This window comes from Acidisoma sp. L85, from assembly GCF_009765865.1.
Classification (GTDB): Bacteria; Pseudomonadota; Alphaproteobacteria; order Acetobacterales; family Acetobacteraceae; genus Acidisoma.
On record NZ_LMUQ01000039.1, the window covers coordinates 197,271 to 253,462 of the forward strand.

At 64.2% G+C, this 56,192-nt stretch carries 60 protein-coding genes, 1 tRNA gene and 1 other RNA gene (1 of these 62 only partly in view); 34 read left to right on the forward strand and 28 right to left on the reverse strand.

Annotation, left to right across the window (positions count from 1 at the left end):
• Positions 1-1,253: SulP family inorganic anion transporter (locus GSQ83_RS11160; protein ID WP_254065622.1), on the forward strand; the 1,253-nt coding region annotated here is incomplete at its 5' end.
• Here GSQ83_RS11160 and GSQ83_RS11165 read toward each other — a convergent pair.
• Entirely contained in the window at positions 1,238-1,864 is a 627-nt protein-coding gene (locus tag GSQ83_RS11165) for a cupin domain-containing protein (protein ID WP_254065638.1), read from the reverse strand. The two genes, GSQ83_RS11160 and GSQ83_RS11165, sit on opposite strands and share 16 nt — an antisense overlap.
• Positions 1,865-1,995: 131 nt before the next feature.
• Here GSQ83_RS11165 and GSQ83_RS11170 point away from each other — a divergent pair, with 131 nt between their 5' ends.
• The 4 genes from GSQ83_RS11170 to GSQ83_RS11185 are packed head-to-tail and all read left to right on the forward strand — an operon-like array spanning position 1,996 to position 5,894.
• Entirely contained in the window at positions 1,996-2,862 is an 867-nt protein-coding gene (locus tag GSQ83_RS11170) for an ABC transporter permease (RefSeq protein WP_158802960.1), read from the forward strand.
• Positions 2,859-3,656: an ABC transporter permease gene (locus GSQ83_RS11175; RefSeq protein ID WP_158802961.1), complete on the forward strand. Its 798-nt coding sequence runs from the start codon at positions 2,859-2,861 to the stop codon at positions 3,654-3,656. Before GSQ83_RS11170 ends, GSQ83_RS11175 begins: the two co-directional genes overlap by 4 nt.
• A gap of 32 nt (positions 3,657-3,688) precedes the next feature.
• A complete protein-coding gene (locus GSQ83_RS11180; RefSeq protein ID WP_158802962.1) occupies positions 3,689-4,771 on the forward strand; it encodes an extracellular solute-binding protein in 1,083 nt (360 codons plus the stop codon).
• Positions 4,764-5,894: an ABC transporter ATP-binding protein gene (locus GSQ83_RS11185; RefSeq protein WP_216850048.1), complete on the forward strand. Its 1,131-nt coding sequence runs from the start codon at positions 4,764-4,766 to the stop codon at positions 5,892-5,894. Before GSQ83_RS11180 ends, GSQ83_RS11185 begins: the two co-directional genes overlap by 8 nt.
• A 36-nt stretch (positions 5,895-5,930) precedes the next feature.
• On the opposite strand, the gene GSQ83_RS11190 is transcribed toward GSQ83_RS11185, so the two are convergent.
• Positions 5,931-6,017: transfer RNA gene (locus GSQ83_RS11190), tRNA-Leu, on the reverse strand.
• Between the two features lie 30 nt (positions 6,018-6,047).
• Complete coding sequence (locus tag GSQ83_RS11195) at positions 6,048-6,959, reverse strand: D-isomer specific 2-hydroxyacid dehydrogenase family protein (protein WP_158802963.1); 912 nt, start codon at positions 6,957-6,959, stop codon at positions 6,048-6,050.
• Positions 6,960-7,775: 816 nt separating this feature from the next.
• On the opposite strand from GSQ83_RS11195, the gene GSQ83_RS11200 reads away from it, so the two are divergent.
• Genes GSQ83_RS11200 through GSQ83_RS11210 form a run of 3 tightly spaced genes read left to right on the forward strand, consistent with a single transcriptional unit; the run spans position 7,776 to position 13,071 of the window.
• Positions 7,776-9,698, forward strand: a complete 1,923-nt coding sequence (locus GSQ83_RS11200) for a transglycosylase domain-containing protein (RefSeq protein ID WP_305782225.1) — start codon at positions 7,776-7,778, stop codon at positions 9,696-9,698.
• Positions 9,695-10,588, forward strand: coding sequence for an alpha/beta fold hydrolase (locus tag GSQ83_RS11205; RefSeq protein WP_158802964.1), 894 nt, complete (start codon positions 9,695-9,697; stop codon positions 10,586-10,588). The genes GSQ83_RS11200 and GSQ83_RS11205 overlap by 4 nt, the downstream gene beginning before the upstream one ends.
• Positions 10,589-10,596: 8 nt before the next feature.
• On the forward strand, positions 10,597-13,071 hold the full coding sequence (locus tag GSQ83_RS11210) for a hypothetical protein (protein ID WP_158802965.1): 2,475 nt from the start codon (positions 10,597-10,599) through the stop codon (positions 13,069-13,071).
• Between the two features lie 65 nt (positions 13,072-13,136).
• Here the strand turns inward: GSQ83_RS11210 and GSQ83_RS11215 are convergent, their stop codons facing one another.
• From GSQ83_RS11215 to GSQ83_RS11230, 4 genes are all read right to left on the reverse strand, one after another.
• The gene (locus tag GSQ83_RS11215) at positions 13,137-13,412 is read right to left on the reverse strand and encodes a hypothetical protein (protein WP_158802966.1); all 276 of its coding nucleotides are present in this window, start codon (positions 13,410-13,412) and stop codon (positions 13,137-13,139) included.
• A gap of 163 nt (positions 13,413-13,575) precedes the next feature.
• Positions 13,576-14,343: an SDR family NAD(P)-dependent oxidoreductase gene (locus tag GSQ83_RS11220; RefSeq protein WP_158802967.1), complete on the reverse strand. Its 768-nt coding sequence runs from the start codon at positions 14,341-14,343 to the stop codon at positions 13,576-13,578.
• Between the two features lie 42 nt (positions 14,344-14,385).
• The gene (locus tag GSQ83_RS11225; protein ID WP_158802968.1) at positions 14,386-15,816 is read right to left on the reverse strand and encodes an APC family permease; all 1,431 of its coding nucleotides are present in this window, start codon (positions 15,814-15,816) and stop codon (positions 14,386-14,388) included.
• Positions 15,817-16,093: 277 nt separating this feature from the next.
• Positions 16,094-17,371: an MFS transporter gene (locus tag GSQ83_RS11230; protein WP_158802969.1), complete on the reverse strand. Its 1,278-nt coding sequence runs from the start codon at positions 17,369-17,371 to the stop codon at positions 16,094-16,096.
• Positions 17,372-17,377: 6 nt separating this feature from the next.
• Here GSQ83_RS11230 and GSQ83_RS11235 point away from each other — a divergent pair, with 6 nt between their 5' ends.
• From GSQ83_RS11235 to GSQ83_RS11260, 6 genes are all read left to right on the forward strand, one after another.
• Entirely contained in the window at positions 17,378-18,046 is a 669-nt protein-coding gene (locus tag GSQ83_RS11235) for a hypothetical protein (RefSeq protein WP_216850049.1), read from the forward strand.
• Positions 18,047-18,163: 117 nt separating this feature from the next.
• Positions 18,164-18,859 carry a septum site-determining protein MinC gene (gene minC, locus GSQ83_RS11240; RefSeq protein WP_158803144.1) on the forward strand — a complete coding sequence of 232 codons (696 nt, stop codon included), beginning with the start codon at positions 18,164-18,166 and terminating at the stop codon, positions 18,857-18,859.
• Between the two features lie 63 nt (positions 18,860-18,922).
• Entirely contained in the window at positions 18,923-19,738 is an 816-nt protein-coding gene (gene minD / locus GSQ83_RS11245; protein WP_158802971.1) for a septum site-determining protein MinD, read from the forward strand.
• Entirely contained in the window at positions 19,735-20,022 is a 288-nt protein-coding gene (gene minE / locus GSQ83_RS11250; protein WP_158802972.1) for a cell division topological specificity factor MinE, read from the forward strand. Before minD ends, minE begins: the two co-directional genes overlap by 4 nt.
• A 42-nt stretch (positions 20,023-20,064) precedes the next feature.
• Positions 20,065-21,750, forward strand: coding sequence for an NAD(P)/FAD-dependent oxidoreductase (locus GSQ83_RS11255; RefSeq protein WP_158802973.1), 1,686 nt, complete (start codon positions 20,065-20,067; stop codon positions 21,748-21,750).
• 122 nt (positions 21,751-21,872) lie between these two features.
• A complete protein-coding gene (locus GSQ83_RS11260) occupies positions 21,873-22,958 on the forward strand; it encodes an aromatic ring-hydroxylating dioxygenase subunit alpha (protein WP_158802974.1) in 1,086 nt (361 codons plus the stop codon).
• Positions 22,959-22,985: 27 nt separating this feature from the next.
• On the opposite strand, the gene GSQ83_RS11265 is transcribed toward GSQ83_RS11260, so the two are convergent.
• The 9 genes from GSQ83_RS11265 to ssrA all read right to left on the reverse strand — a co-directional run bounded on the left by GSQ83_RS11265 (position 22,986) and on the right by ssrA (position 30,145).
• Positions 22,986-23,726, reverse strand: a complete 741-nt coding sequence (locus GSQ83_RS11265) for a glycosyltransferase family 25 protein (protein WP_158802975.1) — start codon at positions 23,724-23,726, stop codon at positions 22,986-22,988.
• 805 nt (positions 23,727-24,531) lie between these two features.
• Positions 24,532-24,654 carry a hypothetical protein gene (locus GSQ83_RS30875; protein ID WP_256367091.1) on the reverse strand — a complete coding sequence of 41 codons (123 nt, stop codon included), beginning with the start codon at positions 24,652-24,654 and terminating at the stop codon, positions 24,532-24,534.
• Positions 24,655-24,944: 290 nt separating this feature from the next.
• Positions 24,945-26,012: a tRNA epoxyqueuosine(34) reductase QueG gene (queG, locus tag GSQ83_RS11270; protein ID WP_158802976.1), complete on the reverse strand. Its 1,068-nt coding sequence runs from the start codon at positions 26,010-26,012 to the stop codon at positions 24,945-24,947.
• Positions 26,009-26,473, reverse strand: coding sequence for a preQ(1) synthase (queF, locus tag GSQ83_RS11275; protein WP_158802977.1), 465 nt, complete (start codon positions 26,471-26,473; stop codon positions 26,009-26,011). Before queF ends, queG begins: the two co-directional genes overlap by 4 nt.
• Positions 26,470-27,585 carry a tRNA guanosine(34) transglycosylase Tgt gene (tgt, locus tag GSQ83_RS11280; RefSeq protein ID WP_158802978.1) on the reverse strand — a complete coding sequence of 372 codons (1,116 nt, stop codon included), beginning with the start codon at positions 27,583-27,585 and terminating at the stop codon, positions 26,470-26,472. The genes queF and tgt overlap by 4 nt, the downstream gene beginning before the upstream one ends.
• Positions 27,582-28,619, reverse strand: a complete 1,038-nt coding sequence (queA, locus tag GSQ83_RS11285; protein WP_158802979.1) for a tRNA preQ1(34) S-adenosylmethionine ribosyltransferase-isomerase QueA — start codon at positions 28,617-28,619, stop codon at positions 27,582-27,584. The genes tgt and queA overlap by 4 nt, the downstream gene beginning before the upstream one ends.
• 18 nt (positions 28,620-28,637) lie before the next feature.
• Entirely contained in the window at positions 28,638-29,033 is a 396-nt protein-coding gene (locus GSQ83_RS11290; RefSeq protein ID WP_158802980.1) for a VOC family protein, read from the reverse strand.
• A 92-nt stretch (positions 29,034-29,125) separates the two neighbouring features.
• Entirely contained in the window at positions 29,126-29,629 is a 504-nt protein-coding gene (locus tag GSQ83_RS11295) for an SspB family protein (protein WP_158803145.1), read from the reverse strand.
• Between the two features lie 172 nt (positions 29,630-29,801).
• Positions 29,802-30,145: a transfer-messenger RNA gene (ssrA, locus tag GSQ83_RS11300) on the reverse strand.
• 6 nt (positions 30,146-30,151) lie between these two features.
• On the opposite strand from ssrA, the gene thyX reads away from it, so the two are divergent.
• The 4 genes from thyX (at position 30,152) to mscL (ending at position 33,235) form a co-directional block, all read left to right on the forward strand.
• Positions 30,152-31,084, forward strand: coding sequence for an FAD-dependent thymidylate synthase (gene thyX / locus GSQ83_RS11305; RefSeq protein WP_158802981.1), 933 nt, complete (start codon positions 30,152-30,154; stop codon positions 31,082-31,084).
• Positions 31,085-31,162: 78 nt separating this feature from the next.
• Complete coding sequence (locus GSQ83_RS11310) at positions 31,163-32,134, forward strand: protein-L-isoaspartate O-methyltransferase (protein WP_254065623.1); 972 nt, start codon at positions 31,163-31,165, stop codon at positions 32,132-32,134.
• Between the two features lie 39 nt (positions 32,135-32,173).
• A complete protein-coding gene (locus GSQ83_RS11315) occupies positions 32,174-32,611 on the forward strand; it encodes a hypothetical protein (RefSeq protein WP_158802983.1) in 438 nt (145 codons plus the stop codon).
• A 129-nt stretch (positions 32,612-32,740) separates the two neighbouring features.
• Positions 32,741-33,235, forward strand: coding sequence for a large conductance mechanosensitive channel protein MscL (gene mscL, locus GSQ83_RS11320; protein WP_158802984.1), 495 nt, complete (start codon positions 32,741-32,743; stop codon positions 33,233-33,235).
• A gap of 54 nt (positions 33,236-33,289) precedes the next feature.
• On the opposite strand, the gene GSQ83_RS11325 is transcribed toward mscL, so the two are convergent.
• From GSQ83_RS11325 to GSQ83_RS11360, 8 genes are all read right to left on the reverse strand, one after another.
• Positions 33,290-34,015, reverse strand: a complete 726-nt coding sequence (locus GSQ83_RS11325; RefSeq protein ID WP_158802985.1) for a hypothetical protein — start codon at positions 34,013-34,015, stop codon at positions 33,290-33,292.
• 128 nt (positions 34,016-34,143) lie between these two features.
• Positions 34,144-34,617, reverse strand: coding sequence for a TspO/MBR family protein (locus GSQ83_RS11330; RefSeq protein ID WP_256367093.1), 474 nt, complete (start codon positions 34,615-34,617; stop codon positions 34,144-34,146).
• Positions 34,618-34,785: 168 nt separating this feature from the next.
• Entirely contained in the window at positions 34,786-35,757 is a 972-nt protein-coding gene (locus GSQ83_RS11335) for a CHAP domain-containing protein (protein WP_254065624.1), read from the reverse strand.
• A 272-nt stretch (positions 35,758-36,029) separates the two neighbouring features.
• Positions 36,030-36,380: a RidA family protein gene (locus tag GSQ83_RS11340; RefSeq protein ID WP_158802987.1), complete on the reverse strand. Its 351-nt coding sequence runs from the start codon at positions 36,378-36,380 to the stop codon at positions 36,030-36,032.
• A gap of 136 nt (positions 36,381-36,516) precedes the next feature.
• On the reverse strand, positions 36,517-37,365 hold the full coding sequence (gene pdxY, locus GSQ83_RS11345; RefSeq protein ID WP_158802988.1) for a pyridoxal kinase PdxY: 849 nt from the start codon (positions 37,363-37,365) through the stop codon (positions 36,517-36,519).
• A gap of 253 nt (positions 37,366-37,618) precedes the next feature.
• Positions 37,619-38,410: a hypothetical protein gene (locus GSQ83_RS29860; RefSeq protein WP_216850051.1), complete on the reverse strand. Its 792-nt coding sequence runs from the start codon at positions 38,408-38,410 to the stop codon at positions 37,619-37,621.
• Positions 38,411-38,490: 80 nt separating this feature from the next.
• Positions 38,491-39,783 (reverse strand): type II and III secretion system protein family protein, encoded by a 1,293-nt coding sequence (locus GSQ83_RS11355; RefSeq protein WP_159013380.1) that lies wholly within the window; start codon positions 39,781-39,783, stop codon positions 38,491-38,493.
• A gap of 182 nt (positions 39,784-39,965) precedes the next feature.
• On the reverse strand, positions 39,966-40,538 hold the full coding sequence (locus GSQ83_RS11360; protein ID WP_158802990.1) for a hypothetical protein: 573 nt from the start codon (positions 40,536-40,538) through the stop codon (positions 39,966-39,968).
• Positions 40,539-40,846: 308 nt separating this feature from the next.
• Here GSQ83_RS11360 and GSQ83_RS11365 point away from each other — a divergent pair, with 308 nt between their 5' ends.
• From GSQ83_RS11365 to GSQ83_RS11440, 16 genes are all read left to right on the forward strand, one after another.
• Positions 40,847-41,356, forward strand: coding sequence for a hypothetical protein (locus tag GSQ83_RS11365; RefSeq protein ID WP_158802991.1), 510 nt, complete (start codon positions 40,847-40,849; stop codon positions 41,354-41,356).
• Complete coding sequence (gene sctJ, locus GSQ83_RS11370) at positions 41,353-42,132, forward strand: type III secretion system inner membrane ring lipoprotein SctJ (RefSeq protein ID WP_158802992.1); 780 nt, start codon at positions 41,353-41,355, stop codon at positions 42,130-42,132. The genes GSQ83_RS11365 and sctJ overlap by 4 nt, the downstream gene beginning before the upstream one ends.
• Positions 42,129-42,746 carry a hypothetical protein gene (locus GSQ83_RS11375; protein ID WP_158802993.1) on the forward strand — a complete coding sequence of 206 codons (618 nt, stop codon included), beginning with the start codon at positions 42,129-42,131 and terminating at the stop codon, positions 42,744-42,746. Before sctJ ends, GSQ83_RS11375 begins: the two co-directional genes overlap by 4 nt.
• Positions 42,743-43,321 (forward strand): FliH/SctL family protein, encoded by a 579-nt coding sequence (locus tag GSQ83_RS11380; RefSeq protein ID WP_158802994.1) that lies wholly within the window; start codon positions 42,743-42,745, stop codon positions 43,319-43,321. Before GSQ83_RS11375 ends, GSQ83_RS11380 begins: the two co-directional genes overlap by 4 nt.
• Complete coding sequence (locus GSQ83_RS11385) at positions 43,314-44,738, forward strand: FliI/YscN family ATPase (RefSeq protein WP_254065625.1); 1,425 nt, start codon at positions 43,314-43,316, stop codon at positions 44,736-44,738. Before GSQ83_RS11380 ends, GSQ83_RS11385 begins: the two co-directional genes overlap by 8 nt.
• Positions 44,728-45,144, forward strand: a complete 417-nt coding sequence (locus GSQ83_RS11390; protein WP_158802996.1) for a hypothetical protein — start codon at positions 44,728-44,730, stop codon at positions 45,142-45,144. The genes GSQ83_RS11385 and GSQ83_RS11390 overlap by 11 nt, the downstream gene beginning before the upstream one ends.
• Positions 45,145-45,186: 42 nt before the next feature.
• Entirely contained in the window at positions 45,187-46,200 is a 1,014-nt protein-coding gene (sctQ, locus tag GSQ83_RS11395; protein WP_158802997.1) for a type III secretion system cytoplasmic ring protein SctQ, read from the forward strand.
• Positions 46,193-46,882, forward strand: coding sequence for a type III secretion system export apparatus subunit SctR (sctR, locus tag GSQ83_RS11400; protein ID WP_216850052.1), 690 nt, complete (start codon positions 46,193-46,195; stop codon positions 46,880-46,882). Before sctQ ends, sctR begins: the two co-directional genes overlap by 8 nt.
• Position 46,883: 1 nt before the next feature.
• On the forward strand, positions 46,884-47,153 hold the full coding sequence (locus GSQ83_RS11405; RefSeq protein ID WP_254065626.1) for an EscS/YscS/HrcS family type III secretion system export apparatus protein: 270 nt from the start codon (positions 46,884-46,886) through the stop codon (positions 47,151-47,153).
• Complete coding sequence (gene sctT / locus GSQ83_RS11410; RefSeq protein WP_158802998.1) at positions 47,150-47,968, forward strand: type III secretion system export apparatus subunit SctT; 819 nt, start codon at positions 47,150-47,152, stop codon at positions 47,966-47,968. The genes GSQ83_RS11405 and sctT overlap by 4 nt, the downstream gene beginning before the upstream one ends.
• A gap of 3 nt (positions 47,969-47,971) precedes the next feature.
• A complete protein-coding gene (locus GSQ83_RS11415) occupies positions 47,972-49,012 on the forward strand; it encodes an EscU/YscU/HrcU family type III secretion system export apparatus switch protein (protein WP_158802999.1) in 1,041 nt (346 codons plus the stop codon).
• A 79-nt stretch (positions 49,013-49,091) separates the two neighbouring features.
• Positions 49,092-49,424: a hypothetical protein gene (locus tag GSQ83_RS11420; RefSeq protein ID WP_158803000.1), complete on the forward strand. Its 333-nt coding sequence runs from the start codon at positions 49,092-49,094 to the stop codon at positions 49,422-49,424.
• A gap of 173 nt (positions 49,425-49,597) precedes the next feature.
• Entirely contained in the window at positions 49,598-50,482 is an 885-nt protein-coding gene (locus GSQ83_RS11425; RefSeq protein WP_158803001.1) for an EscD/YscD/HrpQ family type III secretion system periplasmic domain-containing protein, read from the forward strand.
• A 42-nt stretch (positions 50,483-50,524) separates the two neighbouring features.
• Positions 50,525-50,872, forward strand: a complete 348-nt coding sequence (locus tag GSQ83_RS11430; RefSeq protein ID WP_158803002.1) for a hypothetical protein — start codon at positions 50,525-50,527, stop codon at positions 50,870-50,872.
• A 3-nt stretch (positions 50,873-50,875) separates the two neighbouring features.
• Positions 50,876-51,199 (forward strand): hypothetical protein, encoded by a 324-nt coding sequence (locus GSQ83_RS11435; protein WP_158803003.1) that lies wholly within the window; start codon positions 50,876-50,878, stop codon positions 51,197-51,199.
• Between the two features lie 51 nt (positions 51,200-51,250).
• Complete coding sequence (locus tag GSQ83_RS11440) at positions 51,251-53,269, forward strand: flagellar biosynthesis protein FlhA (RefSeq protein WP_158803004.1); 2,019 nt, start codon at positions 51,251-51,253, stop codon at positions 53,267-53,269.
• On the opposite strand, the gene GSQ83_RS11445 is transcribed toward GSQ83_RS11440, so the two are convergent.
• The 4 genes in view from GSQ83_RS11445 to GSQ83_RS11455 are tightly spaced (at most 51 nt apart) and all read right to left on the reverse strand, a layout consistent with a single transcriptional unit that may run on beyond the window.
• Entirely contained in the window at positions 53,251-53,859 is a 609-nt protein-coding gene (locus GSQ83_RS11445; protein WP_158803005.1) for a VUT family protein, read from the reverse strand. The genes GSQ83_RS11440 and GSQ83_RS11445 overlap by 19 nt on opposite strands.
• Before the next feature lie 51 nt (positions 53,860-53,910).
• On the reverse strand, positions 53,911-54,663 hold the full coding sequence (locus GSQ83_RS11450; protein ID WP_254065627.1) for a TlyA family RNA methyltransferase: 753 nt from the start codon (positions 54,661-54,663) through the stop codon (positions 53,911-53,913).
• A gap of 16 nt (positions 54,664-54,679) precedes the next feature.
• A complete protein-coding gene (locus tag GSQ83_RS30480; protein WP_254065628.1) occupies positions 54,680-55,795 on the reverse strand; it encodes a D-alanine--D-alanine ligase in 1,116 nt (371 codons plus the stop codon).
• Positions 55,792-56,192, reverse strand: the 3' portion of a protein-coding gene (locus GSQ83_RS11455) for a DedA family protein (RefSeq protein WP_158803007.1). 178 nt of this gene lie beyond the right edge of the window; the window shows 401 of its 579 coding nt (coding positions 179-579); its start codon lies off the right edge, out of view; its stop codon occupies positions 55,792-55,794. The genes GSQ83_RS30480 and GSQ83_RS11455 overlap by 4 nt, the downstream gene beginning before the upstream one ends.

Here is a 56,192-nt window from a genome sequence, read left to right on the forward strand (position 1 = left end):
CCGCGGGGTCCGTGGCGCTTGTCGCCGCCGCGCTCGTCCGGGCACACGGCCTTGACTATCTGCTGGCCGCTACTCTGCTTGCAGGTGCGTTCCAGATCGTCTTTGGCCTGCTGCGGCTCGACGTGCTGATGCGTTTCGTCTCGCGCTCGGTCCGCACGGGTTTCGTCAACGCCCTGGCCATCCTCATCTTCTCGGCCCAGGTGCCGCAGATGCTCGGGGTGAGCTGGCACACCTATGCGATGATCGCGGCCGGCCTCGCCATCATCTACCTTCTACCGCGCGTTACGACGGCAATTCCTTCGCCACTGATCTGCATCGTCGTCCTTACGGGCATCAGTTTCCTCGTGCCCATGCCTCTGCATACCGTTGCGGACCTTGGCAGGCTGCCGTCATCGCTGCCCAGCCTTGTGCTGCCGCATGTGCCGTTGACGTGGGAGACGCTCCGCATCGTCGCTCCTTACGCATTGGCAATGGCGGTGGTGGGCCTCCTGGAATCCATGATGACGGCGACCGTGGTGGATGATCTTACTGAAACCACCAGCTCCAAGGCGCGGGAATGCACGGGTCTCGGGCTGGCCAATGTCGCCGCCGGGCTATTCGGCGGCATCGCCGGATGCGGCATGATCGGCCAGACGGTCGGCAATGTCCGGTACGGCGGACGCGGCAGGCTTTCGACGCTTGTCGCCGGGCTGTTCCTGCTCATTCTCATGGTGCTGCTGAGGCCATGGGTGGCGCGTGTTCCGGTTGCGGCCCTGGTTGCCATCATGATCATGGTCTCGATCAGCACCTTCTCCTGGACCTCGTTCCGGGATCTCGTCCGCCATCCCAAGGTCTCGAGTCTGGTGATGCTGGCGACCGTTGTGGTGACGGTCGCGACCAGCGACCTCGCAGCCGGTGTCGTCGTCGGCGTGCTGTTGAGTGGCGTTTTCTTCGCCTTCAAGGTCATGAGCATGATGGCGGTGGCGAGCGCCTACGACGAGTCCACCGAGACCCGAACCTACACCGTGACCGGACAGGTGTTTTTCGCCAGCGCGGATATGTTCGCCGATAGCTTCGACCTGCGGGATACGGCGGCAAGCGTGCTCATCGACCTCAGCGGTGCCCATTTCTGGGACGTGACCTCGGTCGGCGCTTTGGAAGGCGTCGTCACCAAGATGCGCCGGCATGGGACGCGGGTGGAACTCATCGGGCTGAACCAGGCCAGCGCCACGCTCGTTGACCGGCATGGTCCGCTCATTCAGGCAGAGACCTGAGCTGGACGATCTCCCGGCTCGCGCAACAGAACCCAGAGGATCTCAGAACGGCCGGGCGCCGCGTTCTCGAAGCGATGCGGAATGGTGCTGCGGAAACGGAAGCCGTCGCCTTCCTGCAGCAGGAAGCTGCGCTCCTCGATGGAAAGCAGCATCGCGCCCCGGACGATGAAGCCGCATTCCTCGCCGCGATGCGTGTAATGCTCCGGCCCTGACGCGCCGCCCGGCTCGATCGTCACCAGCAGCATTTCCAGCGCTCCGGCGACATCCGGCGACATCAGCCACTTCGTGACACCATTGCTCGGCCATTTGAGCTGGCGGCCCTGCCCGCGCCGCACGATGAGGCCGATCTCCTCCGAAGGCGGCGCGCCCTCCTCGCGAAAGAAGCGTCCGGGCGTGACGTTCAAAGCCTCGCTGATCTGCCGCAGCGAACGGATCGAGGGCGAGCACAATCCGCGCTCAATCTGGCTCAGCAGCCCCACCGAAAGCCGCGCTTCGCTGGCGACTTGCTGCAGCGAGAGCCCCCGGCTTTTCCGCAGATCACGGATCTGCGCCCCCAGCCGAAGATCGTCGGCATCGGATGGTTTTCCTTCGGCGGCATCGGGAAGAGACACAACGGACAAGGGCGAACCTCACGCGGACCAGACTAGCCGATGATGCGGGGCGGAAAGCGCCAAAACAATCTTTTTCAACCAGCATGCAAAATTAATTGACTTTTTCACCCCACTGAAACTCAATTGACCCCATGGAGCGCCGCAGCCCGTTCGAGCGCGTAATCAATTTCCCCGCCGGCCTGGTCGCGGTGACCGGAATCTTGTTCGCCCTCGCGCTGCTGCTGGTTCTCAGTTTTCGCAATAATGACGGCCAGATCCTCGCGTTTTCCTTCACCACGGATAACTACACGAGCCTGGTTCAGGATCCGCTTTTCGCCCGCATCCTGTTGCGTTCGCTAATCATCGCCGGCCTCGCGAGCCTTGCGACTGTCGTGCTTGCCTACCCGGTCGCCTATTACATTACCTTCCGCGCCGGCGACCGCCGCGCGCTTTGGCTCATCCTGGTCACGCTGCCGTTCTGGACCAGCTATCTGCTGCGCGTCTTCGCCTGGAAAACCATCCTCGGCTATAACGGCATTCTCAACTCCGCCTTTGTGGCGCTGCATATTCCCGGCGCGCCCTTCGAGACGCTGCTCTATAACCCCGGCGCGGTCGTCGTCACCCTCGCTCATGCCTATGCGGCCTTCGCGATCCTGCCGATCTTCGTGAGTCTTAGTGCGATCGACACGCGCCTCAGCGAAGCGGGGCTCGATCTCGGCGCGCGGCCATGGACGGTCTTCCGCCGCATCATCTTCCCGCTGTCCTTCCCCGGCGTCGCCGCATCCTTCATTCTCGTCTTCGTTCCGACGCTCGGCGACTACGCGACGCCTTTGCTGGTCGGCGGCAATTCCAGCCTCATGGTCGGCAATCTCATCGAGGATCAATTCTCCAGCCTCGATGACTGGCCGGGCGGCGCCGCGATGGCTGTCGCCGTCATGGCGTTTCTCGCCATTGCCTTCTTCGTCGGACGAGGCGCGTGGCGCGGCTGGCGCCGCTGGCAAAGCGGAGCCCTCGCATGAAACGGCGCGGCTTCTCCGCACTCGGCCTCTATGCCTGCGTCTATCTGGTATTCCTCTACGCGCCGGTGCTGATGCTGCCGCTGTTTTCGCTGAACGATGCGACCTATGTCGCCTTCCCGCTGCACGGCTTTACCTGGCGCTGGTACCAGGAACTCCTCGCGGATAGCGATCTGCATGCCGCCGCGTTGAACAGTCTAAAGGTGGCGGTGGTCGCATCCCTCGCCGCGACCTCGGCCGGCACCCTCACCGCCTATGCGCTGACGCGCGGCCGGGGCGTCGCCACGCGCACGGTGGCCGCCTTGGCGGTCGTGCCGCTCTTCGTGCCCGGCGTTATCCTCGGCATCGCACTGCTGATCGTCGCCAATCTGATCGGCATCGGGCCTTCGCTGATCGCGGTGACCTTCGGCCATATCATCGTCTGTTTGCCGCTCAGCATCGTCATCATGCGGGGCCGCTTCGCCGCCTATAGCCGCGCGGTGGAGGAAGCCGCGATGGATCTCGGCGCGCCGCCGTGGACCACCTTTCGCCGTATCTCGCTGCCGATCGCGGCGCCCGGGGTGATTTCCTGCCTGATTTTGTCCTTCACTACCTCGATCGACGAATTCATCGTGAGCTTCTTCCTCGTCGGCACGCAGCAAACTCTGCCACTGTTCATCTGGTCGCATCTGCGCTTCCCGACGCAACTGCCGCGCATGCTCGCGCTCGGCACGCTCATTCTGCTGCTTTCCTGTTGCCTCGTGCTTTGCGCGGAACTCATCCGCCGGCGCGGCACGGACAAGACCGCCTTCGCGTGACCGCCAATCCAGCCGTTCAAGGAGATCGTGCCATGTCCCGAGCCGCATCACCGCCATTCCCACGCTCAACTGTCTGTCGCGGCGCCCTGCTCGCAGCCGCGCTCGCCACCACCGGGATCTTCGCCGGCCGCGCCCACGCGGCCGACAAGCTGACCTATTACACCTGGTCCGGCTACGAACTGCCCGAGTTCCACAAGCCCTATCTCGCGGAACACAAGGAAGGCGTCGACATCACGGTTTTCGGCGATGACGATGAGGCCTTAGCGAAAGTCAAAGCCGGATTTCATCCCGATATCGTGCATCCCTGCACCGACAAGCTGCCGGAATGGAAGAATGCCGGTCTGGTCCAGCCGATCGATCCCGCGCGCATCAAGCAGTGGGACAAAATCTATCCGGTGCTGAAAGACATTCCGGGTGTGGTCGAGGATGGCAAGGTCTGGATGGTGCCATGGGACTGGGGCAATACCTCGGTGCTGTATCGCACGGATCTCGTGAAGGGCACGCCCGATAGCTGGAAGCTGCTGTTCGATCCCACCTACAAGAACAAACTCGCGACGATCGATGCGATTCACGACACCTGGGTCGTCGGCGCGATCATGGCCGGAGTCGATCCCTTCGACGAAACACCCGATGAGGTGAAAAAGGTCGCCGCCATTCTGCGCGCGCAGCGCCCGCTCATGCGCCTGTATACGAACGACATGACCTCGGTCGAACAGGCCCTGGCCTCGGGTGAGATCGTGGCGGCGATGACCTGGAACGCCTCCTACACCAATCTGCGCAAGCAGAAAGTGCCCGTCGCCTTCATGAACCCCAAGGAGAAGATGCTCACCTGGGTCTGCGGCCTCGTCGTGCTGAAGACCGCGACGGACATGGACAAGGTTTACGACTACATCAACGCGCAGCTCAGTGATCCCTCGGCCGAGGCGCTGGTCAGCGAATATGGCTACGGCACCTCGAACCAGGAGGCTTTCGACAGCTTCACCGCGAAGCAGAAAGCTGACATGGCGTTGCCCGACGATCCGCAGACCGCGCTTAAGGACACCGTCTTCACCATCCCGATGAAGAACCGCCGCGCCATTGCAACTGCCTATGAGAGAATGAAGGAAGGTGACTGAACTTTCCACCGCGGCGCGCCCCGAGAAAGGCGCGCCGATCATCACGCTGACGGGAATCGAAAAGCGGTTCGGCCATGCGCCGCCCGCCGTCGCCGACCTCAATCTGGACATCGAGGCCGGCGAATTCCTGACGCTGCTCGGCCCCTCGGGCTGCGGCAAAACCACGACGCTGCGCATGATCGCGGGTTTCGAGACGCCAAGTTCAGGCCGCATTCTGCTGCGCGGCCGGGACATCACGGGTGACGCGCCCTATCGCCGCCCGGTGAATACGGTTTTCCAGGATTACGCGCTGTTCCCGCATATGTCCGTCGCGGAAAATATCGCCTTCGGTCTGAGCGTCGCGAAAGCTCCGCGTGCCGAAATCGCGCGACGGGTAAAGGAGATGCTGGAACTCGTCGGCCTCGCCGAGAAAGCCGGCCAGCGCCCGGCGGCGCTATCGGGCGGCCAGCGGCAGCGTGTCGCGCTGGCCCGTGCCCTCATCCGCCATCCCGAAGTGCTGCTGCTCGACGAGCCGCTTTCCGCGCTCGACGCGCATCTCCGCGCGCAGATGCAGGACGAGCTCAAGCAACTGCAATCCCGCGTCGGCATCACCTTCATCATGGTGACGCATGACCAGACCGAGGCGCTGGCTTTGTCGGACCGCATCGTGGTGATGCAGGCGGGCCGCGTGGCGCAGATTGGCGCGCCGGCCGAGCTTTACGACCGCCCCGCCAATCCCTTCGTCGCGGGCTTTCTCGGCAGCACCAATATGCTGCCCGCACGGCTACTCAGCCGCGTCGGCGAAGACTGCGTTATCTCCTGCGGCAGCGGCCGGGTCCGGGCCCGCGGCGCCCCGCGTGGTCTGACCGTCGGCATCGCCTGCACTGCCAGTATCCGGCCGGAGCGCATCGCACTTCTGGCGCCCGGAAGCGGGCCGTCGAGCGAATTCTCGGTGATCGATGGTGTCGTCGCCGGCACGGTGTTCCACGGCAGCACGCACCGGCTTCAGGTCGATATCGGAGCGGGCACCCTGGCACTGGTGGACCTCACGCGCCTCGGCGCCGGGGCCTCCCCCGCGCCGGGCACGACCTTGAAACTCGGCATAGCGCCGGATGCGGTGCGGGTTTTCCCGCCGGCAACCTAACCGCCTGCCGTCACCCTCGGCGGAGGTCGAACCGTCTGGTGCGGACGGCGGGAATCGAACCCGCACTCCCATTCGAGAGGCAGATTTTAAGTCTGCTGCGTCTACCGGTTCCGCCACGTCCGCCAGCCGGCCGGTGTCTCTATCGCGGAAAGCTTAACCTTCCGAAAGACCCTTGGCGATGTCCAGGCCACGCCGGATGAGCGTCTCCGCCGCCTCGGGCGTATTGAAACCGCTATGGGCCGTCAGGGTCACATTGGGCAATGCGGCGAAGGGGTTTCCCGGCGGCAAGGGCTCCTGGTCGAACACATCCAACGCCGCATGCCGCAGGTGGCCGCTATGCAACGCCGCGACCAGAGCGGCTTGATCCACCAACCCGCCGCGCGCGGTGTTGACCAGGATCGCGCCGGGCCGCAGCGCCGCCAAGGCTGCCGCATCGACGATGTGCCGCGTCTCATCGGTCAGCAACAGATGAAGCGACAGCACCTGGCTCTCGGCCAGTAGCTCGGGCAGATCGACGAAGGTGACGCCCGGAGCGGTGCGCGGCGTGCGGTTCCAGGCCAGCACGCGCATCCCCATACCGCTCGCCAGCCGCGCCATGTGAGCCGCGATGCCGCCAAAGCCGAGCAGGCCGAGCGTCTTGCCGCCGAGTTCCATGCCCTCGCTGCGCGCCCAGCCGCCAGCGCGAATCGCCCGGTCCATCGCCGCGATGTCGCGCGCAGCCGCGCCCATCAGCGCGAAGGCATGCTCGGCCACCGCCCGGTCGCCATAGCCCTTGATGGTATGGACACTGACGCCCATCCCCTCAAGCGCCTCGACATCCATATAGGAGCGCGCGCCGGTGCCGAGGAAGATGACGTGGCGCAGCCGCTCGCAGCGGGCCATCGTCTCGGTTGGCAGGAAGGTGTGGTCGTTGAGCATGAAGTCGTGCCCGGCCAGGATGTCGGGCAGCTCCGCCGCCGAGATCAGCTTGTGCTCATGCAGGGTGATAACGGGATCATGCGGCAACACCACGCGCCGGTAGATATCCGCGAGCCCGTCCGAGGCATCCGGATAGACACCTTTCATCCGCATCTCCATTCAGGTCGAATTCCCGCGTTATACGCTATCCAGTGTACGTCTGCGCAAGCGGGGGTCGTGTTAACCAAATTAACGCGGATCTCCGTAAATTTTCAGTGTGTTAACATTCTAGGCCTCTCATGACCCGCTGCTTTAGGGGTCGCATATGCCAACCATCTCGCCTTGCCGCCAAAAGACGAAGTTCGAAGCCTATTTCGGGAAATCTGGCATTTGCGCCTGGCCTGAAAAATACGCCTCCAAAACCACCAGCACGCGATTGCCGGTTACCAGACCTCCGGGCAGATCACTCGGCCACATGCCGGGAGTGGTCGCGGCCGACAATCGATGGACATATTTTGGCAGTCTCTGGGAAGCGCTTCCGTGGCCAAGCTCAGCGACCGATCCCTCTAATCCGACAAACGGCTCAGCGGCAGCCCAGACCAGCGCGGACACTAATGGGTCCTCCCTGGTAAGTTCACCATGGTTCTGGGTCGCTGCGGCGTTAACCATTGGCGGAACCTACGGGGCCTTTAGGCTGTATGATTGCTGGGGTTCCGCTTCCGCCGGCGTTGTGCCGGGTGGCGCCGAGGTCCCGCTCATATCGCCCTCGGATGTGCGGCTCGATATGCTTTTTCCGGGATCAGCGACCCCGCCCGTTGCCCCAGCGTCGCCGCCAGAGGAATTGGGCGTCGCGGCCCGGCGGTATTCCGTCTAGCAAAGGCCGCGCCGCCGGACTGCTACGCGGCTCCCGCCTTTTCCTTGACTGCGCAAGATCCTTGCTATCATGGTCGCAGAGTTTCGACCGGATGATAGCGCACTTACTTCATGTACAACATCAACTCCGGCAACATGGCGCCGCCCGGTCAAGGCCTAGGGCCGGCGCCAGCCTATCCGCCCCAAACATTCCCTCCGGCCTACCCCCCTGTCGCCTATCCGTCCTCCCTCTACTCGCCAGCCGCGGAAGCCCCGATTGCCGAGCCCCGTGCGCCCCGGCGCCATGGCCGTCGCCTGCTCGGACTGTTTCGCTGGCTGCTGCTGATCAGCGTCTGGGGCGGCCTCGCCGTCGCCATCGTGCTGCTCTGGTTCACCTGGGACATGCCGCGCCCCTCGGCTGCCATCGCCTCGTTGCGCCGCCCGTCGTTGGTGCTCACGGACCAGACTGGCCGCCCCTTTACCCATTTCGGTGACCTCTCGGGCGGCTCTCTCCGGCTTAACACGGTGCCGGCCTATCTGCCGGAGGCGGTCGTCGCGGTCGAGGATCGGCGCTTCTGGGAACATGGTGGTCTCGACCTGCTCGGCATGGCCCGCGCCACCGTGGTCGATCTCATCTCCGGCCGCGTCGTGCAGGGTGGCTCGACGCTGACGCAGCAGGTCGCGAAGACGCTGTTCCTGAGCAATGCCCGCACCGTTCGCCGCAAGGCGCAGGAACTGCTGCTGACCCTCTGGCTGACGCGGCATTTCACGCCTTCCGAGATCCTCGAAATCTACCTCAACCGGGTCTATCTCGGCGCCGGGGCCTGGGGCATGGATGCCGCCGCGCAGACCTATTTCGGGGTGCGCGCACAGAACCTCTCGCTGTGGCAGGCGGCGATGCTGGCGGGCCTGCCTCGCGCCCCCTCGCGCTTCAACCCGCTGACCGACCTCGACGCGGCGACCGCCCGCACGAAGGAAGTGCTGGCGGCGATGGTGCGCGCCGGGAATATCACCCCGGCACAGGCCGATGCCGCCGCCAACGCCATCGCCTTCCCGCCCCGCGCAGTCGGCGCCGACTATTGGTTCGCCTCCTGGGCCGCCCAGCAGGCCGGCCCCCTGATCCCGGCGGATACCGATTCCCGCCTCGCCACCACCTTCAACCCGGCGCTGCAAACCATCGTTCAGGCCGATCTCGCGGCCCTGCTCGCCGGACCCGGAGCCGCAGCCGGAGCCCATCAGGGCGCGGTTGTCGTGATGGACGCGGCCACCGGCGCCGTGCGGGTGCTGGTCGGCGGATCGGAGGCCGGGCGTAGCTTCTTCAACCGCGCCGTGCTGGCTCGCCGCCAAGCCGGCTCCTCCTTCAAGCCCTTCGTCTGGCTCGGGGCGCTGATGACGGGGATGCACCCGGACGACACCATCCTCGACGCCCCCATCCGCATCGGCCAATGGCGCCCAACAGACTACGAGCATCATTTTCACGGCACCGTCAGCCTTTCCACCGCGCTGGCTCTGTCCCTCAACACCGCCTCGGTGCGGCTGATGCAGCGCGCCGGCGGTCCGCGCGCCGTCGCCGCCATCGCCCGCCGCCTGGGCGTCACGGATCCGCTGCCCGACGACATGACCCTGGCACTCGGCTCCGGCGGGGTCGGCTTGCTGGAAATGACCGGTGCCTACGCGACCTTCTTCAACGGCGGCCGCCGCGTTTTCCCCCACGGCATCACCGCGCTGACCGCCGAGGGGCATGACCTCGTGGCGCCGCCTCTCGTCGCGCAGCCGGTCATCAGCCCCGCCCTCGCTGGCGAGATGCGGCAGATGCTTGGCGCGGTGGTTGCTTACGGCACGGGAACGGCGGCGGCCATTCCGGGCTATTATGTCGGGGGCAAAACCGGCACGACGCAGGAAAGCCGAGACGCCTGGTTCATCGGCGGGGTAAACGGCCGCGTGATCGGCATCTGGATCGGCAATGACGACAACACCCCCATGGCGAAGGATGTCACCGGCGGCTCGCTGCCGGCCGTGCTCTTCCACCAGATCGCTTTGGCCGTGACACAGTGATCAGCCGCCGCACCGCCCTGCTCGCCGCCGCCGGACTGCCGTTGTTTGCCCAGCAGCCCGCGAACGCGGCCCAGCTCGGCGCTGCCAGCCGAGCGTTCATGACCAGCGACGGCGTGCGGCTGCACTACCTCGAAACCCGGCCGGTCTCAGGTGCCGGCGCCGAGCATGTCCTGGTTCTGATCCCAGGCTGGACCATGCCCGCCTGGATCTTCAGCCCGCAGCTGCTGTACTTCGGCCAGTATTGCCGCGTCATCGCGCTCGACCCGCGCGGCCAGGGCGATAGCGAGATCCCCGCCACCGGCTACACCGCTGCCCGGCGCGGCCAGGATATCGCGGAGCTGCTGAATGCGATCGGCGCACCCAAGGTGGTGCTCGGCGGCTGGTCGCTCGGCGTGCTGGATAGCCTTGCTTATGTCGGCACCGATGGCTCGCAGCGGCTCTCCGCCCTCGTGCTCGTCGATAACTCGATAGGCGAATCGCCGCCCCCACGCCCCGAGACCGTGCCCCATCGCCGCCATGGACGGGCGCCGGTGCCCTATCCCGTCATGATGCGAAGCTTTGTCCGCGGCATGTTCCGCTCGCCGCAGTCCCCCGCCTATCTCGACCGTCTCACGGCGACCTGCCTCATCACGCCTGAACCAGCGTCCCGCGCGCTGTTGAATTACCGCGTGCCGCGCAGCTATTGGCGCCAGGCAGTCTACGCCGCAGGCGTGCCCATTCTCTATTGTGTGCGCCCCGGCCTCGCCGGCCAGGCCGGCAATCTCGCTCGCAACGATCCTCAGGCAGTCAGTGTGATCTTTCCCAATGCCGGCCACGCGCTCTTCATCGACCAGGCAACACGCTTCAACACAGTGCTCGCCAATTTCCTGAGCCAGCGGGTCTGGGCATGAGCGGCACGATGGCACAGACCAGAGCCATCTCGCTGGTCCCGCTGCTCCTCGTTTCCCTCGCCTCGACAGGGATCGAGATCGCGCTCACGCGCTATTTCGCCGTCGCCTCCTGGTCCGAATACGGCTACTGGGTCATCTCGATCGTGATGGCGGGTTTCGCCATCAGCGGCGTCTTCACCGCCGTCGCACGCGACTGGCTGGAGCGACATAGGGGCTGGCTTTTCGCCTTCCTGCCGGCGGCCCTGGTGGTCACCGCCGCCGCCGGATATGCGCTGATCATCCGCAATCCCTTCAACCCGCTGCAGTTGCAGAACCCCGTCACGCTGTGGCCGCAGATCGGGCTCATCGGCCTCTACTACCTCGAACTCCTGCCCTTCTTCTTCCTGACCGGGATCTTCATCAGCCTCTGCTTCGTCACGCGCCCCACCGAGACTACCCGCGTCTATGGCTATGACCTCGGCGGCGCTGGGCTTGGCGCGCTTCTCGTGCTCGGCCTGATGTTCGTGTTGCACCCGTTCCGGCTGCTGCCCGCGCTGCTGTTGCCGCTAGGCGCCATGGCATTTTTCGTGCCGCGCGGCGCCTATCGTCTCCCCGCGATCCTTGCCGCCGTTGTCGGACTGCTGGCCGGGGAGGCTTTGCTGATCGTCGGCGATGTCGCCGACTTCAACCAGTTCAAGCCGATCTACGCGCCGCTGCACACGCCGAATGCCCTGGTGAAGCGCCAGACCCTCTCGCCGCGCGGCGTCTACACCCTGCTCGACGACTTCACCGAGCGCGTGGATACCGACCTCTCCAACGACAGCGGCATGCTGAATGTGCCCAGCCCGCCGCGCACCCTCGGCCTCTATCGCGATGGCGCGCGGATCGCCGCGGTCCCATCGACCGGCCAGCTCGACAGCCGGTACGCGCCAGGCACCCTGGCCGCCGCGCCTTATCTCCTGCTGAAAAACCCTCGCGTCCTGCTGATCGGCGATGCCGGTGGCTGGGCAGCGGCACAGGCGCAAAGGCTGGGCGCGTCAACGATCCTGGCCGACGAACCCGATCCCGTTCTGCGGGCGGATCTACGCGCGGCACCCGGCGTCACAGTGCTCGGCCGCAGCCCGCTCGCGCTCATCCACACCACGGAGCCCGGCAGCCTCGACCTTATTGAAATATCCGACGGCTTTCTCGCGGCCGACCCTGCCAATGCCACCACCTTCACGGCCGGTGCCATCGCCAAGGACCTTCGCGCGCTCAGCGCCGAGGGCATGATCTCGATCCCGGTCTCGATCCGCGACTTCCCCGTCTATGCGCTCCGCATGATCTCGACGGTGCGGGCGGGTCTAGCAGCGGCCGGCGTCGCCGACCCCGCCGCCCATGTCATGGTGTATCGCTCGGCCTGGAACGTCCGCATCCTCGTTGCCCGCAGACCATGGGACTCAAGCCGCATCGCGGCCGTGCGGAAATTCTGCGACGACCGTTCCTTCGACGTCTCCTTCTACCCCGGCATGGATGTCGCCGCCGCGCGAGCCAATATTTACAACGACCTGCCCGCGATCTCCTTCACCGCCGGACAGGTCGAGTCCAGCGCCACCGCCGATGACTCGATCGCCGACGAGGCTGCTGGCGTGCTGGCTGGGCAGCCCACCGCCTCGTCGCGGGAATTCGACCTCCGGCCACAGACGCTGGACAGGCCGCAATTCTTCGACATCCTGCGGCTCGATCACCTCGGCACCCTGCTCAAGCGGCTGGAGATCCTGCCGCAGCAGGAACTCGGCCCACTCATCAATCTCGCCGTATTGGCGCAGGCGGCGCTGGTCGCGGCCGTTGTTTTGCTGCTGCCGCTGGCGGCGCCTCGCCGCATCGGTGCCGAGGGCCGGCCACTGCGCCGCGCGCTGATCTATTTCCCGGCACTTGGCCTTGGCTATCTCTTCATCGAGATCGCGCTGATCGGCGAGGCGAGCCTTTACCTTGACGACGTCACCACCGCCTTCGCGCTGGTTCTGAGCGGGATGCTACTCTTCTCGGGTCTCGGCAGCATGGTCGCGCGCCGCGCGCTGCTGACCCGCCTCTGGCCGGTGATCCTTGGTTTGCTGCTCGTCAGCCTCGTGCTGCTGCCGAGCGTTATGCTGTCCACCATCGGCTGGCCGCTGCCCCTGCGGATCGCGCTGCTGACGGTGTGGCTTGCCGCTCTATCCTTCGTGCTGGGCATGCCATTCCCGCTCGGCCTCGCCGAGGTCTCCCGCGAGGGGCGCGGCTTCCTACCCTGGGCCTGGGCCCTGAACGGCGCCTTCTCCGTTATCGCGACGCCGCTCGCCAACCTCATCGCGACGGAACTCGGCTTCCGCCTCCTGCTTGGCGGTGCGGTGCTACTTTACAGCATCGCCTGGGCGAGCTTCCCCGCAGCCCTCGCGGTCCGCCGTCTCAAGGAGCGCGAACGGGCCACCCTGCAAGCCGGCGATCCCCGCAAGCGCAACGGCCGCCGCCTGCTGCCCGAATCGTAAAAAAGGGCCAACGGTTCTAAACCCCGCCGGCCCTCATTCACATGACGAAGCGATACGCGGTCGTGTTAGCTGGCGGGAGAAGTCGCCCCAGCCTGCGTCGCGCCCAGATCGGCCTGTGACGCCGTGCCGAAAGTCTCACCCGGCTTGAGGTTCACCACGCCTACGTCGGAGGCGCTCTGGGTTGCAACAACGGCGGGTGCCGTCTGCGCGGGACCAGCGCCGTCGACTGTCTGGCCCGGCTTTAGGGTAACGACGCTGGCTGGCGCCGACTGCGCGAAGGCTGCGCCGCTGCTCAAAATTCCGACGGCAGCGAAGGCCGATAAAAAGAGGTTGGTTTTCAAGGCAAGTCTCCGTTCACGTATGACCGCTAAAGCTCCGTGCGGCCAGGCCGGCGCCACCTGCGCCGCGAAGCGAGACGGCTCGTAGCCGCCCCGGTGCCTCAAGAGTGGGACGGCGCAGCCTCCGAGCAAATGCTGCGCCGCACATAAGTCTCATGCGCGCTGGTCAGACAGCGGTGAAACCATTGTCCACGAAGAGATGCGTCCCCGTGATGAAGGAGGCGTCGTCGCTCGCCAGGAACAGCACGGCGCGCGCTACCTCCTCCGGCTCGCACATGCGCACCTGCTGTGCGGCAATCACCTCATCCGAGGCATCGACGCCCAGCGCCGTCAGCTTCTCGACTTCCGACATGCCATGCGCCGTGCGGATGAAGCCGGGGCAGACGGCATTGCACCGGATCTTGCGATCCCGAAAATCGACCGCGATGGCGCGGGCGAACATGTGACAGGCGCCCTTGCTCGTATTGTAGACCACCTCCATCGGCGTCGCCGCGATGGCCGAGATGGAGGAGGTGCAGACGATGCTGCCGCCGCCGGCCGCGATCATGCCCGGCAGCACCGCCTTGGTGACAAGGAACATGCTCTTCACATTCACCGCCATCAGCCAGTCCCACTCCTCCTCCGTGGTTTCGAGGAATGGCTTCACGATGATGGTGCCGGCATGGTTGAACAGCACGGTCGGCGGCCCCAGCGCCTTGGTCACCGCATCGACCGCCGCCGTCACTTGCGATGACACCGAGACATCCGCCTGGGCGAAGAAGGCTTCACCGCCGGCCGCCTTGATCTCGGCCGCGACCGCCGCGCCGTTCTCGGCGGAGCGGTCGACAATGCCGACGCGCCCGCCCTCCTGCGCGAACATCCGCACGGCGGCGGCACCGCAACCCCCGCCCCCGCCGGTCACCAGAACGACCTTGTTGGTAAAACGCTGCGCCATGATGTGTTCCCTTTGCGAAGGCGGGGCGGTAGCCGCGGAACCCTAGCCGAGCACGACACCTGCCGCGCGCAAGATCGCCGGCCGCGCGACCGATAGCCAAGCAGCGCCGAGAATGAGCAGAACGACCCAGGCCACGACAACCCAGGGAATCCAGGTATAGGGCGCATCGGTCTGCTCGATGATCTGCGCCACGAACAGCGCCGTCATCAGCAAGGCACCGAGTGCCGGCAGCAGGATATGGCGCAGCAAGCGCGTGCTGCCTTGACGGCGAAAATAGACGATGGCCGCGATATCAGCGAGCACATAGACAATCAGAATCGCGAGCGTCAGCAAGAAGCCAAGAAAGCCATAGACATTGCTTCCGCCATCCGGATTCCCGAGCCCACCGGAAACCGAGCCGACAATCACAACGACGATCAGCGTGAAGGCGCTTTGAAACAGCACGGCGTTGGACGGCGTGCTCCGCTTCGGATTGATATGCGCGAGGAAGCGCGGCAGCAGCCCCTCGCGGCCCATCGTATAGAGAATCCGCACGATGCCGGTATTGGAGTTGACCGTCACCGCGAACATCGAGGAGACCGAGGCGAGGATGATCAGCGGCGTCATCCAGGGCGCGTAGAGATGCGCTAGATCGTTCCACGGAGTCGATGCTCCGGTCAGAGCGTTGATCTTCGCGTCACCCAACCCGAGCACCTCAGCCCAAATGCAGAAGATATAGATCACACCGACGAGAATGGTGGAGAGCGCGATCGCCAGCGGAACATTGCGGCGGGGCCGCTGCACTTCCTCGCCGAGTGTCGTCGCGCCCTCAAAGCCGACGAAGCTCAGGGCCGCGAAAACAAAGCCGGTGATGATGCCCTGCATGCCATGTGGTGAGGCGGACGGCGTCAGCGGATGCGCCGAAAGTCCATGCGCCCCGCCCGAAGCCACAACGATCAAAGCCATGAGCAGAACGACCGCGACCTCGACAACAAACAAGACCATCGCGGTGCGCAGCGAGGACTGCACGCCTTCCAAGGCAAGGAAGGTCATGATCGCCCAGGGAATCAGGCCGATCAATATCCAGGGAATATTGATGCCGAATTGCTGCTGAATGGTCTGCTGCAAATAGGCGCCGATGAGTGCCACCTCGATCGGCGGCAGCAGCGCATAGGCCATGAACATCAGCCCGCCGGTGATGAATCCGGCACGTGGCCCGAGACCCTGCGTGACATAGGTGTAGAAGGACCCGGCACTCGGCGTGACGGCGGCCATTTCCATGATGCCACTTGCGGCAATCAGGATGGCGATGAGGCAAAGGAAATAAACGAAAGGCGTCGCGGAGCCCGAGAATGGTGTCGAGAATTGCGGATTAAAAAAGGTGGAGACCGCAGGCCCCATGATGGCGGCCGACATGATGATGGCACCCGGCAGTCGCACCGAATTCGTCTTGAGCCCCGGCAGCACCGGTGGCGTCCCTTCCGCATAGACCATGTTTCCCCCTGGCGTTTTCCGCCGGTCCTTGGTGGACCGGTCGAGTCGCTGTCGCCGCCAAGACTCGCATTTGCCCCGGCGGAACGATGCGATGCTGACACAGGCTCGGCTTCTAGCCTAGCCGCGGGGGAACTGGACCCATCATCCCACGCGTCATGCTCGGCGAAGGCCGAGCATGACGCCTTCTTTGCTAGACGAAGGTAAGGCGTGGATGGCACGCCTTCGCGTGCCATGACGGACCCTTCAGGTCGGGGCGCAGTATTTAATTCTTCACGCCCTAATCGCGCGGCAGCGGGCGTCCCCGCGTTTCGGGCATCAGCGCCATGGCGATCACCCCCAGAATGCCCGAGACGATCATGTACCAAGCCGGCGCCAGCGGGTCGTGGCTCACCCCGATGAGCCAGGCGAGGACGAATTGCGTCGTGCCGCCAAAAACCGTGACCGCAAAGGCATATGCCGTGGAGAGGCCAGACGCGCGCACGCTTTCGGGCAGGCTTTCTGGAATGGCGACGATCACCGCGGCGCTGCTTAGCGAGCCGAGCACCGACATCAAACCGGTCGTCAGCAGCAGAGTGGCAAGCGAAGGGTGGCCATTGAGAAACAAGAAGGCCGGATAGATCGCCAGGATCAGCAGGACGCGCGGGAGCAGCATGACCACTTTGCGGCCGTAGCGATCCGCGAGCCACCCTCCGAGGAGCGCGAAGACCAGTGTCGTGCCGCCACCAATGAGCGGCGCCGTGATAGCGGTCGGCGTTTTCAGATGCAGCGCCGTTTCGGCATATGTCGTCATGTAGATACCTACATATGTCGATATTGTGCTGGTCATGATGGCGACCAAGCCGAGCGCCAGCGGCCGGGGATGGCCGAGAAGCAGACGCCGCAGCACCTGCCGGCCGCTATCCCGCTTGCCAGCCCGGCCGTGTGCGCTCTCGGGCAGACGGTTCCGGATATAGAGCCCGGCCGGGACGATCGCGAGGCCGAGCAGGAACGCAACGCGCCAGCCCCATTGCGCCATCGCCTCGCCCGACAGGCTATGCGAGAGTGCGAAGCCAAGGACTCCAGCGACCAGCATGGCAGCGCCCTGACTCGCGATTTGCCAACTCGCGATCCGGCCACGCCGGTCATCGGGCGCCGTCTCCACGAGATAGGCCGTCGCCGGCCCGACCTCGCCGCCGAGCGCGAACCCCTGCAATAGCCGGGCCGCCACGACGATGACGGGGGCGGCGTAGCCGATCACGCTGAAGGGCGGCGTCAGCGCGAGGATGAGCATGCCCGCCGCCATGAGCGTGATGGTCAGCATCATCGCGGGCTTTCGCCCCGCATGGTCGGCGAAGGCGCCGATCACCAGTCCACCCAGTGGCCGCGTCACGAAGCCGACGCCGAAGGTCGCGACGGAGATCAGCAGACTGACCACCGGATCATGCGCCGGAAAAAAGGCGCCCCCGATCGCCACCGCGAAGAAGGCGTATGTCGTGAAGTCGTAAAATTCGAGCGCGTTGCCGAGGACACAGGCGAGAACGGCTTCGCGGGTCGCGACGGGTCGAGCTTCGATCATGCTGCCATGAAGGCGGCGACGCGGCGCGACAGCAAGCGGAATGCGCGAGCCATCGTTCTATTTAGACAGCGTAAATGTTTGTCAGACAAAATGTCTGTTCCTGAGAGAAGCGGATCGATGTCGAACATTGTCGGAAGATCGGAGCGCCATTTTCGCCTGGTAAGCGATTCGGGGGCGCCTCTGGCTTTCCGTGTCGCGCCGAGTCGCCAGGCGCCTCAGCCGAAGGCAGTAGGCAAGCCTCCAATTATCGTCCGGAACGACGCTCCGCCGCCCGACGGCGTCGATCACACGGAGCTGCCGACGCTACAGAATCTCGGAAATGCTCCTCCCCACCTCGCTTTAGTCCCGCTCTTCTTCAACAACCTGCAGCGCTATGTTGGTCCCATGTTCTCGCCAGAAAATGCCGGCCACTATCTGCAAATGGGGCCTTATACGATCTGCGGCGCGGACAGATGGGTCAACGGTGTGAAATACGCTCTTGAGGACGGCTCAACCTACGGTATCGTGCGCGACCCTACGGGCCGACTCTTTTTAACCTTCGGCGACAAGATGATTCCTTTCGACAAGGGATCACCTGCGGAACAGCACCGAGCCGTCGAGATGTTGCGCCAGGCAGGCGTCAGCGCCTACGTCTCGGCCCTGTCCGCAAGCCGATCGCGGACAACGAACCGATAGTCCAGATGTAGTGCGCTCGCTAGATGTAGCGGGATCCACGCTTGGCAGCACCCAGCATCTGGTGGATCCGCCGAAAATCCGTTGACCTTTGCCACGTCCGGCAGTACCGGTCGCGCTGTGACAGCCCTCTCCCGCAACCGTCCCAATCTCCGAGTCCGAGGCCGCTCCTTTATGGCTTTCGTGCTCTCGCCCGAGCCGCCTCTGAGCGACTGGATCGCGGAGCTTGACGCCCAAATCGCGCGCTCCGCGACCTTCTTCGCGGGCCGCCCGATCGTCGTCGATCTGTCGGCCGTCCCCGAGTCCGACCCGGGCTTGCCGACGCTGTTTCAGGAGATGCAGGCCCGCGGCATTCGCGTGATTGGCGCCGAGGGCGCGGACGGTCTCACCCCCGCGGCCCAATCAGTGGGCGGTCCGCTCATTGGCGGCCGTCCCGGCGGCTTGTACGAAGTTCCGGTCGATCCGCCGGACGCGCCACCGCCGCCCGAGCCAACGTCTCTCATTCTCGACGAGCCGGTGCGTTCCGGCCAGACCATCGTTTTCCCCAAGGGCGACGTAATTATCAACGGTACCGTGGCCTGGGGCGCCGAGATCATGGCGGGTGGCTCGATCCATGTTTATGGCGCGTTGCGAGGCCGTGCCATCGCCGGCGTGAACGGCACGCCGCAGTCGCGCATTTTCTGCCAGAAGCTGGAGGCCGAATTGATTTCGATCGACGGCCTCTACATGACGGCGGACGACATGGAAGCCTTTCGCGGCCGCTCGGTCCAAGCGCGGCTCGATGGCGAATCGATCATCATCACCGAGTTGAGCTGAGAAAAAGTCATTCGTTCGCCCGGCGCGCGCGCGGGGCAGGGCCAGGCGATAGGGGTGCAGGCAATGGCTAAAGTCTTGGTGGTTACCTCAGGGAAAGGCGGCGTCGGCAAGACGACATCCACGGCCGCGCTCGGCGCCGCGCTTGCTAAGACAGGAAAGAAAGTCGTCGTCGTCGATTTCGACGTGGGCCTGCGCAACCTCGACATCGTCATGGGCGCCGAACGCCGCGTGGTTTTCGACATGATCAACGTGATCCAGGGCGAGGCGAAGCTGAGTCAGGCGCTGATCCGCGACAAGCGAGTCGAGACGCTGTCGATTCTCCCCGCCTCCCAGACCCGCGACAAGGACGCGCTGACGAATGAAGGCGTCGCCAAGGTCATCACCGAACTGCGCGAAATGTTCGACTGGGTGATTTGCGACAGCCCCGCCGGAATCGAGCGCGGCGCCAGCCTCGCCATGCACCACGCGGATGTCGCGGTCATCGTCACCAACCCCGAGGTTTCGTCGGTCCGCGACAGTGATCGCATCATCGGTCTGCTTGATAGCAAGACCGATCGCGCGACCCGCGGTGAGCGGGTCGAAAAGCATCTGCTGCTGACGCGCTACGATCCAGTGCGCGCCGCACGCGGCGACATGCTGAAGACCGAGGACGTGCTGGAGATTCTCTCGATCCCCTTGCTTGGCATCATTCCGGAGAGTCAGGAAGTGCTGCGCGCCTCCAACCTCGGTACGCCGGTGATCTTCAGCAATCCGGATGCGGCGCCGTCCCGCGCCTATATGGATGCCGCGCGCCGCCTGCTGGGCGAGAAGGTGCCCATGACGGTGCCGGGCGAGAAGAAGAGCCTGATGGACAAGCTGTTCGGGCGGAGGGTCGCATGAGTCTATTCGGCTTCTTCAACCGCAAGCCGACCGCGACGATCGCGCGCGACCGCTTGCAGATTCTATTGGCGCATGAGCGCGCGACGCTCGGCGGCAATAGCGATCTCATCGCCGTTCTGCAGGAGGAAATTCTCCAGGTCATCGCAAGACATGTTTTCGTCGAGCGCGACAAGGTGCAGATCAAGCTCGATCGCGGCAACGCTTTCTCGACTTTGGAGATCGGTGTCGAGATCCCGCCCGGCCTAGCCGAGAAACAGCCCAAGGCCGTCATCCGCGCCACCTGACCACCCGGACGGCCTGACGCAGGACAGCCGGGGAGCGCCGCCATGAGCGTGCTGCTGGACACCGAGACCGCGACTCCCGTGCGGCCCGTGACCACCTTCGGGCCTGATTTTCCGTTTGCCTATGATGACTGGCTCGCGCATCCCGCCGGCCTCGGCGCGCTGCCGCCGGAAGCGCTGGGGCGGGAGGTCGCGGTCATCGGCGCCGGCCTGTCCGGCATGGTCGCGGCCCATGAGCTTCTGCGCCTCGGCCTCCGACCGGTGGTCTATGAGGCCGGTCGAATTGGCGGAAGGTTGAGATCAGAGGCTTTCGCGGGTACCGACGGCGTCATCGCCGAACTCGGCGGCATGCGCTTCCCGGTTTCCTCGACTGCGCTCTATCACTACATCGACGCGCTGCGCCTGCCGACCGAGCCCTTCCCCAATCCGCTCGATGCCGCGACTCCCTCGACGCTGATCGATCTCGAAGGCGAGCAGGTCTATGTCGAAGGCGCCGGCGCGCTGCCGCCCCTTCTGCAGGAAGTCGCCGATGCCTGGCGGCATGCGCTGGAGGATGGCGCCGACTTCGCCGCCCTGCAGAATGCCGTGCGGGAGCGGGATGTCGCCACGCTTAAATCTATCTGGAACCGGCTGGTGCCGCTTTGGGACGAGCGCACCTTCTACGACTTCCTCGCCACGTCTCACGCTTTCGCGAATAGAAGCTTTCGGCATCGCGAGATTTTCGGCCAGGTCGGCTTCGGCACCGGCGGCTGGGACAGCGACTTTCCCAATTCCATGCTCGAGATCCTGCGCGTCGTCGCGACCGCGCAGGACGATCACCAACGCTTGATCATCGGAGGAGCCGAACAACTGCCGCGTGGACTGTGGCACCGCCCGGTCGAGCGCGCCGCGCATTGGCCGCAGGGCACATCGCTCGCCGGATTGCACGGTGGCGCGCCGCGGCCCGGCGTCACCCGCATCGCCCGCGAGGCGGACGGAAGACTCGCGCTGACAGATCGGTGGGGTGATACGCGGCGTTATGATGCCGCGATCGTGACCTGCCACTCCTGGCTGCTCACCACCCGCATTGATTGCGACGAGAATCTATTCAGCCAGAAGCTTTGGATGGCGCTGGACCGCACACGCTACATGCAATCCTCCAAGACCTTCGTCATGGTCGACCGGCCCTTCTGGCAGGACCGTGACGCCGCGACAGGCCGCTATCGCATGAGCATGACGCTGACCGATCGCATAACCCGCGGCACCTATCTGTTCGACAACGGTGCCGGTAAACCCTCTGTGATCTGTCTCAGCTATTCATGGATGACGGATGCCATGAAGGTGCTGCCCCTGGATGCTGACGCTCGTGTGCGGCTGATGCTGAGCGCGCTCCGGCGGATCTACCCTGACGTTGATATCGCCAAGCATATCATCGGCGATCCAATCACGGTGTCCTGGGAATCCGACCCCAATTTCCTCGGCGCCTTCAAGGGTGCCTTGCCTGGCCACTATCGGTACAATCGCCGCATGTTCTGCCAATTCATGCAGGACGCCACGCCGCCGGCGGAGCGCGGCCTGTTCCTCGCGGGAGACGGCATTTCCTTCACGCCCGCCTGGGCCGAAGGCGCGGTGCAGACCGCCCTCAACGCGGTCTGGGGTGTGCTGCACCATATGGGCGGGAAGACGGCTCCAGAAAATCCGGGACCGGGTGATGTCTTTGCGGAGATCGGGCCGGTGGATCTCGGTGAATAACTGCCCCTGAAGACGAGCTTTTGTTCCCGAAGCCTTTCTAATGCGAGATCGAAACGAACAAGTCTTATCTCGCTCCGCGGCATCCGCTATGCTTAAGACTTAGGACTGGAGGCCAAGCGACGATGGATCATTCTCTACCGACCACCGAGGCTTTCGATCAGGACGGTCCCTTCGCGCGCGACCTGCGCCGCGTGGCGAGTTCGCCTGATCACTGGTACCCCCTCGCCTGGTCGCGTGAGCTGAAGCCCGGCAAGTCCTTGGCGGTGCGCTATGCTGGCGATCCGATCGTGCTCGTCAGGCCCAAGGCTGGCCCGGTTTTCGCCTTGGAGGATCGCTGCGCCCATCGCCAGGTGCCCCTCAGCAAAGGAATGGTGGAAGGGTGCGCGGTGCGTTGCGGGTATCATGGCTGGGCCTATGACCAGTCCGGCAATTGCACGGATGTGCCCTATCTCGGCAAGGACAAGCTGCCCAACGGGGTCCGCGCCTATCCCTGCGTCGAGAAGGAAGGGCTGATCATGGTCTTCCCCGGCGACAAGGCGTTAGCCCAGAGCGTACCCCTGCCGAACCTCGGCTCGGTCGCGGATCCCAGTTACAAGACCCGCCGCTTCGGCCGTGTCGTTGGCTGCCACTACAGTTTCATGCACGAGAATTTGATGGACATGAACCATCAGTTTCTCCACCGCAAGCAGATGGGCAAGATGCGCCCGCGCTTCCTCGGCCAGGCTCTGGGCGAGGACTGGGTGGAGGCGCGTTACAGCTTCGCCCGGGTCGGCGGCAAGCAGCCCTGGGGCGAGGCCGCGATCTTCGGTCAGCGGCGAGAGCTGGGTGACGGGATCGACGATCAGGACGTCATGACCATCCGCACCGAATACCCCTACCAGACCCTCCGCATCCGCACGAAGGATGAGCGGCCGGTCATGGACCTCTGGATCAGCTACGTGCCGCAGGACCGCGAGCAACGCACCAACCGCACCTTCGGACTGCTTTCGATCAGCCGCCCGAAGATCCCCGGCCTGCTGGAAGCGGCCTGGCCGGTGCTCGTTCTATTTACCGAGCGGATCTTCAAAGAGGACCGCGAGATCGTGGAGGTCGAACAGGCAGCGCATGACGCGCAGGGCTACGACCGCAACCAGGAGGTCTTCCCGGTCATCCGAAATCTCCGCGCACTGCTGCGGCGCAATGGCGAGACGGAGCCATTGCCGGGTTAGGAAGGTGCTGGCCGCGACGAGCGGCCTTCACACGGATAACAGGCGGCCGACCAGTTCCTTGCCTTCCTGTACGGTGCTGAAAGCGGAGTTGTTTGCCGTCAATGCCAGCGCTGGCATGGCCACGTGGCTGGACGCCGTGGCATGGAAGCTGTTCAGCATGAAGTCGATGCTCTCGTTGTCGAAGATCCTACCAAGGAGCGGATAATATTGCTGCGTTCTGCGGAGGGGCAGGCAGAACGCCAACAGACGAGCGGCGCCTTTCGGCGAAACAGCATAGGCGGGAATCCCGAGCGACAAACACAGCCGGAAGCTTTGCGAGACGACGGCCTGGCGATGAAACGACGGCAAGGCGGCTCGCATTCTCGTCTGGTCGAAAGTCGCGTAGCACACGCTTGAACCGTCAAGCACCTCGAACGCGACGAGCGTATCGAAATTGTATCCCCATTGCATCAAATCCCAGTCCTGTGGGAGGTTCTTGAGGATACGACCGGCTTCCTCCGCAAAGTTCCCGCAGAGAACGGCATCGTCTTCGAGAATGGTGGCAGGTTCACCGGTGTGGAGGATGCGTTGCCACTCCGCGATGTGGGACAGCGCGTTGCCCAGGGCACCCATCCGGTACTTGAGATCAGCCGCGACGATTCCTTCCGCGACTAGCGCCGCGAGGTCGAGCGCCTGTCCATCGACCGCCTCGACCTGCTGGGCGTTGGCCAGCGACGGATTGTGGGTCCGGAATGCCGCCCATCGTTCCGGAGTACGGCGCAGGTTCAAAACTCGTAGCTCCATCGCTGGCGCCCCTCGTTGTCGCGTCGAGAGATTAGTTGATAAAGCTGGAGACTTGATTAACGAGACGCTTGACCTTGCGATACGCGGCGATGTGCACCGCCGCTGTCAGGTAAGCACGGGTCTTGCGGAGGACACATTCTGCTTTCGTCCAGCGATCAGTTTTGTGTGATTCGCAATCGATGGACGTGTTTTGGCTTCACTGTCGTGGCATCGCCACGCTGTCTTCAAAATTACACGAACGCGCAATTTCTGCGTCCTTCTCCGGCATCAGGGCGCCGCCGCGTCAGTGCCCATAACGAAGATAGCGATCGCGTTGAGGCCGGTACGGGCGCAGCCCTGCGTGACAAATGCTTCTACGTCCAGATACGGGGGCGGCTTGGAACAAAGACCAAGAATTCTTTTCAGCCCGCTGAAGCGTAAGCAAACAGAAGCTTTTCCAGACTAATTCTGAACTCTCACCAGGAGACAGAGAGATGCCGCCAACCGGTCCATTAGACAACACAACGTCAAATCCGTGGATATACGATACTGCTTCGAGTCAGCCCGATAGGGACTTTTGGGGCAAGCACCAATTGGCAGCCATGGGGATGGGTGCCACAGCCCTCGTGGCTACCGCCGCGATGGTTTACGCCGGGGTCAAAAACGGTCCCCGGCTTTGCGGCCAGGCTTACAACTATTGTCTTGGCGGGGGACCGCCGGCGGGAGACTTTCCGCTCGGACCAATAGACGTCGCAAATGTACTGCCGGAATGCCGGGTGAACATCCCGAACCAGAATGATGTACAGCGCTTCTAACCCGTAAAGTCGCCGCCAGAGGCGAGGCGCGATACCGCCCAGCCGGTGGCCTCCGACAGGACGGGATCGGGTTCGGGCTGCAGCCGTTCCACCTCCTGCCGCAGTCCGCGCTCCCTCAATCAGTCGAGCGTCCGGTTCCTATTCAAGCGACTGCCGCGCTTCGGCGTCGCTGTCGCGGGGATCACCGCGCCGTCTTCAAAATTGCGTGCGCGCGCAATCTCCGCGCCCTGCTGCGGCGTCAGCGCGCCGCGGCACCGGTATCCAACATGAAGACAGCGAATTCGCTTTGGCGCCAGTCAGGGCTCAGCCGTTTTAATCAGACTTATTGCAACGGGAACGCGCAACCGAGGCAAGGAGACTTTCGCGCCGCTCAGCCAAACACACTAGACCTACCGGAAATTCGACACGTTTAGCCCGCAAAGTCGCCGGCTGAAGTAAGGCGTGATACCGCCCAGCCGGCGGCCTCTGATAGGACGGGATCGGGTTCGGACCGCAGCCGCTCCACCTCTGGCCGCAGTCCGCGCTCACCCGAATTGCCGATCGCGATCGCGACGTTGCGCAGAAACCGATTGCGCCCAATCCGCTTCACCGGCGACCCGGCGAAAAGCGCGCGAAACCCTGCATCGTCCAACCGCGACAACGCGGCCAGAGAAGGCGCCTCCAGCTCCGCCCGGGCCGCGAATTTCGCCTCCCGCGCGGCGGCGGCGAAGCGGTTCCAGGGACAGACCGCGAGACAATCGTCGCAGCCGTAAATGCGATTGCCGATGGCCGGACGCAGCGATTCGGGGATCGGTCCGGCATGTTCGATCGTCAGGTAGCTGATGCAGCGCGTCGCCTCCAGCCGGTAGGGCGCCGGAATCGCATCCGTCGGACAAGCCGTCATGCAGCGCGTGCACGAGCCGCAGCGATCGGCGTGCGGCGCATCCGGCGGCAGTTCGAGCGTCGTGAAAACCTCGCCCAGGAACAGCCAGGATCCGTGCTGACGCGACACCAGATTCGTGTGCTTCCCCTGCCAGCCCAGCCCCGCCTGCGCCGCCAGCGGCTTCTCCATGACCGGCGCGGTATCGACGAAAACCTTCACCTCCACACCCGGCGCGGCGCGGGCGACGATGAATTGCGCGAGGTGCTTCAGCCGGCCCTTGATGATGTCGTGGTAATCGCGATGCCGCGCATAGACCGAGATATTGCCCCGATCAGGCTCGCCCAGCGTCGCAAGCGCGTCGCCCTCCGGCGCGTAACTTGTGCCCAGCGATATGACGCTGCGGACGTCGGGCCAAAGCGCGCGAGGATCGCTGCGCTGCTCCACCCGTCCCGCCAGCCAGCCCATCTCGCCATGCTGCCCGGCGGCAAGGAAATCGCGCAGCCCGGCGCCGGTGCGGGCGTCGAGTTTAGCCGCCGCGAACCCCACCGCATCGAAGCCGAGCGCCATCGCCTTGGCGCGAATGGCCCCGCCCAGATCCTCGGCGGCCGGGCTCATCCCCGTCCGCGATAGGGCGGAACACCCTGGTCGGGCAGGAAAATGCCCTCGGGCGGTGCGCCGGTCTGCCAGAACACGTCGATCGGCATGCCGCCGCGCGGATACCAATAGGCGCCGATCCGTAGCCAGCGCGGCGACAGCAACTCGATCAGCCGCGTCGCGATCATCATGGTGCAGCCTTCGTGGAAGCTGCCATGGTTGCGAAAGCTCGTGAGGAACAGCTTCAGTGATTTGCTCTCCACCAGCCATTCATCGGGAATGTAGTCGATGACGATATGGGCGAAGTCCGGCTGGCCGGTCATTGGACACAGCGAGGTGAATTCCGGCGCCGTGAAACGCACGACATAGAGCCGCCCCTGCGCATCGGCGGGCACCCGCTCCAGCACCGCATCCTCGGGCCGCTCCGCCGGGCGCGCGGGCTGGCCGAGCTGGGTCAGGCCCTCATAGGGTTTCTCGGTCATTGGTCCCCTCTCTCCCAGCCGGCGCGAATTTCGGCGCTATAGGCGGCGAGGCGTCCCTCCAGAATAGCGCGACGCGCCCCGGCCACCACCGATTGGTAATAGGTCAGATTGTGCCAGGTCAGCAGCATCGGACCCAGCATCTCCGCGGCCCGGAAAAGATGGTGCAAATAGCCGCGCGCATGGCGCTGACACCCCAGGCAGGCACAACCGGGATCGAGCGGCCCCGTCTCGGCCGCGAACCGCGCATTCCGCAGATTGAGCACCCCGCGCGAGGTATAGGCGCGACCGGTGCGCCCCGCCCTCGTCGGCATCACGCAGTCGAACATGTCGATGCCCCGCGCTATGGAGCCGAGTAGATCATCCGGCGTCCCGACGCCCATGAGGTAGCGCGGCTTGTCCATCGGCATCAGGTCGCCGGTCGCCTCGATCATCGCATACATCGCGGCCTGGCCCTCGCCCACCGCGAGCCCGCCGAGCGCATAGCCCTCGAAACCGATCCCCATCAGCGCCTCGATCGAGCGACGGCGGAGTTCCGGAAACACGCTGCCCTGCACGATGCCGAACAGCCCGTAGCCGTCGCGCGGCACGAAAGCCTCGCGAGACAGCGCCGCCCAGCGCATCGACATTTCCATGGAGGATCGCGCCTGATCCTCCGTCACCGGAAAGGGCGGGCATTCGTCGAGCACCATGCTGATCGTGGCATCCAGCTTGTGCTGAATATCGACCGAACTCGCGGGTGTCAGCCGATGGCGGGACCCGTCGAGATGGGACTGGAAAGTCACGCCATCGGCGTCAAGCTTCCGCAACCCGGCGAGCGACATCACCTGGAAGCCGCCGCTATCGGTCAGGATCGGGCCGGGCCAATCCATCATGCGGTGCAGGCCGCCGAGCGCCGCGACCTGTTCCGCCCCCGGCCGCAGCATGAGGTGATAGGTATTGCCGAGCACGATGCCCGCCCCCGTCGCCCGCACCGCATCGGCGGTCATGGCCTTGACCGTCGCCGCAGTGCCCACGGGCATGAAAGTCGGTGTGGGAACCGTTCCGTGCGCGGTGTGCAGCGTGCCGGCACGCGCCGCGCCGTCTGTCCCAGCGGCGGTCCAGCTCAGGCTCACGCCGCAGGCTCCAGCAGGCAGGCATCGCCGTAGGAGAAAAAGCGATAGCCCTCGGTGATCGCGTGAGCATAGGCGGCCCGCATCGTCTCAAGCCCCGAGAAAGCCGCGACCAGCATGAAGAGTGTCGAGCGCGGCAGATGGAAGTTGGTCATCAGCCGATCGACCGCGCGGAAGCGGTAGCCGGGAGTGATGAAGATATCCGTATCGCCCGCGAAGGCCTGCACCCGCCCCGCCTCATCCGCCGCGCTCTCCAGTAGCCGCAGGCTGGTGGTGCCGACCGCAACGACCCGCCCTCCGGCCGCGCGTGCCGCGTTGATCGCGGCCGCCGCCTCGGCCGTGACCAGGCCACGTTCCGCATGCATCCGGTGCTCGCTCACCTCCTCGACCCGCACCGGCAGAAATGTGCCGACACCGACATGCAGAGTGACCGTGGCCCGGCCGATCCCGCGCGCGTCGAGGGCGGCAAGCAGTTCGGGCGTGAAGTGCAGCCCGGCTGTCGGGGCGGCGACGGCGCCATCCTCCCGTGCGAAGACCGTCTGGTAGTCCGCCTGGTCCTCGGGTCTGGGGCCGTCCGGCCGCGCGATATAGGGCGGCAGCGCCAGGGCGCCGGCCTGTTCCAGTGCAGCGGCAAAGGCGTCACCGTCGCGGTCGAAGCGCAGTGCGACGCTGCCATCCGCGCGGCGCTCCTCCACATCGGCGTTCAGGTCACTGCCTTCGAATCTCAGCGTGTCTCCGGGCGCCAGGCGGCGCGCGTTGCGGGCGAGGGCTTGCCAGGATCCGTCCGGGAGGGGGCGATCGAGGGTGATGCCGATCCGCGCCTCGCCCCGCCGCGCGGTGAGCTGTGCCGGGATCACGCGGGTGTCGTTGGTGACGAGAATGTCGCCGGGCGTCAGCAGGCCGGGCAGGTCTCGGACCCGCCCGTCACCTAGCCTGGACCCATCGACGTGCAGCAACCGCGCCGCGTCACGCGGCCGGGCCGGCGCCTGCGCGATCAACTCGGGCGGAAGAACGAAATCGAAATCGGAGAGGCGCATCGGAGCGAGCGGCGGCGCTCATTCCTCGAGATAAGAGGCGACCTCGATCAGATTCCCGTCCGGATCGCGGCAATAGACCGACTGCATATCGCCGAGCGCGCCAATCCGAGGAACCGGCCCCTCCTCGATCGTGACGCCGCAGCTCGTGAGGTGAAGCACGACATCCTCGGGACCGACGGCGGAGATGAAGCAAAGGTCGGCCGTGCCGGGGGCGGCGAGCTTGGCATTGGGCTTCGCCTCCTGCCCGAGCTGGTGCAGGTTGATCTTCTGGCCGCCGAACTTGAGCGCGGTGCGCCGGCTGCGGCCAAATTCCTCGCGCTCCATGCCAAGCACGCGCTGATACCACGACGCCGTCTGTTCGAGGTTTTGGCAGGTGATCACGAGGTGATCCAGCCGGTCTATCGTAAAACGCATGCAGAGACCCCTCCACTCGGCCGCATCAACGGCATCTGCGCGCGCCATAGCGCAAAAGGCAGCCGGGTGAAAATCCGGGCGCCCGAGCGCCGTCAGTCCTTCGGAGGCGTGCGGCGACGGAAGGCGTCGAGACTGACGATCTGCGGCAGTTCCGATGGCGTGGCGTCTTCCGGCTCGGCCACGACCGGGGTTGCCTCCGGAGGAGCTGCTTCGCGGGCGGTCCCTACATCCATGCGCAGACCGAAGCGCACATGCGGATCCGCGAAGCCAACGATGGCCGCGGCCGGAACCACCAGCGTGGTCGGAATTCCGGAGAAGGAGAGGCCCACCGTGAACTTCTCAGAATCCGCCTTCAGATCCCAAAACTGGTGCTGCAGCACCACGGTCATCTCTTCCGGGTACTGAGCCGAGATTCGGGCCGGAACTTGCACGCCTGGAAAGTCGGTGCGGAAGGTGACGTAGAAATGGTGATCGCCCGGCAAGCCTTGCTCGGCGGCATAGGCGATGGCGCGCATCACCACCTGCCGCTGCGCATCTTCCATCCAAGCCTCGTAAGGAAGGAGGCTCGCCGGCGGCTCGCTAGGCTCGTCACTCATCGGTTTTATCTCCCACTCCGACAGATGGAGGCTGGCCCAGCCAGACCACCCATCGGGCGCCGCGAAGCAGGAGCCATAGCGCGTCACGCCTCGCAGGCAAAGACGCAACCGGTAGTCGAGAGCGCTCACCGCGCCGCAATCCGCGACGAGCCGTGAATTCGATTGTCCTGAAAGTGGGGGGCTTCTGTTGCCCGGTGCCCCCCGAACCGCGCTTTTCAATTACGCAGCAACAGCGACGCGAGCGTCGTTGTCGTTAGCGCCCTTGGTAGCGAATGCAATGTTTCCATTGGCATTTGTACAATGACCCGATAACGGCGGAATCATGCCGAGCGAAAAGTGTCCCTTTACCACGCGTGTCGAGCCTGTTTCGCCCCCATGCGACCCCCAGAGGTCATATGGTGGAGGCGCCGGGTACTGCCCCCGGGTCCACAACGATTATTCCGAACACCGTTTATCGCCGTATCTGGCGAACCAGCGAAAAGAGATATAGCCACTTCCCGCGCGCTTTTGAAGGGGCCACGCATGGACTCGATCGACGGTCAGCTCGGCGGTGAAGGCAAGACGGGAAGCCCAACATTGCGACCGACGGTCCCGGCGCTGGAAGCGCGACTCGAGACTGCCATTCCTTTGCTCGACCACGGTTTCCTCCGCGTGATCGATTATATGGGGGACGATCACGCGATCGTTCAGGCGGCGCGCGTGAGCTATGGCCGGGGCACCCGCAAGGTCAGCGAGGATGCCGGTCTCATCCGTTATCTGATGCGTCACCGGCACACGACGCCCTTCGAGATGTGCGAGATCAAGTTCCACGTGAAGCTGCCGATCTTCGTGGCGCGCCAATGGATTCGCCATCGCATGTCGAGCGTGAACGAATATTCCGCGCGCTATTCAGTGATGGACCGCGAGTTCTATATCCCCCAGCCGGCGCAGCTCGCCGCCCAATCCACCCTCAACCGCCAGGGCCGCGATACGACGCTGACCGGCGATGAGGCGGCCGAGGTGCTCGCCATGCTGCGCGCCGATGCCGACCGCTGCCACGACAACTATGCCTGGATGCTTAACGAAGGCACCACCGAAGCCCCGGCGGACCCGAATCGGCAGGGCCTCGCGCGAGAGCTCGCACGGATGAACCTTACCCTCAACACCTACACCCAATGGTATTGGAAGACCGACCTCCACAACCTCTTCCACTTCCTCTCACTTCGCGCGGATCCGCATGCGCAATACGAGATTCGCGTCTATGCCGACGCGATGCTCGATGTCGCTGAGGCCTGGGTGCCGGTCGCGTGCCAGGCTTTCCGCGATTATCGCCTGGGCGCTGTCAGCTTCTCCGCGCCCATGATGGCGGTGCTCCGCCGGATGCTCGGCGGCGAGACCGTCGATCAGGCGGCGAGCGGTCTTTCAGCGCGTGAGTGGCGGGAGATGATGGCGAGCCTCAATCCCCGTTGTGACTAGGTTCCGCCCTCACCTCTTCCGTTGACCAGGGCCGGGCTTTCCAGCATGGACGGCGCTGAAACGAGACGGAGACCTCGCGTGGTCGTCGATACCCTGAAGTTGCTGTCCCGCCGCGGCCTGCTTGGCGCCGGCGCCGCGCTTGCTGTGCCCGGCATCGCCCTTGCGGCCGACGTCGCCGCGCCCGACGCTGCCGCACCGCCCGTCGCTCCGAAGCCGCCGGTTCCCGCTGAGCCCGCTGTCGTCGAGGCAAGCGCGTCGGCCGTGAAGCGGCCGAGGCGCCCCTGGACTCTCGCACGCTATACGCAGGCCATGGAGGAATCCGGCCGGCCGACGACAATCTCGCAGACCGAATTCGACGCCATCCAGGCTCGCAAGCCTGCCGCCATGAAGCTCATCGAGGGCTACCTGAAGGCACATTTCGGCAGCGTCGATCCGACGGTGATGACGGCCTTCGAGGAAGTCCCGCGCGAATACTACCACTACATGTATGCGGACCACGTCGCCGCGCCGGCGGAAGCCTATGAGACGACGCCGAAACCCTGGGCGATCGGCTACGGCTCCGCGCTGTCGGATTACCTCGGCCAAGCCTATATGACGCAGTTGCTGAACCCGAAGCCCGGCATGACCTCCCTTGAGGTCGGCACCGGCAGCGGCTTTCAGAGTTCGCTGCTGTCGCGCATCGTCGACCATGCCTATTCGATCGAGATCATCCAGCCGCTCGGCCACGCGGTTTCCCACATCTTCAAGCCGCTCGGCTATGACAACGTTTCGACTCGGGTGGGTGACGGCTATTACGGCTGGCCCGAAGTCAAAGACGGCTTCGACGTCATTATCGTCACCTGCGCCGCCGAATACGCCCCGCCCGAACTCTTCAAGCAGCTCAAGCCGCGCGGGCGGATGATCATTCCCATCGGCCAGCCGTTCAAGCGCGGTCAGGTGCTTTACGTCTATACCAAGGACGAGCACGGCAAGATTCACTCTCGCCGCGACGTGGGCGTATTCTTTATTCCGATGACGGGCGCGATCCAGAAGCAACCGAAAGCGACCTGATACCGCCCGCTATTTCAGCCGCCCAGCCGGAGTTTCACCATGAGCCGCATTGCGTCATCGCCTCGCTGGATCCCGGCGGCCCTTGCCTGCCTGGCGGTGGCTGCTTGCACCCCCGCGCAGCAGCCCAGCCGCAGCGAAGAGGCGCAGTATGATGCCTGCCGCCGCCATGCGGATCTCGTAACAACGCGCCAGAACCGCGACATCATGAGCGAGGAAGACCCGATCAGTTCCCCCTATGGCGCCGGTTCGACGTTGCAGGGCACCATGGACACTCTCTCCATCCAGCATCAGCAGCAAGATCTGCTGGCTGACTGCCTCAACCACCTCGATACCCAGCCCGCCAATACGGGTGTCGTCTCGGCTCACCCCGCGGCAGCGGTAGCGGCTGAACCCCTTCCCGTAGCCCCCGCCGACCTCGCGGGACCCAATTCGAGCGACCTTGCGCGCCCCCCCGTTTTGGGCACGCCAAATCCCTGAGACTGCCAGAACATTAGCTCTCGTCTGCCCTCGCCGATTGCCCAGGGTCGACCGCTGCTGTAGTCGCCACCCTTCCCTTCGACCGTCGCGGCATTATTGTCCAGGGAGCACAATCAATCCGGAGGCCCCATGGCCCGTCTCGATCTCAAAGGAATTCCGATCCGCCCGGCATGGCTGACCGAATTTCAGTCCTTCATCATGCGGGGCAATGTTATCGACCTCGCCGTCGGTATCATCATCGGTGCGGCTTTCACGAGCATTGTCAGCAGCCTGGTGAAAGACATACTGACACCGATCCTAGGGCTAGTTGTCGGCGGCATCGACTTCTCGAATATCTTCATCACCTTGAAGGGTCCGCACCTCAATACCCTCGCGGACGCGCAAAAGGCTGGCGCGGCGACGCTGAATGTCGGCGTCTTCCTCAATGCCGTGATCAATTTCCTGATAGTGAGCTTCGCCATTTTCTGGCTGGTGAAGATGGTCACCAAGCTCTATCGGCAGCCGCCGCCCGCCGTGGTCGGGCCCACGACATCCGAAACGCTGCTGGCCGAAATCCGCGATCTGCTGCGCCAGGATGTCGCCGGTCAGCCAAGAGTAGTCATACCGCCTTCACCGCTTCCGTGACGCTTCGGCGGCTACGTCCGTCGCGACCGGGAGCCCCGCCGTCGCGCCGGGCAACTATTGCCCTGAGTTAGAGCTCCCGAAGCCGAGGAAGCCCGAGGCTGGGACCGGGGCGCCGCTGCTATCGCCATAGACGGGCGGCGATTGCGGCGCAGGGCTCGGCTTGAACGTCGACTTCGCTGCCACCGGCGGGGGCGGGTAGCGGCGTCCCTTGCGGGTCTGCGTGACGGTCGAATTGGGCGGCGGCGGACTGAAGAAGCCGACCGGCTCGGCCGCGACATGCTCGTCCCGTTGGCTAAGCCCTAGAGTTGTGGGTGGTGGCGCGTTCATCGGGCCCTGCGCATCCGTGATCTGGGCGCCCTCGGCATGCAGCAGCGTGACCAGCAGGAAGGTGATGTCGTTGCGCCCCAGGCTCACCGATTCGTCGATCGGCGACTGCCCCACGGCGTTGGTCGCACCGAGATCGGCGCCGCGCCCCACGGCATCCCGCGCCGCCGCGAGATCCCCGCGGTCGATTGCATCGAACAACGCCGCATTCGGGGACATCATGTCGCCGGAAATGGTGCCCCGGCTGATGCTCGTTGGCCGAGACGCCCCGGGAAGGCCGGGCTGCGACGGCTGCGCAGGATTTATATCGTTATTCCCTTTGACCACCGGCCCCATAGCTGTGGGAGACGGCAGGTTCGCCTGGGCCTGCGCCATGCGGGGTGCCAAGGCGATGCCGGCCAAAATCGCCACCGAAACCGCTGGCAGCAAGCGGGCATATCTCAAGCTACGGACCATTGACTTGCTCCATCCCTTCTTGACCACCGACGAGAGAGAACTCCCAATCCAGGCGGTCGTCTGTGCCTGATCCAATCCTTGCGGTCATTGCCGCCGGTCAGGCGCCAAGGGTTCAGTCGTGGCAACGATCAGGCGTGACCGCCGTTGAGCCACCAGAACCCCGCATTAAGGTACGCTGCATAGCAGAGGCAAAGCGTCGTCGGCAGCAGTAAAACGGCCGACCAGCTATTTCTTTGCCAGAAACTTGCGATCGTTGCGAGGCTTACCGCAAGTAGCGCCGCAATGATGGCCATTGCGGCGCCCGGCGAATGCAGCCCGAAGAAGGTGGGCGTCCAGGCCGCAGTCAGGGCGATCTGCCACCCCCAAAGCCGCAGGGCCGGCCGCCGGCTAAGCTGCCACGGGCTGACCTGCCGCCAGATGAGCCAGGCAGCGGTGCCGACCATGATATCGAGCACGGTCCATACCGGGCCGAACACCCAGCGCGGCGGGGTCAAGGGCGGGGCGGCCAGCGACAGGTACCAGCCGCTCAGCGCATCGCTCGATGCGGCCGCGCCGGCAAGCTGTACCATGAGCGCAAGACCAACGAAGCCAATCAGCGCCAGAAGCTGCGCGCTGAATGATTCTCCCCCGCCGTGATGCCGTACGTCCTGGAAGACACGCTACTCCCGCTCTACGTCCCACCCTTCTCGCTGAAAAAAGAAGGCTAGGTCGGTCGCTGGGAAGATAAGCCGGGGGCGCGCCGGTTGGAAGCGCGGCGCCGTCCTTGCCGATCAGCGGAGAGAGCGGTCCGGCGCGCTGGTCGCGATCGCCGGCCCGTCAAAGCTCGGCGCCGAAGCGAACTGCACGGATTGCTCGAAGGGGATCCCCTCGAGGCTCCGTATCTGTGGGAGGCTCCGCGCCTGCGCGAGGCCCCGCATCCGCGGCGAGCGCAGATCGGAAGGCGCCTGGTCAATGAGAAGCTGGGGCGCCGCGGTGACCGCGTCGGCGATACGGGTCGAATCACTGGGTTGGCCGTAGATGAAGCCATAGGTCGGGTAGACCGAGCCATATTTCTCGCTATGGCCGAGCGCCACGCGAACCGCTGTCCAGTCGTTGCTCGGCGAGACGTCCACGACCGAGACACCGGCGGAGATGCCCCCGCGGGTATAGGACGGGCCGCCCCAATTGGCCTGGGTCACTAGCACTTCGCGCGGACTGACCACTTCGGTAACCACGGCGACGTGGCCGAGATGCATTCGGCTGTTATTGCGGAAGTTCAGAACGCTGCCGCTCTGCGGCGTATGGCCTCGAGCATAGCGCCCGGCCGCCTCGTTCCACCAGGTATAAGCGTTGCCGGTCAGGTCGATGCCAGAGACCTTCCGGGCATAAGGGACGCACTGCATCCAGCCGCCTTCGTAGACGCCGCTGGAATAGACATTGTCGGCGAGACTGCGCCAGTTGCGGTCCCGCGGGCGCCAAACGGTGCGAATGAAGGTCCGCCCGTGGCGATGCGAAACGAGGGTAACGCGGCGCATTTCGGGCCGGCCCTGGCTGGTTCCAGCCTCGGCGATTGCGGAATCGTAATAGCCCGAACGTGAGTGATGCGCGGAGGCAAAATGCTGCTGCCTCTGGCCAGCATTCGCCTGAGTTTGGTGGCTATGTTTTCGCGAATGAGCTTGCGACGCAGTACCGAAGAGCGACGACCCAGCAATCAGAACCGATGCCAATACAATGAGTTCCCGGGCCTTCTTCGCCTTCGCCATACGCTCTTCTCCTTACCAGCCCGGTCCGCAACCTGCGACCCGTGGGTAACGAAGGCGTGCGCGGGACACAACCTTGAGCCACCTAAAAACGGCGCGCGAGGTCGATTTCGTCCAAAAGGGGGGCCGCCCGATCCTGGATTTAGGGATTTTGTCCTAGAATCGTATACTATTTAGTTCTTATATCAGAACAATTCTGCCAGTTTTTCGTGCGGATCCGCTACGCGAAGGCCGAAGCGCCAGACGACTCTGCGGCCTTTGCGTGACTGCGTGAGCTACTTGCAGGCAGTGACCATAATCTCGACCAGATGGCGGTCATCCGCCATATTCGCCTCCACGCAGGCCCGCGCCGGCGACATGCCCTTCGGCAGCCAGGCCGACCAGATCTTGTTCATCGTTTCGCGGTCTTTAATGTGCTTGACCCAAATTTGCGCTTGCAGCAGGCGCGTTTTATCGGTGCCGTGCTGCTCAAGAAGGTCGTCGATCTGCGCCAGGACCTCCTCGGTCTGACCAGTGACGTCCTTGCTCAGGTCCTGGGCGGTGCAGCCCTGCAGGTAGACAAAGCCGTGGTATTCCACCGCCTGCGCCAGGATAGGTCCGGCATTGGTGCGAATGATCTTGCTCATGGAATGCTCCTTGGTATTGGGAGTGTCGCGCGAGGCGTATCGAGGCGGGCGTATCAGGTTTCGCCGCTCCGGTGCCGCATAGCGGCCGGCTCTTACGCCCTGTTGCGGGCGCACGCCATCCCGGACGCGCGCCCGCCTAGCAGGCGATCGGTTCGAACACCCGGCTGGGCGAGGCGATCTCCTGCTGCGCCGCGACCAGGGCGATCTCCCGCTGACCGAGCGCGAGCGTCTGGCTCAATATGCCGAAGATCGCTGAGCCTGCGGCACTCAGCGCCGCCGCCGCCGAACGCCCCCCCAGCCAATGAACCAGAAAGAGCGCCGCGACGGCATCCCCCGCTCCGTTCACCGAGATCGGCAATAGCGGCATGCGTAGCCAGTGAAACGCGCCGCCCTCCGCCACGAGCATGTCGAGCGCCTCGTCCGGCGTCTCCTCCGTCCTGAGGCTGGTCACGAGCACGATACGCGGCCCCCGCGCCTGGACCGCGCGAACCGCCTCCTGGACCCCCGCGAGGGTGACGCAGGACAGGCCGGTAAGGTGTCTGAGCTCGAAGAGGTTGGGCGTGAGGATATCCGCCGCCGGCAGAATACGGTCGCGTATGAGTTCGGCGACGCCTGGGCGAACATAGACGCCGGTTCCTTCATCTCCGATCACCGGGTCGGCACAGTAGATCGCCGCGGGATTGGCCGCGCGGAGACGCTCCCAGGCTTCCAGCACCGCCTCGGCTACCTCGGGATCACCGAGGTAGCCGGAGAGCAGCGCATCACAGCGAGGCAGGACCCCACGCTCCTCGATCCCAGCAACCAGGTCGCGGATGAGTTGAGGCGGGAAGACTGTGCCGCGCCAGGAACCGTAACCCGTGTGGTTGGAGAACTGGACCGTATTGACGGCCCAAACCTCATGGCCAAGGCGCTGCATCGGAAAGACGGCCGCGGCATTGCCGACATGGCCATAGGAGACCCATGACTGGATGGAGAGGATGTTCATGCCGCCTCCCTACCATGCGGATCAGGGCGGGCCGAAGCCTTGGCGGCGAGAATCCGGCCATGCCCTCGCCGCCATCCCGACCTGACAGATGATCGGCGGCTGCCGTACCTATGCGGGAGGCGCAAGCGCCCTGAGCGGGCGATTGACGGCCGTGATCGCCAGCCATGGGTGCCGCGTGATGCGTGGTGATCTGCCCAGGACGGCCAGACGCCAAGGCTGTGACCGGTGGCGAAAGGTGGAACTTCGCCCGTCGCTAGTTGTTTGTCAGCGGGGCGAAGAGCGCGGCGGGGGCATTGTCTGGTGTCGGCGCAGGCACTTCAGTTCCAGCCGCCGTGGCCGGAGTGGCCGCCTCGCCCGCGGCTACCGCGGCCCCGGTAGCCGCGGCGGTTCCGCCGCCCGCGCCGCCGCCAAGCTCGCCGCCGCCGCCGCCGCCGCCGCCAGCACCGCCACCACCAGCACCGCCATTGCCTTTGTTTCGGTTGTCGTAGCTTTCGATCAGGTCGGCATAAGGCGTTGATGCGCCGGGCGGCAGATCACGGCCCATCAGCAGGTCAGTGGGCTGTGTGACCTGCGCCGCGATCGCTGCGGCGGTACTACAGCCGGGCGGCATGAGTTGGCTGAGGCGCCCGAGGTCGCTTTCGGGCAGGAAACCGCCAGGCAACGCACCGGCCGCCGTGGCACAAGCATCGGCGGTGATGCCAGCCGAGGGCGGCAGCAGAAGCCAGGCCGCATCCGTCGCCACGGATCGCACCATGCGCAGCAGAATCGGATGGCGAGAGAGCCGGGCGACCCGATTGGCACGCGGCAAGGCGGCGGGTCCGGGCGCTTCGATCAGCACCGCCTGAATCCGAGGATCCAGCGTCGCGCGAAGGCTTCGTAAGCGCTGCGCATCCGCCGAAACCGGCTCGTTTCCACCGGGCGTAAAAGCCAACAACATCGTCTCGCGGGGCGCCGGCCCTTGATATCCGTAGGCGGTGAGCGGAGCGGGTACCGGTTCACAGGCGGACAGCGTGCCAAGTGAGACGGCGCAGACAATTGTCCACAACCGACGTCTCCGACCGCGAGACATAGCTTTCCACTCAGGAGGCAAAGTGCCGGGGCGAGCGGGCCACTGAATGAGCGTGTTCATTGGATCGCGAACCCCGCATCGACCGTCACCCCGGGTTGCGGAGGGCGGTCCGTCGGAAGGGGAAAAGCATTCGGGTCGGAAACCGGCTGCGAAATATAGGGGGTTACAAGAATGACGAGTTCCGTTTCGTCATGCTGGTAGCTGCTGGAGCGGAAGAGAGCGCCCAGGATCGGAATATCCCCGAGGAACGGGAACTTCGACAGGGACTGCTGATCGACGCGCTGAAAGAGTCCGGCGATCGCAAGCGTCTGTCCACTCGCCATCTCCACATTGGTCTCGGCGCTTCTGGTCAAGAAGGACGGCACCGAGTTGCCCGCGATCGTGTAGGAGGTGCCGTTGCTGATCTCGCTGACCTGTGGCTTCACCTTCATCGCGATACGATCACCAGGCAGGAGTATCGGCGTGAAGGAGAGCTGAACACCATAGTCCTTGTACTGAATTGTCGTCTGACCGAAACCTTGCGGCACCGGAATGGGCACTTCGCCTCCGGCCATGAATGTCGCTGTCTCGCCCGAGATCGTGGTGAGGTTCGGCTCGGCTAGCGAGGTCATGAGGCCCTCCGATTCCAAGGCGTTGAGAAGCGAGGCCGCATTCACGCTACTCGTGCTGACACCCACCCCGGCATTGGCAAAATTGTTAGAACTTCCGCTCGCCGAACTTGTGCCGCCGTCCGATGAAACGGCACTTGCCGCGATGCCAAGCAGACCGCTTGTCATCAAGCCGAAAGCGAAGCTGCCTGGCTTAGCGAGCACATCCAGGCTGAGACCCAACTGGTTCAGCGAAGAGCGCTGCACCTCGGCGATGCGCACCCGGAGCGTCACTTGTTGCGCCCCGGCGAGTTCGGTTCTGTCGAGCGGCGAGCTGCCTTGCACGCCGAAGGCTTGCGCGGCCGCGTTGGCATCGACAGCGGCACCCAGACCCGCCACCGAACCGCCCAGCACCAGACGGTTATTCATGAACTGGACCGAAACCGAGGAAGCGTCCGCCGGCAATGCCGCTTCCGCGTCGCGCCCGCTGCGCGTGACGCGGATACGAAGCTGTGCCGCTACGCCGTTCTTCGCATTGGTCGCCGTCAATGTGGTCGCACCCGGCCGGCGTCCATACAGATAGAAGACCCGGTTCGTCACCGTCTGCACATCCGCGATGCCCGAATTTGCAACCATGACATTCGCCGCGTCCTCGCCAAGCTGGATCATGCGGCCCTCGCCGACATGCACCTCAAGCTCTCCGCTCGACTGCGCGCGCGCGGCCGAGGAACAGACGGCAACGCCCAGCATGAGAAGAAACACGCCGAACCATCCGATGAACGCTCGCGAATTGATCTTATAGCGGCAATAAATTGGCTCTCGGTTCAATGCGTCTAGTCCTTGCTGATGCTCGGGCTAATCCCGCCGGCTTTTTGGTTTCATCCGCAATGAAATGACCGCAGGCAGGTTGCGCTGTTCGCCGTGTAGTTTCCGTAAAGGCAGTGCTAGTTATCGGTCGCGCCGCGGAAAACCCGCGCATTGGCCTCCGGCGCCGGTGGTATATGAGACACCGCCGTGAGCGCCTGTTCGACGAGCTTGATATATTGCGGCGGCCCGTTGACGGCCACGACCTCGGCCGTCGCGGAAACCGTCAGCGGCCAGCGAGGATCCTCAATCTGCAATTGTTTGATGGTATCGAAGAAGGCATCGTCCGAGGCCTGCGGCAACCGCAGCATCACCGACGTCGCCTCGTCCGTGCTGGAAACGAAAAGCGTGCCACCATAGAAATACCAATCGAGCTGATAGATGGTGGCGAGCCGATCGAGCATGACCCTCGCCGGTGCCGGGTCAAGGCGGCCGCGTATGTGCCCCTTCACACCAGCACTGATATTGACGTTAACGCCGATTTGGTCGCCAAGCGCCGCGAGCACATCCGATAGCTTCTGGTCGATGACCGCGTAGAGGAAGACACGGTCGCCATTCGGGAGCGAGGAAGCAAATGCGGGGGACGCCGCGAGGCCGGGCATCATCTGCAGCGTCACCGCCAAAACCGCATAGAGGGACCAAAGCGAGCGCACGGCTGATCGGGTTCTCCAGCGGGTTATTCGGCCTTCCATATTACAGATTACGAGTTAAGCGCCGGTTAGCGCGTGTCTCGCACGCCTTCCCGCAGGGGAGGTACTCCAGGCAGGCGCTACTAACGCATAATAAATGATTTCGCGGCTAGAAGCCGTAATGACCTGAGGGGTGGATGGGCTTTCGCGATGCCACTGGCGACGGTATCCATGCACCTCTCCAGCCGATCGTTCGCAAATGTCATGGCGCCGCTCGACTGGCGCCCGGGCGATCGGCTTACTGCGTCGCGGCATTTTTTGGAGGAGCGCTCATGTCCGCAAACGTTGCTCCGCTCCCGGCCCCGCTCACCATGCTCCTTCCCCCAATGCCGTCGGATGGTGGCGGCGACGACCTCAGCAACCATACGGACGGTTTTGCCAATACCTTGGCGAATGCGCAAAAAAGCCTGGAGACGGACGATGGTGACAACCCCGATGATGGCAGCAGCCTCGACGACTCCTCTTCAATGGGCGGCGACATCCTTGGAAAACTGAGCTCGCTCAGCTCCAAGCGCGACGAGGAGATGAGCAGCATCATGACGCCATTCAACCGTGCGGACGCGCCCATCCTGTCGGCGGACGGCACCGAGGACGACTCGAACGTGATCGGAGCGAGCGAGCTAGTGGGCGAAAGCCGCTCGCGAGCATCGAGCAAGAAGTTTCTCAAGGATATCATCAACGCAGGTTTTGGCAGCGCACAGCAAACATTGCTGGACCAGATGCAAACCACCCTTGTCAGCAATGTTGCACAGAGTGTCTCCAAGCTAGTCTCGCAACAGTGAAGCGGTCCGCGCTCCTGCTGGTCGGATTGCCGCTGCTGCTCGCGGGCTGCACAACAGCATTGAACCGCGGCCTATCTGAAGAAGCCGCGAACGAGGAACTTGCTTTGCTGCTGCGTAGCGGCATTCCTGCATCCTCCGCCTATGATCAAAAGAGCGGCACCGTCACCGTCTCGGTTGCTGAAAGCCGTTTCGTCGACGCGGTGGATCTCCTCCGCGCTCATGGTCTGCCGCGCCAGCACTACGATTCGATTCCCGACGTCTTCAAGGCCAACTCGCTGGTCTCCTCGCCTGCCGAGGAGCGGATACGGCTGGTCTATGCGGAAGGTGAGGAACTATCGCGCACCATTTCCGAGATCGACGGTGTGCTCTCCGCTCGCGTGCATATTGTGCCGCCCGACGACGATCCTTTGAGAGCGACCCCGGTTCCGGCATCCGCCGCCGTGCTGCTTCGTTATGGTACCGGACTGAAAGTCGCCGACCTCGTGCCCAAGATCAAGATGATGGTCGCGAACAGCGTCGAGGGACTGTCCTATGACCATGTCTCCGTCGTTCTGGTGCCTGCCATCCTGCCCGACGAGACAGTCTCCTCGACACAAGCGCCCGAGAACGTCGCTGGTATCTGGGTGTACGGCGCAGATGCACTATCTTTGCGGATCATTCTCGCCAGCGCGATCGGCCTGATCGTGGCACTTCTGTCTCTCTGCGGCTGGCTCTTTTGGAAATTGCACGGCACCAGCGCGCCACGGTTCGGCAGTTTGATCCGGGCCCGCCGATGAACAAGATGATGCATGCGGCCCCGGCGCTGAATAACCTAAGGGCGGGCATCGATCACAGATCAGCCGCGGCGCTATTGCGCGGTCTCGATCCCACCGTGGCGGAGCGCCTTCTTTCATCGCCGAGACTCGTCGATCGCGCCGCCGAATTCCTGGAGTCTCGGCTGGGCCATGGCGAGTTGGACGGCCTGGACGGCTGCGCGCGCGATATCCTCGGCTCTTCTTCCGAAGCCTTGCATGCCTTCGCCATCGCGATCGGCGCCGTGCTCAACGGCCAGCGGCTACGCTTGCTCGTCACGGCGGCGGAGATTGCCGGGCTTGCCAGCCGCATCGGGCCACAGGGGCGCCGCGTAGCGCTCACCTACCTGGTTTTCTCCGCGCCGGCCTCCGCCGATGGGCGAGATCTGGCGGTCTGCATCGAATTCGACGGCGCGCGAGCACTGGTGACCTGGCTCGACACACTCCCGGACTGGGCAGCCGGCCGCATCCGCTTGAAATGGCATAGCACGCAACCTCCCTTCGAAGAACCCGAGCAACAAGCGCGCGCGCTCGCAATCATTCATGCCCTTTGGCGCGGCGGAGTCCTGCTCCGCCCCGCATTGGCCGGCCCCTCGTGACCACGGCCCGCCAGAGGCCGCTTGGGCGTGTTCTGCGCTCCGCGGAGGTCGAACACCTGCGCGGCGCCGAGGCTGCGGTCGTCTCCGCCAATGCCACCATCGCGCAGCGACGCGCGGAGACCGATCAGTCTTTGGAGGAAGAGCGGCGGCGCATCATGCAGGACACGCTGCTGGAGGCGAAGGCCGATGCCAGCAGGCGCCTCGCGACCGTCGCGATCGCCGCCCAGCGTTCACTAAATGGCCTCGCGGATGAACTCGCCATCGCCATCGCGGAGGGTGTGGCGCGGGTTGTGGGCAGTCTCGATGTCCGTGAAGCGGTAGCCCGCGCCGCAGGCCTGGCGTTGCGCGATCTCACAGACCGGCACCGCATCATTGTGAAGGTCACGCCGCTCGCGGTTGAGGAGACACGCCAACACGTCAAGGATTTGGGCGAGACCGCTGACGTCGTCGCGGATCCCGCTTTGCCGGCGGATGGCTGCATTATCGAAACACCCACCGGCTACATTCGGGCCACGCTATCAGAGCAACTCGCGGCCCTTCGCGCCGCGCTTCGGGAGGCCGCGGCCCGTGGTTGATCTGGTGCCGTCACCCGCTAAGGAACGTGGTCAGCGCCCTGCACTCGCCGCGCTACTGCCGAAGCTGCGGCGAGCCATCGCGGAGTGCCAGCCACGGCGCCAAAGCGGCAGGATCGAGCGGATCACGGGCAGCATGATCGAGGCTCATGTTACAAATGTCCGAATCGGCGAACTCTGCATGCTCCGCGATTCGAGCGGCACGGCGATCGAGGCTGAAGTCGTCGGATTGTCTCAAGGGCGCGCATTCCTGACGCCGCTCGGGCTGGTCTCGGGTCTCTCTTCGCGCGCCGAGGTACAACCGCTCGGCCACCGTCTCAGCGTCGCGGTCGGCGACGCCTACCTCGGACGTGTGCTGGATGGCCTTGGCCGAATCCTCGACCGGCCAAACGACCGCCCAACCCCCGAAGCCGTGATTCCGATCGACGGGAGTCCGCCGCCGCCATTGGACCGGCCCCCGGTGGCACGCTCCCTATTTCTCGGAACGCGCGTCATCGACGGATTGCTGACCTGTGCCGAAGGACAGCGCATAGGCATATTCGGTCCCGCCGGTGCCGGTAAGTCGAGTCTGATCGCGCGGATCGCGCAGAGTGCCGAGGCGGATGTCTTTGTCGTGGCGCTCGTCGGTGAACGTGGGCGCGAAGTTGGCGAATTCCTCGATCACACGCTCGGCCCGATCGCGCGCAAACGCTCGATTATCGTCGCCGCGACATCGGACCGTCCGGCGCTGGAGCGTGTGAAAGCTGCGCAGGTCGCGACGGCGATCGCCGAGTGGTTTCGCGACAGCGGCAAGCGGGTGGTGCTGATGGTCGATAGCCTCACACGGCTCGCGCGTGCGTGGCGCGAGATTGGCCTCGCGACTGGTGAACCGCCGACACGCCGAGGTTTTCCGCCTTCCGTCTTCGCCGCTTTGCCCGCCTTGCTCGAGCGCGCCGCCTCGACGCGCAAGGGCACGATCACGGCCTTCTATACTATCCTCGCGGAGGGCGAGCTCTCGTCCGATCCGATCGCCGAGGAAGTTAAGTCGATCCTCGACGGACATATCATTCTTTCGCCGAAACTGGCGGAGTCGAATCATTATCCGGCGATCGACGTTCTCGCGAGCCGCTCCCGTGTCATGAACCAAGTCGTGAGCGCGGAGCACCGGGAGGCGGCGTCGCATATCCGCCGGCTTCTCTCGCGCTACGATGACATCGAACTGCTGGTGCGCGTCGGGGAATACAAGGCGGGTAGTGACGCAGTCGCGGATGAGGCGATCGCGAAGATCGATGCCATCCGGAGCTTCACGCGCGAGCTTGGCACGGATGTGACGCCGTTCGTGGAAATGCTCGATCAGTTGAAAGCGCTCGCCCATCGCCAGCCGCCAGCCACACCCCCCCAAGCAATAGGCGCCATGCCGGGGTTCGCTAATGTCGGATAACACTTTCAAGCAGCTGATGCGGATTAAGGATGCGCGCGCGCGGAGCGCGGCCACCGCCCACAGCGATGCGCGTAACGCTGAGACTGAAGCTCACAGCGCTTGGAGATCTGCGGAAACCGCCGTGAAAACTCACAAGGACAAGCTGGATGAGTTCGTCGTTACAGGAAGCACAAGCATCCAGAATACAATCTTGAAACACACGCAGCTTCGTAACGAACAATCGAAACTCACTCGCCTCGCAACGGCGGCGGGAATCCGAAATACAAAGGCGGCAGAGACGACAGTGAAGGCTCGCACGACTGAACGCACAACCTTGCGCCGACTCGAGGCTACAAAAAGTCTGCTAGAAACTCTTCGCCTCGCTAGCAATCAAGCCGAGCGGAACGGCGACAATGACGCGGACTGAGTTGTCGAAACTTTCAACCTTCCGGTTCTAAACGACAGGCCAATGAATGCGGAGTTTCACCGGGTGCGGCAATGGCGTGCGCCGATCCTCTCGCCCGAGGGCGCGGGGCTGGCGCGCGAACTGTCGTGGCGGCGCCATATTGCGACGGGAGTGGAATGGAGCCTCAGCCTAGGCGGTTCTTTCGAGGAACCGGAGATGCCGGTTACCTTCGCGCTCTCAATCGGTGGGGCGCCTGGAACGCTAAGGGCTCCGTCAACGCTGGTGCGCGGTCTCCTCCAAAGCATCGGCGGAGCGGCGGCCATTGATGACGACCCCGAGCTTGTCGCGATGCTGCTTGAACTCGCGCTGGAGCCCACTCTTCTGCAGCTCGAACAGCGGCATGAGGAGCTCTCTATTTGCCTGGCCCCGCCGCGGCGCGTCACCCCGCGAGAGTGGCTGCCGGTGACGCTTGCCTGTAGCTGGCACGGTGCCTCGGGAGTGCTGCGCCTGGATTTGCGCTCCGACGCGGCCGCGCGGTTGGCTACGGCGATTGCACCACTAGCACATCAAAGAGAGAGGCTACCGGATCTCCCAATTCCCGTGACCTTGCGCGCCTTCGTCGTCGACTTGCCGCTAGCCTCTGTGCGCGCGCTCGAGCCGGGGGACGTCGTTCTGGTCGAGGGACAGCCCAGCGAGGAAATCTGCGTTCTCGTCAACGAGCGGCCGTTTTGGCGCGCCCGCTGGGACGAGGGGGAGTTGCGGGTGATCTCGGACCGCAAGCCCCAATCTGATGACTTGGAGGAGTTGGCTGTGACGTCAGGCGATCATCCACCGGACGAGGAAGAGGGTCTCGGTCTGGACGATCTTCCTGTACGGCTGACTTTCGAGCTCGGCAAAGTCATGGTGCCGCTGCAGGATCTGGAATCCATGGGTCCGGGCTATGTGTTCGAACTCGCGCGGGGACCGGATCAGCCGCTCGACATCGTCGCGAATGGCCGGCGGATCGGTCGGGGGCGGATCGTGGAGGTCAGCGGCGCGCTGGGTGTTCAGGTCGTGTGGATAGGCCGGCATGGGTGACCTGACGAACATGGGCGGCATGACCAGTATGGTCACGACGTCGTTCTACCCGATGCTGCTCGGCATTCTTGTGATGTCGCTGCTGCCCATCGCGGTCGTGTCGCTGACGGCTTTCCTCAAGCTCTCGATCGTTCTCATGCTGGTGCGCAACGCGCTCGGCACGCAGTCGGTTCCGTCGAACATGATCATCTACGTGTTGTCGCTCATCCTGACGATCTATGTCTCTGCCCCGCTTGTCAGCGAGATCTACGGACGGTTGATGGCTCCCGATATGACCTTCAAGAGCGCGGAAGGACTGCAGGCCGTCGTGAGCGCCGTCATTGACCCACTGCGCGCTTCGCTGGAGCGTTACGCCCCTATCGATGAGCGGCGTTTCCTGCTGGCGGCCGCGCGAAGGGTCTGGCCGCCGGATTTCAACACGGGGGCCACAACCGATGACATGCTCATCGTGATTCCGGCCTATATCTCGGCCGAAATCACGCGCGGCTTTCAGATCGGCTTCCTGCTCTACCTGCCGTTCATCGCGGTGGACCTCATCGTCTCGAACATCCTGATGGCCATGGGCATGGCGATGGTTTCGCCGATGGTGATTTCCACGCCATTCAAGATCCTGCTTTTCATCCTTGTCGGTGGTTGGACACGCTTGTTGCACAGTCTGATCCTGAGCTACGCGGTCCATTGAGGTGAACGCGCTCATTATCGACCATCTCAGCCGCACGCTGATGCTGGTCCTCTACCTCTCTGCGCCACCGCTCGGGGTCGCGACAGCGGTTGGCTTGATCGTCGGGCTGCTTCAGGCAGTGACGCAGATTCAGGATCAGACGCTGCCGCAGGCACTCAAGCTGGTGGCGATCCTGGTCGTAGTGGTGGCGCTGGGACCGCTGTTATCGGGCAGTCTTGTTCAGGATATGAGCGTGATTCTTGATCAGATCGCGCTGAACGATGTGCGATGATTGCCGTCCCGCAGATCGATACCCTATCGGCACTTCCCCGTCAGGCGCTGGATATCGTCGCGGGTTTTTCTCTCTGCTTCGCCCGCGTGCGGCTAATGATCCTCGTGCTGCCGCCGATCACGCGGCTCGGCTTGACGGGGCTGCAGAAGACCGCGCTTTCGATCGCGATCGCGCTGCCGGTACAACCGGTCATGCTGGAGGATGTGGCACTGCTCCATCTGCAGGGGCTGCAACTGATGTTGCTCATCGTGAAGGAGGGGGCCGTCGGGCTCGCGCTCGGCATAGCGATCGCGGTGCCATTCTGGATCGTGGAGACGATGGGCGAGTTGATCGATCAGCAGCGCGCGTCACAGAGCGCCGTGGTGCAGGACCCCGGCAATGCGTCGCCCGCTGGGATCACGGCGACGCTCTTCATCCTCGTTCTTTGCCTGATTTTCTTCCAAGCGGGCGGTATGGATCATCTCATCGCCGGCTTCCTCACGAGCTACCAGATCTGGCCGGCGAGCCAACTGACACCGGTCTTCGCTCCACACAGCATGGCGATGTTCGTCGCGCTCTTCGACCATGTGCTGTCGGCGGGATTCACGCTGGCGGGCCCACTGCTCGGCGCGATGGTGCTTGGCGAATTAGGCCTCGCTTTGGTTAGCCGGATCGCGCCTCAGCTCAATGTCTTTGACCTTTCCATGGCCATGAAAGGCATCATCTTCGTTTTGGGAATGCCGCTCTCACTGTCGCTGATGCTGACCTCTTTCCGCGAGGCATTGGCACCGCTGATGCATATGACGCAATATCTGCGTAGCTTCGTCGCGGGCTGAGCCATGTCGGGCGGCGGCGACGAGGACAAGCCCCTCCCAGCATCGAAGAAGAAGCTCGAGGATGCGCGGGAGAAAGGCGAGGTTCCGCATAGCACCGACTTCACGACCGCCCTGGTGATGGCAGCTAGCGCCGGATATCTCATCAGCCAATCTGGCACGATCCTCTCTGTCAGCATTGTGATGTTCGATCAGGCTGGTGCGCTCGCGGCCGGGGATTTCACACCTACCGCCTGGCGTGTGGCGACAACGAGCTTCGAGGTCCTGATGCGCGCCAGCTTTCCGCTTTTCGGTATCGCCACGGCCGCCTCGATCCTATCGACGGTGATCGCGACGCCCGGCCTCGTCTTTGCGATCGATCCAATCATGCCAGAGCTGACCAAGCTCAATCCTGTCACCGGTTTCAAGAATCTTTTCGCGCTCAAGGCCCTTGTCGAATTACTGAAGTCGATCCTCAAGCTCGCCTGCCTCGGCTGCATCATCGGAATCGTGTTGTGGCAGGGGGTCGGCGCGCTCGCGCTTTCACCCTTCCTTGGATTGAAGGCGGTGCTGGAGGTCTTCGGCAGGATGGCCACGGAGATGCTGCTTTGCACCGTTCTGGTCTTCATGATCGTCGGCGTGGCGGACATCCTGATGCAGCGGTGGCTGTTCCTGCGCGATCAGAAGATGAGCCTTCAGGAGATGAAGGAAGAACGCAAGAATATTGACGGCAACCCTGAGATGAAGCAGGAACAAAAGAAGATTATGAAGGAAGACGCGAATGCCCCGCAGACCGGTGTCGACCGCGCGACCCTGATTCTGACCGACAGCGGCCGCGTTATCCTGGGCGGCTTTCGTTACGTCGCCGGCGAGACGCCGGTGCCGGTCGTCGTCTGTTCCGGAAAAGGAACGGCTGGCCGCAAACTGCGCGACCAGGCGATTCGATTTGGCATTCCGATGCAGGAGGACGCGGTGCTGGCGAAGAAATTATTCGATGTGCAGGTGGGACACACGATTCCGGCGGATATCTTCGGGCTGGTGGCGGATGCGATCGCGAGAATGGGTTGAGTGCGCGCAGACAGCGATTTAATTTGGCGAACGAACCCTCGCCCAAGCGCTGCCGAACACGCCCTCGAATGCATCAGCGATGTTTTTGCAGATTGTTAATATTGTTGCGATAGTTTCAGAAACGTCAGGTGCAACGAAAACGCACCGGTCGCATGAATACCTCAAAGGAGACTGTGACATGGGCATAGTTACAACAGGCGCGACGGGCGCTGCAACCGGCCTCGCTGGCCTCGTCGGCACGGGTGGTGGAATGGCGAGCTTAGCGGGCACCACCGCCCAGGAAGAACAGTTCCAAGCGGCAGCGAGCCAAGCCGCCCAAAATGCTCTGCAACAAGGCTTGTTAGCCAATGTAGAAAGTGACATTCAGCAAGTCGAAGGGAAAATCGTCGACAACGCTAAAGTGCAAATCTGACTCGCACATCGAATTCTAGTTGAGGTGGACACTTGTGATACTATAATCCACCTCAATCATTTCGCACTCATGGCGCTTTGTGTGATTTTCGCGCGAGATTGCCTCTTTTTTTGGTGCGCCCCTGCGCATCGGCATCAAAGCTGACTGAGCCCACGGTTTAGGACAAGCGGCTCGTGCCACGACCCAACACCCTCGTCCTCGACATCATTGAAGGCATAAACTCCGGCGCGGTCGTCGATGCCGAAGCGATCATGGCATCGGGCACCGAAGGTCTACGGATCGGCTCGGACGAAGAGAACGACATCGTCCTTGCCGATCACGACACTGCCGAGCATCACGCCGTCATCGAACGAATACCGCAGGGCGATATCTTCCTCACCGCCCTCGCCCCCGGCGTCCGTCTCGGCACGCGCAGCATCATGATCGGGGAGCGCAGGCGGTGGCGGCAAAATACGCCGCTGACGATCGGTTCCGCCAAGATCATCCGCCGGCCACCGCCGCCGGTGCCCTCGTCCCGCTTCTCCAGGGCGTTCTCCGTGATGATGGCGGCTGGTGCGATCGGCAGCCTCGTCGCGATCGGCTTCTACCTGAGCAGCGGCACCCGCACCGCGCCCGGCGCTACGGCCGCCTCTTCCGTGCCGGCCGCGAGAGCCATGGCCTCGGCCGCAACTCAGCTCGCCGCGCAAACACAGGATCTGCTGCTGCATCATGGGCTCGGCACTTATGTCACTGTCACAACTGAAAACGGCGCCGTCGTGGCACGTGGCACCGTGCCGGATGGGCTCGCCAGCCAATGGTCGCAAACTCAGGCAGCCTTTGATGAATTGCCTGGCAGCCAGAACGTGCTCGTCGATCAGGTCACGATCAGTTCGAGTCTGGAAGCGCCGGCGCTGAAGATCGGCGCGGTCTCGATGTATCCGATTCCCTATGTGATCACGACAAGCGGCCAACGCCTGACCGAAGGCGCGATGCTCGCGGGCGGCTGGGAGATCGAGTCGATCACCACCAAGGAAGTCATCATGCGCAACGGTCCGCACGAAACGCATATCGCGCTATGACCCGGCCCGTTCTCGCCGCGCCAAACCGCATCCTCCGCCGCCATGTCTGATAGCGACGGCATGGATGACTATGCGGAGGAGGAGGACGCCGGGGAAGCGAGGCAGGTCTCGCGCCAGCCGCCGCCAGCGGAAAATCACGGCACGCTCGATGACGGGATTCTTCGCCTGCTTGATCAACAGGAACAATATGACCTGCCAATGCAGCAGGCCCAGGCGCCGGTTCTGCTGCGCTTGCTGCTGACAATGTTCCTGGACGCCAAGCCCTCGCCCGAGATCGAACAGCATGGCCGCGGCGTCGTCGGCGAGGAGATCGACCGGCAAAGCGCCGTGATGGATATCCGCATGCAGCAGAGCATGATCCGTCGGCCGAAGTTCAGGGCACTGACCTGATCCATGAGCGACGCCGGACAAAGCGCGGTGAGTCTCGCGCATCGCATTGGCCTGACCTATCTTCGGCACGGACAGCCGCATCGCGCGATCGTGCTGCTCATCGTCGCCTCTCACGCCGCCCCGCATCGCACCGATGTGCTGGTGACACTGGCGGCATCGATGATCTCGGTGCAGCTCGGCGATCAGGCGATGACGGTGCTCGACCGCATCGAATCGATCGATCTCGCCTTGTCGCAGCAACCATTGCTCCAGCGGTTACGCGCCCGCGCCCTCCTCATCCTGGGCCGGGTGGAAGAAGCGCGTGCCTTGATCCGCAATGTCCTGTGATCCGCGCGACCGTATGCGCTCTTGCCACGCCGAAACGGCGCCGGTGACAGCATGGCCATGAAGTTCTCGCTGGCCGGCCGGTCGGATCTCGGCGTCGTCGCCGTGCTCGTCACGAGTCTTGCCTTGATGATCGTGCCGCTGCCGGCATTCGTCGTTGATATGCTCATCACCTGCAACATGGTGATCAGCCTCGTCATCCTGATGACGGTCTTCTACCTGCAATCGCCCGCGCAATTCGTGGCGCTGCCCTCGGTGATCCTGGTGGCGACGGTGTTTCGCCTCTCGCTGTCGATCGGCGTCACCCGGCTCATCCTGACGACGGGTGACGCCGGAGACATCATCCGGACCTTCGGCAATATGGTCGTCGGCGGCAATCTCGTTGTCGGGCTGGTGATCTTCCTGATCGTCACCGTTGTGCAGTTCATCGTGATCACCAAAGGCGGCGAGCGCATCGCCGAAGTCGCGGCACGCTTCACCCTCGATGCGATGCCCGGCAAGCAAATGGCGATCGATGCCGATGTCCGCTCCAAGGAGCTGGATCAGGCGGCCGCGCAGATCCGTCGCGGGCAGCTTCAGCGCGAGAGCCAGCTCTACGGCGCAATGGACGGCGCGATGAAATTCGTCAAGGGCGACAGCATCGCCGGTCTCATCATCATCATGGTGAATATGATCGGCGGGCTGCTTGTGGGCGTCGCGCAGCGCGGCATGTCCTTCGGCGACGCCGCGAATACCTACACCATGCTGACGGTGGGTGACGGGCTGGTGGCTCAGATCCCAGCCCTCCTCATCTCGATCGCCTCAGGCGCGCTCGTGACCCGCGTTGTCGGCGAGGACGGGGACAGCATGGGCGGCGAGATCGCGTCTCAGCTCGCCCGAGATGGCCGGGCGCTCTGGCTCGCCTGTGGCGTCACGTTGATGATGGGTCTCATTCCGGGGTTTCCGGTCATCATGTTTTTGGGGATGGGTGGAATGCTCGGCTTCCTCGCGCGGAAGGCCAGCCGGCGGCAAAGCGCGGAGAGGGCCGTCGCGCTCGCAAAGAAACTGACCGTCGAGAAACGCGTGCAGATTTGTCTCACGCAGGACCTTCTGACACCGGCGGAAGAGGCGGTAACGGCGGCGGCGATCGTGGTAGGCCAGACGGAGTTCCTGGCGAATCTCGGCTTCGCGCTGCCACAGGCCGAGATCAAAACCATCGCGGCGCCGCCCGGAACATTTCTCGTGCGCCTCGACGGCACAGCGATCGGCGGCGGCACCTTGCCGCAAGGCCGCCTGTTGCTGCGTGATGGCGCGGTCGAGGCGCGGCTGCTTGGCATCGACCTCATGCCAGGTCCCAGGCTGCCGGGATTTCGCGAGCCTCTCTGGATCCCGGCGGAGACCCAGACCGGGCTGCAGAGACTCGGCATCCGCACCTCAAGCTGCGGAGCGGTGGTGGCCGAAGTCACGCTTGAGCTGTTGCGCAACCGGCTCGGCCACCTCTTCGGCGTCCAGGAAGCGCAGGCCGCCTTCACCAAGGCGGAGATCCTTTGGGGCGATCTGGCGCGGGAAGCGCAGAAAGCCGTGCCGCTGCAGCGTGCCGCCGATATGTTCCGCCGCCTGCTCGAGGAAGGCCTCGGACTCGTCAACATGCGCGGCTTGCTCGAAGCGATGGTCGAGCATGGCGAGCGCGACAAGGAGCCGCTCGAACTGATCGAGACGGTGCGCTTTAATATGCGTCGCGAGATCTGCCTGAGCTGCGCGGATGAGCGGCGCATCATCAGCGCCATCATCATTGACGCCGAATACGAGGAGTTCCTGCGAACCGTCCAGTATCAGGTGAATACCGGCACGCTGGAGGAGCTTAACAGCCACCAGGGCCTGCTGCTCGTCGAACAGGTCCGCAGCGAAGTCGCCGCTTCGGCCGGCCCGACGCCCGTCATCATGACGGCGCCGGACGTGCGGTCCTATCTCAGCCGCATTCTTTGGGAGAACGGCGTCTTCATCAAGGTCATCGCCTTCAACGAGATCCTGCCGGATTTCATGGTACAGCCGCTCGCGTTCGTCGCCATCGGCAGTCAGCCGCCGGCGGGCTGATAGACCGGCATGCGGCGCAGCACCGCGCGATAGGGCACCAGCAAACAAAGCGCCGAGATCATCTTCACTACGAAATCGCCGCCGGCCCAGGAGACCCAGCGCGGCGCCATAACGGGCAGCCCCCAAAAGCCGATCGACTGCAACGCGAAGTCCATATTGGGTCCGAGCACAGAAAACACCGCCGCGAAGGAGAGCGAGAAGAAGATCGTCGTATCCAGCGCCGAGCCGACCACGGAACCCGCGAGAGGGGCGCGCCACCAGGCGAGGCGGCGCAGGCGGCCGAAGACCAGCACGTCCAGCAGTTGGCCCAGCAGGAAGGCGGTGCCGGACGCGATGGCAATGCGCGGCGCCCCGAGAATTGCCGAGGAAATGACGCCAGTAGCGAAACCGGCATAGATCGCGGACCGGGCGGCGCGCGGACCAAAGCTGCGATTGGTGAGGTCGTTGACCAGGAAGGCGAAGGGATAGGTGAAGGCGCCCCAGGTCAGCACGTCACCCAAGCCGAAGGGCGTGAAGGGATACTGCACGGCGAGATTGGAGACGGTGATGACCACCATCATCGCCAAAACCGGAATCACGAACCGCCGCATTTGCCACACTCCCGTAAACTTGTGGCTTTCAAGCGCCTGTGGCCGTCCGGATCAATCCCGGATCGCAGCGATGAGGTATTCATGATTGCCTTCGGGCCCGGTTATCGGGCTTTCCGTGAGTCCTAGCACCCGCCAGCCCGGCAACCCCGCCCACCAGCCTCGGATGCGGTCGCAGACTTCCGCCCGCACGGCCGGATCCCGCACCACGCCCTTTGCCCCCACGCCGCTGGGTCCGGCCTCGAATTGCGGCTTGATGAGTGCCACGGCCCAGGCACCGGAGACGCAGAGTGCCAATGGCGCGGGCAGCAATGTCTGCAGACCGATGAAGCTCGCATCACAAACCAGCGCCTCAACGGGCTCCTGCACCTGTTCGCTGGTGAGATGGCGGGCATTCACCCGTTCGCGCACCACGACGCGCGGATCGGAGCGCAGCTTCCACGCGAGCTGCCCATGGCCGACATCGACCGCATAGACACGCGCCGCCCCGGCCGCGAGCAGCACATCCGTAAACCCACCCGTCGAAGCGCCCACATCGAGGCAGATCCGTCCTGCCGGGGACAGCTCGAATTCGGCCAAGGCATGGGCAAGCTTGAGGCCGCCGCGAGAGACCCAGGGATGGTCCTGCCCTTTCAGGGTGAGCGCCGCATCCTCGGACAGCATATCGCCCGCCTTGGCGACGCGGCGCGTGTCCATGAAGACCAGCCCGGCCATGATGAGTGCCTGAGCCCGCGCGCGGCTCTCCACCAATCCGCGTTCCACGAGAAGCTGGTCGGCGCGGCGGCGCGGGCGGCGTGCCTCGGCCACGGCGAGGCGGCCTCGATCAGTCGTTCGCGGGATAGGACGCCATGAGGCGCTTCTGCTGCCGCCACAGGCCGAGCAGCTTGAACAGCGGGGTCGGCCGGAAGCCACGCGCCCGGTTCGCGGCGCCGATCTCGAAGGCCGCCCGGTAGTGCATGAATTGCGCCGCATAGGCTTCGGGCAGGGTAGTGTCCGGGTCCCAGATATGGGTCGCCTCGGATCCCACGCCATTGACCTCAATGATGCGGAAGCCGTCCCCGGCGCGAAGCTCGGCCGGACTCTCGTAGCGGATATCGAAACGGCCGAAGTGGAAGTCGGGGATGGAGCGGGCGATGCCTTCGATGCGGCTGGTGAGCTCCGGGCTCACGAGATGGGCGCCGTTGCGGAAGGTCGAGCCCTTGCAGTGATTGCCGACAAAAACGAGCTTCACGCGCTCACCAGAAGCGGGAACCTCGTGCAGCCGGCCGGCGAGACGCGGCAGGTAGAGATGCGGGACGAGTCGACAGCGCGGCTCGGCAAGAACGAGCTCTTCGAGGGTCGAACGGCCGTCGCCCACCACCACCGGAGAAGACTTCAGGGTCACGGAGGTAATACGTCCGACAGCCTCGCCGGGCCGCCGGATGTAGAAGATACCCGCTTCGCCCTCATGCGGGATGAGGGTCTGCAGCATGACCCGCCGTAACCTCGGGAAGGCCGACAGGTAGCGGCCGAGCTCCGCCCGGTCAGCAACCAGGCAGACGCCGGTTCCGTTGCAGCCAATGTCGGGCTTTACGACGAGAGGATAGGCGAGGTCCCCATCCGCCATGGCAGCTTCGGCGATGGCGAGGTCGTTCGACTCCGGAAAGGCGCCGGTGGTGAAGACGACATAGGGGGCGACCCACGCGCGGGCCTCGCCACTGATCTGATCGAGAATCGACTGCTTGGATTCGCCGCACAACCCGCCGGCATCGATGCCGGGATTGGCCGCTGTCGCGAGCACCGGGTTTCCGTAGCGAATACCAAGGCCGATCCATTGCAGCACGACGGGCGTGTAGAACAGCCAGCCGGGCCAGAACTCGAACCACGAGGTCAGCCGCTCGGCCCGGGGGCGCTTACGGAAGCGAGAAAGTGCGCCAGCAGAAAAGGGGGTGTCCGTCACGGGGTGGCTTTCCCTTTCATCTGCCGGGCGAAGATCCGGCTCATCGTCAGAAGAGCGATACAGAACACCCCGACGCCCGCCCAGCGCCAGGCGCCGAGATACGCGATAATATAATGGCCGAGCTTCATCGACACGCCAAATAGCAGGCTCGTCCAAATGAGCGTGCCGAGTATCGCGGTGGCGGCAAAGATCAGGAAGGAGGCGCGGAGGAAACCGCAGGTCGTATAGGTGGGAAGCCGCAGACCCGGCAGGAAGCGGCTCACCAGGATGACCCAGGCGAGGCGCCCGGCAAGCCAGTCGCGCCCGATATCGCGCCGGCGGGGCGGAATAAACCGCTCCATCCAGGGGACAATGGCCGCGAGCCGTCCCATCCCATAGAGGCCCAAATCGCCCAGAA

Coding starts and splice junctions, on each gene's coding strand:
- GSQ83_RS11170 (WP_158802960.1), top strand. CDS start 1,996: ATGGAGCGCCGCAGCCCGTTCGAGCGCGTAATCAATTTCCCCGCCGGC.
- GSQ83_RS11175 (WP_158802961.1), top strand. CDS start 2,859: ATGAAACGGCGCGGCTTCTCCGCACTCGGCCTCTATGCCTGCGTCTAT.
- GSQ83_RS11180 (WP_158802962.1), top strand. CDS start 3,689: ATGTCCCGAGCCGCATCACCGCCATTCCCACGCTCAACTGTCTGTCGC.
- GSQ83_RS11195 (WP_158802963.1), bottom strand. CDS start 6,959: ATGAAAGGTGTCTATCCGGATGCCTCGGACGGGCTCGCGGATATCTAC.
- GSQ83_RS11200 (WP_305782225.1), top strand. CDS start 7,776: ATGTACAACATCAACTCCGGCAACATGGCGCCGCCCGGTCAAGGCCTA.
- GSQ83_RS11210 (WP_158802965.1), top strand. CDS start 10,597: ATGGCACAGACCAGAGCCATCTCGCTGGTCCCGCTGCTCCTCGTTTCC.
- GSQ83_RS11220 (WP_158802967.1), bottom strand. CDS start 14,343: ATGGCGCAGCGTTTTACCAACAAGGTCGTTCTGGTGACCGGCGGGGGC.
- GSQ83_RS11225 (WP_158802968.1), bottom strand. CDS start 15,816: ATGGTCTATGCGGAAGGGACGCCACCGGTGCTGCCGGGGCTCAAGACG.
- GSQ83_RS11230 (WP_158802969.1), bottom strand. CDS start 17,371: ATGATCGAAGCTCGACCCGTCGCGACCCGCGAAGCCGTTCTCGCCTGT.
- GSQ83_RS11235 (WP_216850049.1), top strand. CDS start 17,378: ATGAAGGCGGCGACGCGGCGCGACAGCAAGCGGAATGCGCGAGCCATC.
- minD (WP_158802971.1), top strand. CDS start 18,923: ATGGCTAAAGTCTTGGTGGTTACCTCAGGGAAAGGCGGCGTCGGCAAG.
- minE (WP_158802972.1), top strand. CDS start 19,735: ATGAGTCTATTCGGCTTCTTCAACCGCAAGCCGACCGCGACGATCGCG.
- GSQ83_RS11255 (WP_158802973.1), top strand. CDS start 20,065: ATGAGCGTGCTGCTGGACACCGAGACCGCGACTCCCGTGCGGCCCGTG.
- GSQ83_RS11260 (WP_158802974.1), top strand. CDS start 21,873: ATGGATCATTCTCTACCGACCACCGAGGCTTTCGATCAGGACGGTCCC.
- queG (WP_158802976.1), bottom strand. CDS start 26,012: ATGAGCCCGGCCGCCGAGGATCTGGGCGGGGCCATTCGCGCCAAGGCG.
- queF (WP_158802977.1), bottom strand. CDS start 26,473: ATGACCGAGAAACCCTATGAGGGCCTGACCCAGCTCGGCCAGCCCGCG.
- queA (WP_158802979.1), bottom strand. CDS start 28,619: ATGCGCCTCTCCGATTTCGATTTCGTTCTTCCGCCCGAGTTGATCGCG.
- GSQ83_RS11290 (WP_158802980.1), bottom strand. CDS start 29,033: ATGCGTTTTACGATAGACCGGCTGGATCACCTCGTGATCACCTGCCAA.
- GSQ83_RS11295 (WP_158803145.1), bottom strand. CDS start 29,629: ATGAGTGACGAGCCTAGCGAGCCGCCGGCGAGCCTCCTTCCTTACGAG.
- thyX (WP_158802981.1), top strand. CDS start 30,152: ATGGACTCGATCGACGGTCAGCTCGGCGGTGAAGGCAAGACGGGAAGC.
- GSQ83_RS11315 (WP_158802983.1), top strand. CDS start 32,174: ATGAGCCGCATTGCGTCATCGCCTCGCTGGATCCCGGCGGCCCTTGCC.
- mscL (WP_158802984.1), top strand. CDS start 32,741: ATGGCCCGTCTCGATCTCAAAGGAATTCCGATCCGCCCGGCATGGCTG.
- GSQ83_RS11325 (WP_158802985.1), bottom strand. CDS start 34,015: ATGGTCCGTAGCTTGAGATATGCCCGCTTGCTGCCAGCGGTTTCGGTG.
- GSQ83_RS11335 (WP_254065624.1), bottom strand. CDS start 35,757: ATGGCGAAGGCGAAGAAGGCCCGGGAACTCATTGTATTGGCATCGGTT.
- GSQ83_RS11340 (WP_158802987.1), bottom strand. CDS start 36,380: ATGAGCAAGATCATTCGCACCAATGCCGGACCTATCCTGGCGCAGGCG.
- pdxY (WP_158802988.1), bottom strand. CDS start 37,365: ATGAACATCCTCTCCATCCAGTCATGGGTCTCCTATGGCCATGTCGGC.
- GSQ83_RS11365 (WP_158802991.1), top strand. CDS start 40,847: ATGTCCGCAAACGTTGCTCCGCTCCCGGCCCCGCTCACCATGCTCCTT.
- GSQ83_RS11375 (WP_158802993.1), top strand. CDS start 42,129: ATGAACAAGATGATGCATGCGGCCCCGGCGCTGAATAACCTAAGGGCG.
- GSQ83_RS11390 (WP_158802996.1), top strand. CDS start 44,728: ATGTCGGATAACACTTTCAAGCAGCTGATGCGGATTAAGGATGCGCGC.
- sctQ (WP_158802997.1), top strand. CDS start 45,187: ATGAATGCGGAGTTTCACCGGGTGCGGCAATGGCGTGCGCCGATCCTC.
- sctR (WP_216850052.1), top strand. CDS start 46,193: ATGGGTGACCTGACGAACATGGGCGGCATGACCAGTATGGTCACGACG.
- sctT (WP_158802998.1), top strand. CDS start 47,150: ATGATTGCCGTCCCGCAGATCGATACCCTATCGGCACTTCCCCGTCAG.
- GSQ83_RS11415 (WP_158802999.1), top strand. CDS start 47,972: ATGTCGGGCGGCGGCGACGAGGACAAGCCCCTCCCAGCATCGAAGAAG.
- GSQ83_RS11420 (WP_158803000.1), top strand. CDS start 49,092: ATGTTTTTGCAGATTGTTAATATTGTTGCGATAGTTTCAGAAACGTCA.
- GSQ83_RS11430 (WP_158803002.1), top strand. CDS start 50,525: ATGTCTGATAGCGACGGCATGGATGACTATGCGGAGGAGGAGGACGCC.
- GSQ83_RS11435 (WP_158803003.1), top strand. CDS start 50,876: ATGAGCGACGCCGGACAAAGCGCGGTGAGTCTCGCGCATCGCATTGGC.
- GSQ83_RS11440 (WP_158803004.1), top strand. CDS start 51,251: ATGGCCATGAAGTTCTCGCTGGCCGGCCGGTCGGATCTCGGCGTCGTC.
- GSQ83_RS11445 (WP_158803005.1), bottom strand. CDS start 53,859: ATGCGGCGGTTCGTGATTCCGGTTTTGGCGATGATGGTGGTCATCACC.